General features: G+C 62.7%; 53 protein-coding genes, 3 tRNA genes, 3 rRNA genes and 1 pseudogene (2 of these 60 only partly in view). 29 read left to right on the forward strand and 31 right to left on the reverse strand.

The window, feature by feature from the left end; all coding sequences use genetic code 11:
• From GRI32_RS01605 to GRI32_RS01630, 6 genes are all read right to left on the reverse strand, one after another.
• Nucleotides 1–268: the 5' portion of a riboflavin synthase gene (locus GRI32_RS01605; protein ID WP_160589369.1), read on the reverse strand. 365 nt of this gene lie to the left of the window's left edge; only the first 268 of its 633 coding nucleotides appear in the window; the start codon lies at nucleotides 266–268; its stop codon lies beyond the left edge, outside the window.
• Nucleotides 268–1,254: a bifunctional diaminohydroxyphosphoribosylaminopyrimidine deaminase/5-amino-6-(5-phosphoribosylamino)uracil reductase RibD gene (ribD, locus tag GRI32_RS01610; protein WP_237437309.1), complete on the reverse strand. Its 987-nt coding sequence runs from the start codon at nucleotides 1,252–1,254 to the stop codon at nucleotides 268–270. Before ribD ends, GRI32_RS01605 begins: the two co-directional genes overlap by 1 nt.
• A 1-nt stretch (nucleotide 1,255) precedes the next feature.
• A complete protein-coding gene (locus tag GRI32_RS01615; RefSeq protein WP_160589371.1) occupies nucleotides 1,256–1,723 on the reverse strand; it encodes a hypothetical protein in 468 nt (155 codons plus the stop codon).
• 94 nt (nucleotides 1,724–1,817) lie between these two features.
• Nucleotides 1,818–2,555, reverse strand: coding sequence for a YgjP-like metallopeptidase domain-containing protein (locus GRI32_RS01620; protein ID WP_160589372.1), 738 nt, complete (start codon nucleotides 2,553–2,555; stop codon nucleotides 1,818–1,820).
• 27 nt (nucleotides 2,556–2,582) lie between these two features.
• The gene (locus GRI32_RS01625; protein WP_160589373.1) at nucleotides 2,583–3,026 is read right to left on the reverse strand and encodes a YcgN family cysteine cluster protein; all 444 of its coding nucleotides are present in this window, start codon (nucleotides 3,024–3,026) and stop codon (nucleotides 2,583–2,585) included.
• Nucleotides 3,014–3,598: an SCO family protein gene (locus tag GRI32_RS01630; protein ID WP_237437310.1), complete on the reverse strand. Its 585-nt coding sequence runs from the start codon at nucleotides 3,596–3,598 to the stop codon at nucleotides 3,014–3,016. Before GRI32_RS01630 ends, GRI32_RS01625 begins: the two co-directional genes overlap by 13 nt.
• A gap of 135 nt (nucleotides 3,599–3,733) precedes the next feature.
• On the opposite strand from GRI32_RS01630, the gene GRI32_RS01635 reads away from it, so the two are divergent.
• The 5 genes from GRI32_RS01635 to ssb all read left to right on the forward strand — a co-directional run bounded on the left by GRI32_RS01635 (nucleotide 3,734) and on the right by ssb (nucleotide 7,873).
• Nucleotides 3,734–4,351 (forward strand): ankyrin repeat domain-containing protein, encoded by a 618-nt coding sequence (locus tag GRI32_RS01635; RefSeq protein WP_160589374.1) that lies wholly within the window; start codon nucleotides 3,734–3,736, stop codon nucleotides 4,349–4,351.
• Nucleotides 4,351–5,007 (forward strand): COQ9 family protein, encoded by a 657-nt coding sequence (locus tag GRI32_RS01640; RefSeq protein ID WP_160589375.1) that lies wholly within the window; start codon nucleotides 4,351–4,353, stop codon nucleotides 5,005–5,007. The genes GRI32_RS01635 and GRI32_RS01640 overlap by 1 nt, the downstream gene beginning before the upstream one ends.
• A 100-nt stretch (nucleotides 5,008–5,107) precedes the next feature.
• Nucleotides 5,108–5,347 (forward strand): FeoA family protein, encoded by a 240-nt coding sequence (locus GRI32_RS01645; protein ID WP_160589376.1) that lies wholly within the window; start codon nucleotides 5,108–5,110, stop codon nucleotides 5,345–5,347.
• The gene (feoB, locus tag GRI32_RS01650) at nucleotides 5,344–7,191 is read left to right on the forward strand and encodes a ferrous iron transporter B (protein ID WP_160589377.1); all 1,848 of its coding nucleotides are present in this window, start codon (nucleotides 5,344–5,346) and stop codon (nucleotides 7,189–7,191) included. Before GRI32_RS01645 ends, feoB begins: the two co-directional genes overlap by 4 nt.
• 130 nt (nucleotides 7,192–7,321) lie before the next feature.
• Nucleotides 7,322–7,873: a single-stranded DNA-binding protein gene (ssb, locus tag GRI32_RS01655; RefSeq protein ID WP_160589378.1), complete on the forward strand. Its 552-nt coding sequence runs from the start codon at nucleotides 7,322–7,324 to the stop codon at nucleotides 7,871–7,873.
• 17 nt (nucleotides 7,874–7,890) lie between these two features.
• Here ssb and GRI32_RS01660 read toward each other — a convergent pair whose 3' ends face one another.
• Together GRI32_RS01660 and GRI32_RS01665 are read right to left on the reverse strand one after the other, a co-directional pair.
• A complete protein-coding gene (locus GRI32_RS01660; RefSeq protein WP_160589379.1) occupies nucleotides 7,891–8,463 on the reverse strand; it encodes a YceD family protein in 573 nt (190 codons plus the stop codon).
• Nucleotides 8,460–8,978 (reverse strand): ubiquinol-cytochrome C chaperone family protein, encoded by a 519-nt coding sequence (locus GRI32_RS01665; protein ID WP_160589380.1) that lies wholly within the window; start codon nucleotides 8,976–8,978, stop codon nucleotides 8,460–8,462. The genes GRI32_RS01660 and GRI32_RS01665 overlap by 4 nt, the downstream gene beginning before the upstream one ends.
• Nucleotides 8,979–9,211: 233 nt before the next feature.
• On the opposite strand from GRI32_RS01665, the gene GRI32_RS01670 reads away from it, so the two are divergent.
• Nucleotides 9,212–9,691 (forward strand): outer membrane protein assembly factor BamE, encoded by a 480-nt coding sequence (locus tag GRI32_RS01670; protein WP_160589381.1) that lies wholly within the window; start codon nucleotides 9,212–9,214, stop codon nucleotides 9,689–9,691.
• Between the two features lie 40 nt (nucleotides 9,692–9,731).
• Here GRI32_RS01670 and GRI32_RS01675 read toward each other — a convergent pair whose 3' ends face one another.
• On the reverse strand, nucleotides 9,732–10,469 hold the full coding sequence (locus GRI32_RS01675; RefSeq protein ID WP_160589382.1) for an O-methyltransferase: 738 nt from the start codon (nucleotides 10,467–10,469) through the stop codon (nucleotides 9,732–9,734).
• 197 nt (nucleotides 10,470–10,666) lie between these two features.
• Here GRI32_RS01675 and hslV point away from each other — a divergent pair, with 197 nt between their 5' ends.
• Nucleotides 10,667–11,239, forward strand: a complete 573-nt coding sequence (hslV, locus tag GRI32_RS01680) for an ATP-dependent protease subunit HslV (protein WP_160589383.1) — start codon at nucleotides 10,667–10,669, stop codon at nucleotides 11,237–11,239.
• Nucleotides 11,240–11,254: 15 nt separating this feature from the next.
• Nucleotides 11,255–12,565, forward strand: coding sequence for an ATP-dependent protease ATPase subunit HslU (gene hslU, locus GRI32_RS01685; RefSeq protein WP_160589384.1), 1,311 nt, complete (start codon nucleotides 11,255–11,257; stop codon nucleotides 12,563–12,565).
• Nucleotides 12,566–12,591: 26 nt separating this feature from the next.
• On the opposite strand, the gene GRI32_RS01690 is transcribed toward hslU, so the two are convergent.
• From GRI32_RS01690 to GRI32_RS01705, 4 genes are all read right to left on the reverse strand, one after another.
• Nucleotides 12,592–13,194: a cytochrome c gene (locus GRI32_RS01690; RefSeq protein ID WP_160589385.1), complete on the reverse strand. Its 603-nt coding sequence runs from the start codon at nucleotides 13,192–13,194 to the stop codon at nucleotides 12,592–12,594.
• A 61-nt stretch (nucleotides 13,195–13,255) separates the two neighbouring features.
• Nucleotides 13,256–13,804: a hypothetical protein gene (locus GRI32_RS01695; RefSeq protein ID WP_160589386.1), complete on the reverse strand. Its 549-nt coding sequence runs from the start codon at nucleotides 13,802–13,804 to the stop codon at nucleotides 13,256–13,258.
• Nucleotides 13,798–14,289: a hypothetical protein gene (locus GRI32_RS01700; RefSeq protein ID WP_160589387.1), complete on the reverse strand. Its 492-nt coding sequence runs from the start codon at nucleotides 14,287–14,289 to the stop codon at nucleotides 13,798–13,800. Before GRI32_RS01700 ends, GRI32_RS01695 begins: the two co-directional genes overlap by 7 nt.
• 46 nt (nucleotides 14,290–14,335) lie before the next feature.
• Entirely contained in the window at nucleotides 14,336–15,847 is a 1,512-nt protein-coding gene (locus tag GRI32_RS01705) for a SulP family inorganic anion transporter (RefSeq protein WP_160589388.1), read from the reverse strand.
• Between the two features lie 335 nt (nucleotides 15,848–16,182).
• On the opposite strand from GRI32_RS01705, the gene GRI32_RS01710 reads away from it, so the two are divergent.
• Complete coding sequence (locus GRI32_RS01710) at nucleotides 16,183–18,966, forward strand: M16 family metallopeptidase (protein WP_237437311.1); 2,784 nt, start codon at nucleotides 16,183–16,185, stop codon at nucleotides 18,964–18,966.
• A gap of 21 nt (nucleotides 18,967–18,987) precedes the next feature.
• Here the strand turns inward: GRI32_RS01710 and GRI32_RS01715 are convergent, their stop codons facing one another.
• The 6 genes from GRI32_RS01715 to GRI32_RS01740 form a co-directional block, all read right to left on the reverse strand.
• The gene (locus GRI32_RS01715; RefSeq protein ID WP_160589390.1) at nucleotides 18,988–19,569 is read right to left on the reverse strand and encodes a hypothetical protein; all 582 of its coding nucleotides are present in this window, start codon (nucleotides 19,567–19,569) and stop codon (nucleotides 18,988–18,990) included.
• A 13-nt stretch (nucleotides 19,570–19,582) separates the two neighbouring features.
• A complete protein-coding gene (locus GRI32_RS01720) occupies nucleotides 19,583–21,418 on the reverse strand; it encodes an ABC transporter transmembrane domain-containing protein (protein WP_160589573.1) in 1,836 nt (611 codons plus the stop codon).
• 45 nt (nucleotides 21,419–21,463) lie between these two features.
• A complete protein-coding gene (locus GRI32_RS01725; RefSeq protein ID WP_160589391.1) occupies nucleotides 21,464–22,429 on the reverse strand; it encodes a retroviral-like aspartic protease family protein in 966 nt (321 codons plus the stop codon).
• A gap of 143 nt (nucleotides 22,430–22,572) precedes the next feature.
• Nucleotides 22,573–23,451, reverse strand: coding sequence for a beta-1,6-N-acetylglucosaminyltransferase (locus tag GRI32_RS01730; RefSeq protein WP_160589392.1), 879 nt, complete (start codon nucleotides 23,449–23,451; stop codon nucleotides 22,573–22,575).
• Between the two features lie 8 nt (nucleotides 23,452–23,459).
• Nucleotides 23,460–24,977, reverse strand: a complete 1,518-nt coding sequence (locus GRI32_RS01735) for an oligosaccharide flippase family protein (protein WP_160589393.1) — start codon at nucleotides 24,975–24,977, stop codon at nucleotides 23,460–23,462.
• An 8-nt stretch (nucleotides 24,978–24,985) separates the two neighbouring features.
• A complete protein-coding gene (locus GRI32_RS01740; protein ID WP_202385892.1) occupies nucleotides 24,986–26,002 on the reverse strand; it encodes a glycosyltransferase in 1,017 nt (338 codons plus the stop codon).
• Nucleotides 26,003–27,029: 1,027 nt separating this feature from the next.
• On the opposite strand from GRI32_RS01740, the gene GRI32_RS01745 reads away from it, so the two are divergent.
• The 6 genes from GRI32_RS01745 to GRI32_RS01770 all read left to right on the forward strand — a co-directional run bounded on the left by GRI32_RS01745 (nucleotide 27,030) and on the right by GRI32_RS01770 (nucleotide 32,433).
• Nucleotides 27,030–28,520: ribosomal RNA gene (locus GRI32_RS01745) — 16S ribosomal RNA — on the forward strand.
• 201 nt (nucleotides 28,521–28,721) lie between these two features.
• A tRNA-Ile gene (locus GRI32_RS01750) sits at nucleotides 28,722–28,798 on the forward strand.
• A gap of 20 nt (nucleotides 28,799–28,818) precedes the next feature.
• Nucleotides 28,819–28,894 (forward strand) — tRNA-Ala (locus tag GRI32_RS01755).
• Nucleotides 28,895–29,173: 279 nt separating this feature from the next.
• A 23S ribosomal RNA gene (locus GRI32_RS01760) occupies nucleotides 29,174–31,965 on the forward strand.
• A 129-nt stretch (nucleotides 31,966–32,094) separates the two neighbouring features.
• Nucleotides 32,095–32,209 (forward strand): 5S ribosomal RNA (gene rrf / locus GRI32_RS01765).
• The 16S, 23S and 5S rRNA genes sit together here with 3 tRNA genes alongside, the layout of an rRNA operon.
• A gap of 147 nt (nucleotides 32,210–32,356) precedes the next feature.
• Nucleotides 32,357–32,433, forward strand: a tRNA-Met gene (locus GRI32_RS01770).
• Nucleotides 32,434–32,567: 134 nt separating this feature from the next.
• On the opposite strand, the gene GRI32_RS01775 is transcribed toward GRI32_RS01770, so the two are convergent.
• A complete protein-coding gene (locus tag GRI32_RS01775; RefSeq protein ID WP_160589394.1) occupies nucleotides 32,568–32,915 on the reverse strand; it encodes an ArsR/SmtB family transcription factor in 348 nt (115 codons plus the stop codon).
• Nucleotides 32,912–33,547: a peroxiredoxin gene (locus GRI32_RS01780; protein ID WP_160589395.1), complete on the reverse strand. Its 636-nt coding sequence runs from the start codon at nucleotides 33,545–33,547 to the stop codon at nucleotides 32,912–32,914. Before GRI32_RS01780 ends, GRI32_RS01775 begins: the two co-directional genes overlap by 4 nt.
• Before the next feature lie 81 nt (nucleotides 33,548–33,628).
• Here GRI32_RS01780 and GRI32_RS01785 point away from each other — a divergent pair, with 81 nt between their 5' ends.
• The 10 genes and pseudogenes from GRI32_RS01785 to ligD all read left to right on the forward strand — a co-directional run.
• Nucleotides 33,629–34,555, forward strand: a complete 927-nt coding sequence (locus GRI32_RS01785) for an MBL fold metallo-hydrolase (RefSeq protein ID WP_160589396.1) — start codon at nucleotides 33,629–33,631, stop codon at nucleotides 34,553–34,555.
• Nucleotides 34,552–34,998: a YeeE/YedE family protein gene (locus tag GRI32_RS01790; protein ID WP_160589397.1), complete on the forward strand. Its 447-nt coding sequence runs from the start codon at nucleotides 34,552–34,554 to the stop codon at nucleotides 34,996–34,998. Before GRI32_RS01785 ends, GRI32_RS01790 begins: the two co-directional genes overlap by 4 nt.
• Nucleotides 34,998–35,411, forward strand: coding sequence for a DUF6691 family protein (locus GRI32_RS01795; RefSeq protein ID WP_202385893.1), 414 nt, complete (start codon nucleotides 34,998–35,000; stop codon nucleotides 35,409–35,411). The genes GRI32_RS01790 and GRI32_RS01795 overlap by 1 nt, the downstream gene beginning before the upstream one ends.
• A gap of 50 nt (nucleotides 35,412–35,461) precedes the next feature.
• Nucleotides 35,462–36,676 carry an NAD(P)/FAD-dependent oxidoreductase gene (locus GRI32_RS01800; protein WP_160589399.1) on the forward strand — a complete coding sequence of 405 codons (1,215 nt, stop codon included), beginning with the start codon at nucleotides 35,462–35,464 and terminating at the stop codon, nucleotides 36,674–36,676.
• A 38-nt stretch (nucleotides 36,677–36,714) separates the two neighbouring features.
• Nucleotides 36,715–38,472, forward strand: a complete 1,758-nt coding sequence (locus tag GRI32_RS01805) for a SulP family inorganic anion transporter (RefSeq protein WP_160589400.1) — start codon at nucleotides 36,715–36,717, stop codon at nucleotides 38,470–38,472.
• A complete protein-coding gene (locus tag GRI32_RS01810; RefSeq protein ID WP_160589401.1) occupies nucleotides 38,472–38,615 on the forward strand; it encodes a transposase in 144 nt (47 codons plus the stop codon). The genes GRI32_RS01805 and GRI32_RS01810 overlap by 1 nt, the downstream gene beginning before the upstream one ends.
• Nucleotides 38,616–38,637: 22 nt before the next feature.
• Complete coding sequence (locus tag GRI32_RS01815; protein WP_160589402.1) at nucleotides 38,638–40,083, forward strand: cytochrome ubiquinol oxidase subunit I; 1,446 nt, start codon at nucleotides 38,638–38,640, stop codon at nucleotides 40,081–40,083.
• Nucleotides 40,080–41,081 (forward strand): cytochrome d ubiquinol oxidase subunit II, encoded by a 1,002-nt coding sequence (gene cydB / locus GRI32_RS01820; RefSeq protein WP_160589403.1) that lies wholly within the window; start codon nucleotides 40,080–40,082, stop codon nucleotides 41,079–41,081. Before GRI32_RS01815 ends, cydB begins: the two co-directional genes overlap by 4 nt.
• The gene (locus GRI32_RS01825; protein WP_160589404.1) at nucleotides 41,081–41,206 is read left to right on the forward strand and encodes a DUF2474 domain-containing protein; all 126 of its coding nucleotides are present in this window, start codon (nucleotides 41,081–41,083) and stop codon (nucleotides 41,204–41,206) included. Before cydB ends, GRI32_RS01825 begins: the two co-directional genes overlap by 1 nt.
• 79 nt (nucleotides 41,207–41,285) lie before the next feature.
• A pseudogene (gene ligD, locus GRI32_RS01830) lies at nucleotides 41,286–42,143 on the forward strand (non-homologous end-joining DNA ligase); the annotation flags it as partial.
• Nucleotides 42,144–42,150: 7 nt separating this feature from the next.
• On the opposite strand, the gene GRI32_RS01835 reads toward ligD, so the two are convergent.
• Nucleotides 42,151–44,379: a beta-glucosidase family protein gene (locus GRI32_RS01835; protein WP_160589406.1), complete on the reverse strand. Its 2,229-nt coding sequence runs from the start codon at nucleotides 44,377–44,379 to the stop codon at nucleotides 42,151–42,153.
• Between the two features lie 146 nt (nucleotides 44,380–44,525).
• Between GRI32_RS01835 and GRI32_RS01840 the strand changes: the two genes are divergently transcribed.
• Nucleotides 44,526–45,848, forward strand: coding sequence for an alkaline phosphatase PhoX (locus GRI32_RS01840; protein ID WP_160589407.1), 1,323 nt, complete (start codon nucleotides 44,526–44,528; stop codon nucleotides 45,846–45,848).
• 23 nt (nucleotides 45,849–45,871) lie between these two features.
• Nucleotides 45,872–46,528: an O-methyltransferase gene (locus GRI32_RS01845; RefSeq protein WP_160589408.1), complete on the forward strand. Its 657-nt coding sequence runs from the start codon at nucleotides 45,872–45,874 to the stop codon at nucleotides 46,526–46,528.
• An 18-nt stretch (nucleotides 46,529–46,546) separates the two neighbouring features.
• Here GRI32_RS01845 and GRI32_RS01850 read toward each other — a convergent pair whose 3' ends face one another.
• The 9 genes from GRI32_RS01850 to GRI32_RS01890 are packed head-to-tail and all read right to left on the reverse strand — an operon-like array spanning nucleotide 46,547 to nucleotide 53,913.
• Nucleotides 46,547–46,930 carry a VOC family protein gene (locus tag GRI32_RS01850; RefSeq protein WP_160589409.1) on the reverse strand — a complete coding sequence of 128 codons (384 nt, stop codon included), beginning with the start codon at nucleotides 46,928–46,930 and terminating at the stop codon, nucleotides 46,547–46,549.
• A 33-nt stretch (nucleotides 46,931–46,963) separates the two neighbouring features.
• Entirely contained in the window at nucleotides 46,964–47,698 is a 735-nt protein-coding gene (locus GRI32_RS01855) for a 3'(2'),5'-bisphosphate nucleotidase CysQ (RefSeq protein ID WP_160589410.1), read from the reverse strand.
• The gene (locus GRI32_RS01860; RefSeq protein ID WP_160589411.1) at nucleotides 47,695–47,985 is read right to left on the reverse strand and encodes a DUF2061 domain-containing protein; all 291 of its coding nucleotides are present in this window, start codon (nucleotides 47,983–47,985) and stop codon (nucleotides 47,695–47,697) included. Before GRI32_RS01860 ends, GRI32_RS01855 begins: the two co-directional genes overlap by 4 nt.
• Nucleotides 47,986–47,996: 11 nt before the next feature.
• Entirely contained in the window at nucleotides 47,997–49,943 is a 1,947-nt protein-coding gene (gene cysN, locus GRI32_RS01865) for a sulfate adenylyltransferase subunit CysN (protein WP_160589412.1), read from the reverse strand.
• Nucleotides 49,943–50,869, reverse strand: coding sequence for a sulfate adenylyltransferase subunit CysD (gene cysD / locus GRI32_RS01870; protein WP_337190138.1), 927 nt, complete (start codon nucleotides 50,867–50,869; stop codon nucleotides 49,943–49,945). The genes cysN and cysD overlap by 1 nt, the downstream gene beginning before the upstream one ends.
• Before the next feature lie 57 nt (nucleotides 50,870–50,926).
• On the reverse strand, nucleotides 50,927–51,982 hold the full coding sequence (locus tag GRI32_RS01875) for an enoyl-CoA hydratase/isomerase family protein (protein WP_160589414.1): 1,056 nt from the start codon (nucleotides 51,980–51,982) through the stop codon (nucleotides 50,927–50,929).
• Complete coding sequence (locus GRI32_RS01880) at nucleotides 51,979–53,148, reverse strand: acyl-CoA dehydrogenase family protein (RefSeq protein ID WP_160589415.1); 1,170 nt, start codon at nucleotides 53,146–53,148, stop codon at nucleotides 51,979–51,981. The genes GRI32_RS01875 and GRI32_RS01880 overlap by 4 nt, the downstream gene beginning before the upstream one ends.
• Before the next feature lie 8 nt (nucleotides 53,149–53,156).
• Entirely contained in the window at nucleotides 53,157–53,606 is a 450-nt protein-coding gene (locus GRI32_RS01885; protein WP_337190128.1) for a Rid family hydrolase, read from the reverse strand.
• The gene (locus GRI32_RS01890) at nucleotides 53,599–53,913 is read right to left on the reverse strand and encodes an I78 family peptidase inhibitor (protein WP_160589416.1); all 315 of its coding nucleotides are present in this window, start codon (nucleotides 53,911–53,913) and stop codon (nucleotides 53,599–53,601) included. Before GRI32_RS01890 ends, GRI32_RS01885 begins: the two co-directional genes overlap by 8 nt.
• A gap of 62 nt (nucleotides 53,914–53,975) precedes the next feature.
• On the opposite strand from GRI32_RS01890, the gene GRI32_RS01895 reads away from it, so the two are divergent.
• Nucleotides 53,976–54,431, forward strand: a complete 456-nt coding sequence (locus GRI32_RS01895; RefSeq protein ID WP_160589417.1) for a MaoC family dehydratase — start codon at nucleotides 53,976–53,978, stop codon at nucleotides 54,429–54,431.
• 17 nt (nucleotides 54,432–54,448) lie between these two features.
• A protein-coding gene (locus GRI32_RS01900) for a TauD/TfdA dioxygenase family protein (RefSeq protein WP_160589418.1) crosses the window boundary here: on the forward strand, nucleotides 54,449–54,902 show its 5' portion. The gene runs 503 nt beyond the window's last position; 454 of the gene's 957 nt are visible here — the first part of the coding sequence; its start codon is at nucleotides 54,449–54,451; the stop codon falls past the right edge of the window.

Raw genomic sequence — 54,902 nt, forward strand, 5'->3', positions numbered from 1 at the left:
TGATATTGCGACCTTCGGTCCACATGCCCCTGGCGGTGCGGGATACTGTTTCTGCCGACACATCCACCGCAAACCACGCCTTGTTCTCATGGGCTGCACCCTTCTCGCCGCCGCGTTTCACCACGGTCAGGCACACGCCCGAACAGGCGATGGAGGCACCAATGGCGATTTTTGCAGGGTCGAGCGGGCAGGTGATCTGCACGCGCATATCGCCGCGCTGCTCAATGCTCTGGATCGTGCCGATGGCGGTAACGATGCCGGTGAACATCAAGAATCCCCTGTGGTGGCTGGTTGGTAGGTGAACAGCATATCGCTGCCTAAACGCCGCTGGTCAACGCGCACAAATCCGGCGGGCGGCGCGCCATCCACTGCGGGACCAAGCGCGCCATAGGCGGGAATGCCCGCGCCCAGCGTCACCGGCGCGCGGTAGATAATCAGCTGGTCGACCAGACCGGCGGCAAGGAAGGCCTGCGCCGTGGCCGCGCCGCCTTCGACATAGAGAAATTGCATGGCGTGCAGGTCATGCACCGCCTGCGGGGAGGGCAACTGCTCCCATCCGGCGGGCGCAGGCCCTCGTGTGAGCACCATGCGGCGCGGGCTGCGCGCCTCAAGCCCCGGCAGGCGCACGTCGAGGCGCGGGGCATCGTTTCGCAGCGTCGCGCCGCCCACCAGTATTGCCTCTGCCAGAGCGCGCTGGCGGTGCACATGCGCGCGCGCCACCGCGCCTGTCAGCATCACCGGCTCCCCCGAAAGCGGGCCGATGAAGCCATCGCGCGATACCGCCAGCTTCAGCGTGATATGCGGTCGGCCCCTGGTCTGGCGGGTGAGGAACCCGGCGAGACTTGTCCGGCTGGGTGCGTGATCGGCCAGTTCCACCGCGATCCCGGCGCCGCGCAGGCGGGCAATGCCCTGGCCATTGGTGCGCGAATCGGGATCGCCGCAGCCGATGACCACCTTCGCCAGCCCCGATGCCGCCAGCAGATCGGCACAGGCCGGGCCACGCGCGGAGAGATGGGCGCACGGCTCCAGCGTCACATGCATGGTGCCGCCGTGTGCGGCGCTACCCGCCTGCTGCAAGGCGATGGCCTCTGCATGGGGGCGGCCACCTGCGCCGGTCCAGCCGCGAGCGATAACGCGGCCCCGATTGACGATGATTGCCGCCACGCAGGGGTTGGGAGTGCTGAGCGGACGCGCCCTTATCGCCAGGCTGGCGGCGGCATCCAGCCAGCGCGGATCATCGTCAGTCGGCGGCAAGTCAGCCTGCCGCCCGCGCGCAATATTCTTCCACCGACAGGCCAACATCGGAATCGCTGGGGCGCGGCCCGGCGGCGGCTTCCTCGGCGGCGCGCTCGGCTGCTATTTCAGCTTCCATCGCGTCCACATCGATAAAGGTGGCGCGGCCCAGGGCGCGATACATGTCGCGGCCAATCTCGGCGCGCTGGTCCAGCTTGGCCTGCAGCTCATCCTTCAGCTGCTGGTTGGCACAGTTGGAAGCGATGATCTCCGCTTCGGAGCGGCCATCTTCCCAGGTGCTGATGAAGATCACATCGGGGCGACGCGGTTCGATCCGCTGGCTGTCAGGAATGAACAGCATGAACATGGCGAACGTCCCGGCAATCGCCACGCCCAGGATCGGCCAGCGATGCGGGGTCGGCTGGCGCCACTGTTCGGCAAGGTCGACCACCGCCCGTTTGGGAGAGATTCGGCGCAGGAATTGTTTCATGCGCGGCAAGATAGGATGCAGATGGCGATTGCGCCAGTGTTGCTGATGCTCCGGCTATTGCTCCGGCCAATGCCGCCGCTGATGTTTCGGGCGCTCAGCCGAAGGCGGCGTAAAGGCTGCGGCCTTCGTGCTTCAGCCAGCGGTCGGCATGGGCAAGGTCGCCATCGTACAGATCGCCCAGCAAGGCGTGGAACGATGGCGAATGGTCGAAATGGGTCAGGTGAGCCACCTCATGCGCCACCACCGACCGGCGCACATGGTCGGGCGCCATGATCAGCCGCCAGTTGATGCGGATGCAGCGGCCGTCATCCTTCTGGCCCGAACAGCTGCCCCAGCGCCGCTGCGCGCGCGACAGGCGCAGTTGCGGCAGGTCCCGGTGGCCGCCGCGCCCGCAATAGAACGCCAGGTCATCGGCCAGATGGCGCAGCGCTTCGGCCTCCATCCAGCGGCGGATGCGCGGCTGCAACGTGTCCTGCGGCCCGCCCAGCACCAGGCTGGCTTCGGCCAGCTGCGGCCTGCGCGGCTCCTTCTCGCGCCAGTCGATCAGCAGGTGCGTACCGCGGAAGGGCAGGGTCACGCCCGGAGCAATCTCTATTCTCTGTGGCAGGCGGGCCAGCTGCGCCTCGATCCAGTCGGTGCGGGCGCGGGCGAACACCAGGGCGTCTCGCGTTCGGCCCCAGCGCGGCAGAGTGATGCGCAATTCGCTGCCATCAGGCGCAATCCGCATGGTCAGCCTTGTGGCGCGCGCATGACGGCGAATGGCGATGGGCAATGTGCGGTCGGCCAGCGCGACGCTGGGATTGCGGTGATCCTCGCGCAGCCAGTCGATCACGCCCGCGTCCCCATCAATTCCGGCCTCTCATTTGCGGCCCCAGTCGGTCAGGTGATGTTCCAGCGGACCGGCATCGACCTCGCTGATCACGCGGCCAGCCACGCTGGCGCCAGCTTCCACCATCGCCTCATGGCTGCCGGTCAGCAGGTAATGCCAGTGCGGCAGCGGCTTGCCCCGTGCGCGCAATATATAGGCGCAGGTCTTGGGCAGCCACGGCACTTTCTTGACCAGCGCCGGGGTCAGCCGCAGGCAATCGGGCACAAAGGCCTTGCGGTGACGATAATCGCTGCAGCGCGCGGTATTGGTGTCCAGCAGCTTGCAGGCGACATTGGTCTCGGCAATTTCGCCGGTGTCCTCGTCCTCCAGCTTGTGCAGGCAGCAGCGCCCGCAGCCATCGCACAAGGCCTCCCACTCGGCGCGGTTGAGCGTGTCCAGGTCCAGCTCCCAGAAGCGGTCCCTCAGCTCACCCATTTGCCCAGTTCCGCGGCGACTTCCTCTGCCGAGCTTTCAACCGGCAGCAGGGCAATCGGCTGCCCCTCGCGCCCCATCAGATAGCCTGCGCGGCTGTGATCCATCAGATAGCCGACGTTCTCGTCATCCGGCCCGCGCTGGTAATAGACGGAGAAATTGCGCGCCGCCTCTTCAATGGCTTCGGGCGTGCCGGTCAGACCGATCAGATTGTCCCCGAAATTGGCGACATATTCACCCACTTTTTCCGGCGTATCGCGTTCGGGATCGATGGTGATGAAGATCGGCTGCACCTGCGCGGCCAGATCCGGATGGGCCTGCGACCACTGGCGATAGCCCAGCATCATGCGGTTGAGATCGAACGGGCACACGTCCGGGCACCATGCATAGCCGAAATAGACCATCCGGTACTTGCCGTCGAAATCGCTCCACCGCACGGTTTTGCCCGCAGTGTCCACCAGTTCGAACGGACCGCCGATGGCGGCGCCTTCCAGCGGCGGGGGCGGGGCGGGCTGCTGACTGCACGCGGCCAGCGGCGCGAGCAGGGCAAAAGCCACCGCAAGCTTGATCGGCAAAGTGACAGGGCGCGCTAATATGGGCATGGGCATGACAATTGGGTTCATGCTCTGCTAACGCAACCCCAGCAAGGACGAATCCGGCACATTATGCGGGATGTCCGCAGGAATCTTGATTGAGGAGAACGGGTGACCATGGTCGCTCTTCGAAAAATTGTCGTCATGCTGTCTGTAATGGGCAGCCTGGGCCTTTCCGTTCCTGCCGCGGCGCAGCTCTATTCCGATGGATATGAGTTCCTCCAGGCGGTTGAGGAGAAGGACAGCACCAAGGTGACCGAACTGCTCGACGTGCCCGGTTCCACCGTGGTCAATGCGCGCGATGTCTCGACCGGTCGCTCCGCCCTGCATATCGTAGTGGCGCGCCGCGACGTGACCTGGATCAACTTCCTCTACCAGCAGGGCGCGAACGTGAATATTCGCGACAACAACGGCGTCACCCCGCTGATGCTGGCGGTGCAGCTGGGCCATCTGGAAGGCGTGCAGGCGCTGGTGGCCAATGGTGCACGGGTGGACGTGACCAACAACTCGGGCGAGACGCCGCTGATGACTGCCGTGCATTCGCGCAATACCGAACTGATGCGCATTCTGCTGCAGGCCGGTGCCGATCCTGACCGGTATGACAATTCGGGCCGCTCGGCGCGCGATTATGCGCGGCTGCGGGGCGAGAATGACATCACCAACGATACGCTCAACCGTTATGCCCGCCCGCCTGCAGAGCGTGAGACGACCGGCACATCATACGGGCCGCGCTGATGACGATCGCCGCTGACGCCACGCTCGATGAAATCCGTCTGGGGCTGGCCCCGCAGGTGGCAAAGGGCGCCGTGTTCGATGGCTGGGGCGATGAAGCCCTGCTTGCCGCCGCGTCAATGGCCGGGGTCGATCCGGCGGTTGCCCGGCTGGCCTTTCCCGGTGGACCGATGGACATGATCGCCGCCTGGGTGGAAAGCGTGGACGCCGCGATGATGGCCACATTTGGCGGCGGCGCGCTCGACACGATGAAGATCCGTGAGCGTATTCGCACGCTGGTATGGTTCCGGCTGGAGCAGGTGAAGGGCCTTGAAGAGGCGCTGAGCCGCGCTCTGGCGATCCAGGCCATGCCGCAAAATGCCCTGCGCACCATGCGCATGGGCTGGTCCAGCGCAGACAAGATGTGGCGGCTGGCGGGCGATACCTCCACCGATTATAATCACTATACCAAACGCGTGATCCTGGCCTCGATCTATGCCGCGACGCTGGCGATCTACGTCAATGACGAGAGCGAGGACAAGGCCGACAGCCGCGCGTTCCTGGACCGCCGGATCGACGGGGTGATGAAGTTCGAAAAAGCCAAGGCAAAAGCCTTTGGCGACCGCGAGCACTTCGATGTGGCGCGCTTCCTTGGACGGCTGCGGTATCCATCCAGCTGATTTGCGCATGCCCATCCGCGCGTGCTTGTCTGTTTCGCTTCAGACTATATTGAGAACCAGTTGCAATTAGCGCGACTCTCTGGCACCGCGCCGGACCATTATGACACTCGATTCACTGCCGCCGCTTGTCCGCGCGGAAATCGTCCATGTGGACTGGGATGCGCTCGCCCCGGAAGAGGGCAAGCGCCTGCGCGCGCTTGGCATTGATCAGGGTGCCCGCGTGGCCATTTCGCATCGCGGGATTTTTGCAGGGCGTGATCCGATCGCGCTGATGATCGGGCGCATGACGGTGGCCCTGCGCCGCGTTCATGCCAAGGCGATGACGGTGCGCGAGATATGAGTACGCTGCGCACGGCCGCGCTGGTCGGCAACCCCAATTCTGGCAAGAGCGCGCTGTTCAACGCGCTGACCGGTGCACGCCAGAAGATCGCCAATTATCCCGGCGTGACGGTGGAGCGAAAGGCGGGCCGACTGGTCCTGCCTTCTGGCGAGGTGGTCGAACTGATCGACCTGCCCGGCTCCTATTCGCTCGATCCGTCCAGCCCGGACGAGGAAGTTACCCGCAGCGTGGTCGAAGGCAATTTTGCCGGCGAGGCCGTGCCCGATGTGCTGGTGGTGGTGATCGATGCGGCCAATCTGGAACAGCATCTGGTGTTCGCGCAGGAGCTGATCGGGCTGGGGCGTCCCACCGTGATCGCCCTCAACATGATCGACCTGGCCGAACGCGACGGGCTGGTGATCGATCCGGCGGCGCTGTCCGATGCGCTGGGCGTGCCGGTGGTGCCCACAGTGGCGGTCCGCAAGCGCGGGCTGGGGGTGCTGCTGGATCAGCTGGAGACGGCCGGTTCGCAGGACATGTCCGCGCGCCATCAGGTGGCCCGGCTGACCATGCCGGAACGGCGCCTCGCCGCGCGCAACATCGCCAAGGGTGCCATCGTTTCGGAAAGTTCGGTGCACCAGCTCCACGCCAAGCTGGACAAGGTGCTGCTGCATCCGTGGCTGGGCCCGGTGATCCTGTTTGGCCTGCTGTTCGTGATCTTCCAGGCGGTGTTCGCCTGGGCCACGCCCTTTGCCGATGCGCTGGACGCAGGCATTTCCGCGCTGATCGATCTGGCGCGGGCCATTCTGCCAGAGGGCATCATCCGCGATCTGGTGACAGAGGGTATCCTCACCGGCGTGGGATCGGTGGTGGTGTTCCTGCCGCAGATCGTGATCCTGTTCGCCTTCATCCTGGCGATGGAGCAATCGGGATATATGGCGCGCGCCGCCTTCATCATGGACCGGCTGATGGCCTATGTCGGCCTGTCCGGGCGCAGTTTCATTCCGCTTCTGTCCAGCTTTGCCTGCGCCATTCCGGGCATCATGGCCACACGCTCCATCTCCGATCCAAAGGACCGGCTGACCACCATCCTGATCGCCCCGATGATGACCTGTTCGGCGCGCCTGCCGGTCTATGCGGTGATCATCGCCGCGTTCATTCCCGCCACCAGCGTTGGCCCTGGCATTGGCTTGCAGGGGCTGGTGATGTTCGCGCTCTATATCGCCGGAATCGTGGGCGCGATGGTGGTGGCGCTGGTGCTGCGGCGCACCGCCACAAAGGGCGCTGCATCGGGTTTCATCATGGAAATGCCGCGTTACCAGTGGCCGCCCTTGCGCGATCTGGCGATTGGCCTGTGGCAGCGCGCCTGGGTGTTCCTGCGCCGCGCCGGCACGATCATCTTCATGGCCACCATCGTGCTGTGGCTGCTGCTGAGTTTCCCCAAGGCCGAGATTGGCGAGAGCCAGGTCGATGCCTCTTTCGCGGGCAAGATCGCCGATGGCCTGCACGTTGTGATGGAGCCGATCGGCTTCAATCGCGAGATCAGCCTGGCGCTGATCCCGGCGATGGCCGCGCGCGAGGTGGCCGTGTCTGCCCTGGCAACGACCTATGCCGTGAATGCCGAGGATGACGATGCCGCCGCCGAAGGCCTGATCCCGCAATTGCGCGCCGAATGGACCTTGCCCACCGCGCTGGCCTTCCTGGCGTGGTTCGTGTTCGCGCCGCAGTGCCTCTCCACCATCGCGGTTGCCCGGCGGGAAACGAACGGGTGGAAATGGCCCGCCTTCATGTTGGCCTACCTGTTCGGACTGGCCTACATCTTTGCCGGACTCACCTATTGGAGCGCGGTCGCGCTGGGCCTCTAGGGCGGTATTTCAAAGGCTGGCGCGCGCGTAATATTCTGCTGCTTGTGGAAAAAGCGCAGCCGCCAGTGGTAGCGAACTGCCGGTCCATTCGATAAGTCCTCTGCAAACGCGCAAAGAGGAAAGAGATTCGATGGCCGGTTCACTCAACAAGGTAATGCTGATCGGCAATCTGGGTGCAGACCCCGAAATCCGCAGCTTTCAGAACGGCGGCAAGGTGTGCAACCTGCGCATCGCCACGTCCGAGACGTGGAAGGACAAGGAAGGCCAGCGCCAGGAACGCACCGAATGGCACACCGTGGCGATCTTCTCCGAAGGGCTGGTGCGCGTGTGTGAGAATTACCTGCGCAAGGGTTCCAAGGTTTACGTCGAAGGCCAGTTGCAGACCCGCAAGTGGCAGGACCAGAACGGCCAGGATCGCTACAGCACGGAGATCGTTCTGCGCGGCTTCAACGGCACGCTGACCATGCTCGATGGTGCTGGCGGTAGTCAGGGCGGCGGCGGCGGTGGTGGCGGCAGCCAGGGTGGCGGCGGCTACGGCGGCGGATCGTCAGGCGGTGCTGGCGGCGGCGGATCGAACTGGAACCAGGGTGGCGGCAGTTCTGGCGGTGCGGGCGGTAGCTCGGGCGGTTCGGGTGGCGGCTCCAGCTTCGGTGACGATCTGGACGACGATATCCCGTTCTGACGAACTGCGCCTGTGCGCTAATCCTTCTTCAGTTTCGCCAGCGCCTGCTGCAACGGGCCGTCTGGCTGCGGGGCTGACAGGCCCACTTGCGTGCGCACCTGATCGGCATTGGGGCCGGTCAGGTAGGGGTCGATGGCCAGCGCCAGGCTTTGCGCCACGGCCTCTCCCAGATCAAAGCTGTTCCCGGCAAAGGGAATCTCGTCCAGCTCCTCCTCTTCCAGCTCGATCTCTTCGGCCTCTATCGCGCGTTCGGGCACGAATCGCAGGGTAATATCCTCGCGAATGGCGACGGCCAGATCATCGCCGGAAATGGCGCAGCTTTGCACGACATCGGCCTCCAGCCTGCCCGCAGCCACCACCGCCTCGCCATCGGGCGTAAGCTGCAATTCGGCCGTCAGGGAGTGGATCGCGGGGATGGCAAAGCGCCGGGCCAGATCCTCTCGCTGCTGCGCATCGGCCACCAGCCGGACGGGTTTTTCCTTCAGCTGGCGGCGGTCGATCATGTGCGAAAATTCGGGCGCGGGCGTGCGATCGGGGGCGCGGTCAGGGGCGCGATCGGGGGCGCGGTCAGGGGTAGGGCCAGCGCTCATCGGGCGATCCTTCCGGCCAGTACGTCGTCATCGCTGCGATCCGCCAGATCGTCATGCAGGGCGCGCAGCCGCGTTGCTAGGCCTTGCGGATCGGGCGTCTCGCTCCAGGTGACATTGCGCTCCAGCACGGTGGCAAGCTGTTCCATGTCGCCCTCCTTCATCACCTTGCGCAAAGCCCCCAGTCTGCCGCCCAGTGCGCTCATCAAGCGGCCCATGTGCTTGCCGACCACCACATCGCCAATGCCGCTTTCGCGCAGCTGGCCGTCCATGTCCTCCACGAACAATTCGGTCAGCAATGCCGCCTTGGGGCCCAGCGAGCGGCTCTTTTCCATCCGCAGCATGACCAGGGTGAGCACGTTCACCACCATGTCGAACCGGCCCTCCACACTGTCCGCCACGCCGCTGCGGGCATAATATTCGGGCAGGCGGCTGATTTCGACCACGCGGAACCACAGGGGGCGCAAGCCGTCGCGCGGGTCGGACTGAGTGCCGAAAAGGCGGGAGAGAAAGGACATGGTGTGTTCGGGACCTGATCGTTAAGCGCCGGTTCAATGGGCGGGGGTTCAATGGCAAAGGTTCAGGAGGCTGTGGTCAAGCGCATTGCACGCTGGCGCGCCAGACCGTAAGGCATGGCAAATCATGCTGGGCAAGTGACTTTGGCCGACTGATATTGGCTGACTGATATAGGTATGCCGCGCGGCCCCGCAATGATCGTGCGTGCCACAGGCGAGTGAAGGGTTTGGTAAAGATGCATTTCAAGACTGGGCATTCCAGTTTGCGGGTCGCTGCGGCAATCGGCGCTTTTGCGCTGGTCGCTGGCTGCTCCTCGATCCAGAATACGCGCGGCTATCTGGTCGATGAAGTGCTTGTTGCCGCAGTGCAGCCCGGCCTGGACAATCAGGAATCGGTGCGCGGCACGCTGGGACGGCCCACGCTGACCAGCCAGTTTGGCGACCCGGTTTGGTATTATATCTCCAGCCGCACGAATCAGAGGCCTTTCACCACCCCCCGGATCGCCACCCATTCGGTGCTCGCGGTCCGCTTTGACGAGGCTGGCAATGTCATCTCGGCAGATCGCACCGGGATGGACAAGGTCGTCCTGCTCGATCCCGATAGCGGCAAGACACCCACGCTGGGCCGCCATCGCAGCCTGCTGGAAGATCTGTTCGGCAATATCGGCACGGTTGGCGCGCCCGGTGTTGGCGGCGGCGGCGGCGGCCCTGGCTGATCGGGGCCACGCGGCGATGACGATCAGCCCGGTCGGCTGATCACCCCACTCTGGAACGCAGTTTACGCAAGGCCCGCAGCAATTTGGACTGCAGGCCCAGCCGTTCATGCACGTGCAGCGTCCGCTCTGTGCCGCCGGTCTTGGTGGCCCAGGCCCATTGCTCGTTCACCACTTCGAACTTCCCGTAATCGGGATGCTGCATCACCAGCAGGTGGAAGATGCTCTTCACATGCGGCTCCAGCCGCTCGTCATCTGCCAGGTCGCGGTGGTTGATGCCATCGGTCGCCATATCGGCGGCGCCATAGGCGTAGTTGTAATCGTCGAACAGCACGGTGCCGCCAGGGTTCAGCAACTTGTCCGCCATGAAGAAGGCCGCGCCATCGATGGTCCAGTTCTTGGGTCCATCGATGAAGCACAGGTCATAGCCGGGACGGCACACGCCATTGGCGGTGCTGGCCTCGATCTTCTTTTTCAGGAACCAGGTGTAGCTGCTCTTTTCGCGGTGGATGGTGGCGTATTTCTCCAGCCCGCATTTCTTCAGCAGATCTTCGGGCGAAGGATCGCGGGGCACATCGATCAGGTCCACCCCGTCAATATGGCCTGCGCCGATCTCGTCCAGAGCGGCGGCCATGTAGCACAGGCTCACTCCGTGGGCGACGCCCAGCTCAAGGCAGTTCTTCGGCTGGTGGCGAAGCACGAAATCATAAAGCTCACGGCCGCGTTCCGGGCTGGTGAAGGGAATGCCCTTGATCAATTCCGCGACGGTTTCGAACTTCATTGCGATTCATGCTCCTGATTTTGCAGGCACCTTTACATGCCAAATGGTTCAACAAAAGGGGGAAAGCCGCGCAATTGACGGTACTTGCGCGCCGCCATTGGTCGCCACTGATCGCCATTGACCACCAGTGGCCGTCAAAGCGGGCCATTCCCCGCCATTCCTTGAAGCCCACGCCATCTGGCCCCATATGCGCAGGCATGGACGATAGCAGGAATAGCCACGGCATGATCCAGTGGCATGGCACCACCATCATCGGCGTGAAACGCGGCGACACCACCGTGATCGCCGGCGACGGGCAGGTTTCGATGGGCAATACGGTGATGAAGCCCAACGCGCGCAAGGTGCGCCGGATTGGCGAAGGGCAGAAAGTCATCGCCGGTTTTGCCGGTGCCACCGCCGACGCCTTCACCCTGTTCGAACGGCTGGAACGCAAGCTGGAACAGCACAGCGGGCAATTGCTGCGCGCCGCAGTGGAACTGGCCAAGGACTGGCGGACCGACAAGTATCTGCGCAATCTGGAAGCGCTGATGATCGTTGCCGATAAAGAGGTGATGCTGGTGCTGACGGGCAATGGTGATGTGCTGGAGCCCGAAGCCAGCAGCGATACGATGATCGCCGCGATCGGCTCTGGCGGCAATTACGCGCTCGCCGCCGCCCGCGCACTGGCAGATTACGAGGACGATCCCGAAAAGATCGCCCGCCGCGCCATGGCTGTTGCCGCTGACGTATGCGTCTTCACCAATGACCGCGTGACGCTTGAAACCATCTGATTTCACGGAAAACCCATGACTGACCACCTTACTCCCAAGGCCATCGTGGCCGCGCTGGATGAGCACATCATCGGCCAGAAGGACGCCAAGCGCGCCGTGGCCGTGGCGCTGCGCAACCGCTGGCGGCGCCAGCGCCTGTCGCCCGAATTGCGCGACGAGGTAACCCCCAAGAACATCCTGATGATCGGCCCCACCGGCTGCGGCAAGACAGAGATCAGCCGCCGTCTGGCCCGGCTGGCCGAGGCGCCCTTCGTGAAGGTCGAAGCCACCAAGTTCACCGAGGTCGGCTATGTCGGCCGCGATGTGGAGCAGATCGCCCGCGATCTGGTGGAAGAGGCCATCCGGCTGGAAAAGGACCGCCGCCGCGAGGCCGTGCGCGAAGCCGCCAGCAAGGCGGCGATGGACCGGCTGCTGGCTGCCCTTGTCGGTGACAGCGCCAGCGAGGCGACGCGCGAGAGCTTCCGCCAGCGCATCGTCGAAAATGCCATGAACGATACCGAGGTCGAGATCGAGGTTGCCGAACAGTCGGGCATGCAGATGGACTTCCCCGGTATGGGCCCAGGCATGGGCGGGGCGACGATGATCAACCTGTCGGAAATGATGGGCAAGGCCTTTGGCGGCCCGCCCAAGAAGAAGCAGAAATTGAAGGTGCCCGATGCGTGGGACCGGCTGGTGGATGAAGAAGCCGAAAAGCGCATGGATCAGGACGACGTTGCCCGCGTGGCTCTGGCCAATGCGGAGACCAATGGCATCGTGTTTCTGGACGAGATCGACAAGATCGCCGTCAGCGATGTGCGCGGCGGATCGGTTTCGCGTGAGGGCGTTCAGCGCGATCTGCTGCCGCTGATCGAAGGCACCACCGTAGCCACCAAGTACGGCCCGATGAAAACCGACCACGTGCTGTTCATCGCCAGCGGCGCGTTCCACGTGGCCAAGCCGTCCGACATGCTGCCCGAATTGCAGGGCCGCCTGCCCATCCGGGTGGAATTGCGCAGCCTGACCGAAGAGGATTTCGTCCGCATATTGAGCGAGACCAAGGCCAATCTGGTGAGCCAGTACAAGGCGCTGCTGGGCACCGAGGAACTGACCGTCGAGATGACGCAGGACGCGGTGACCGAAGTCGCCCGGCTGGCCGCGCAGGTCAACGAAGGAGTTGAGAATATCGGCGCCCGCCGCCTGCAGACGATGATGGAAAAACTGTTCGAGGAACTCAGCTTCGAAGCCGAGGACCGCAAGGGCGAAAGCGTCACCATCGACGGCGCCTATGTGCGCGACAAGCTGTCAGAACTGGCCGGCAATACCGACCTCAGCAAGTATATCCTGTAGGCTGGGGCGGGCGGTTGGGGCCGGGCCTATTCACCCGCTGTGTCGCTGCCCTCATTGCGGAATTTTTCGACCAGTTCGCGCTGTTCGGGATACCAGTATTGCAGGTGGCAATCCTCGCACACTGAATCGAGCTGATCGATCAGCGGGCCGGCAGTTGCGGCATCGCGGCTGCGCGCGGCCTGGGCAATCTGGCCGACATGCAGTTCCAGCGCGCTGGCAAGGGCGCGGAACTGGTCCGGATTGGCATCCACGAAGCCCTGCACCTGCTGCGCGCTGTGACCGTAGGGAATGTCCTGATCGCTGATGGCCACGCCCGGTGCGGCCACCACGATGGGGTCCATCTGCGCCAGCGTGCGCGCGCCAGCCTCCACTCCTGATGCCAGATCGGCCAGCTGGGTCCACTGCGCATCATCCATCAGCGAACCGTCCAGTCCGCCTTCAGTGCCGATCGCCATGTTGGAGACATCCCACAGGGCATCGGCATTGGCGTCGATCTGGTTCAGCATCACCTCATGCATGGTCACCGGTGCAGCCGCCTCCTGGCTTTCCTCCGGCGCGGGGGAGGAGCAGGCTGACAGTGCGGTGAGGCTGATCAGGGCGGTGGCGGCGGCGATAGCGATATGTTTCATGAACGAAAATTACGCCTCGCCACGGTGAGTCGCCACCAGAAAATTGTCGCAGGATTGCGGCTTACGAACACCATCCGCACCAGAACCACGCCGGAGGGCGGAAGGCGGTTATCACGCGGCCTGCGGCGATCACGCCCATCCAGCAGCCGAAGCTGACAATGGCGAAGATGCGCGCCCGGCGCGGGGCGTCCTGATACGGGGTGAGCGAGCGCACCGCGCCCGCAGTGGTGAGGTAGAAGCCTGCCATGTTGATCCCGGCAATGGCGATCAGCGCCATCTTGATCTGCCATGCCGGATTATACAGATACTGGTCGGGCGAACTGGAAACGAAGATCGCGCCCGAGGCCGCGCACAGCACAAAACCCAGCACGCCAAAGGGAACCAAGCGGTGCAGGCCCGCCAGCGATATGCCCTTGAACGCGCCCATCATCCGCAGGTCATAAATGCCCACCGATCCCATCAGCAGGCACAGGCCGGTGAAGTGGACGATCTCTGCAATCGGCCAGCCCCAGGCGGAATAGGCGATATCGAACAGCCCGCTGTCGATGGACCAGTTGACGATGGCCACCGGGTCAAGGACGGTGTCTTGCGGGATGGGCGCCTCTACCATGTCAGGTCGCTCGTCAGCAGCATGGTGTTGGTATAGAGCAGCAGCTTGCCGCTCGCCACGGCGGCCAGCCACAGCGCCATCGCCAGCGCAGCCTGCAGCTTGACCAGCAGAACCGGCTCCATCGTCTTGCGAAAGCTGATCCGGGCGATGTGCCGCACCAGCAAGGCGGCGGCGATCAGGCAGGCGAATTTCAGCGCGAATACCGGATTGGTCAGCGCCTTGGCCGGATATCCCGCCAGCAGCCCCAGGCCGGAAATGATCGCCAGCACCGCGCCCAGCTTCATCAGCGGGAACAGCCTGCGGATCTTGCTCAGCTGGATCTGCTTGCCCACGCCGATCACCCGCAGCGATACGGCAAAGCCGCCGCCGACGAGGAACGCCATGCCCCAGGCATGCACGATCAGCAGGACGAAATAGGCGTAGAAGTCCTCGCGCACAAAAGTGCTGATGCGCGTCTGCTCAATCCAGGCGAGAATATCCATCATCCCGACGCATGGTTAACATGCCGGGAGTGGATTGCGAAATGGCCGTTTATGGGTGCGGAGCCAGCCCGATTTCCACGCCGGTCTTGTCGGTCAGGGCGAACTTGTCGACCAGATCGGCGCTGGCGGTGTTGAGCCCGCGCACCTGCACGCTGCGGCCGTGGCGGCGCATGCGCTCCACCACCTTGTCCAGCGCGGCGGTGGCCGAGATATCCCAGAAATGCGCGCCCGACACATCGATCATCACATGGTCTGACGGATCGGGCTGCTCGCCTTCGGGGCCAAGCCGGCGTTCGAACAGGTCGACACTGGCGAAGAAGATCTGTCCGGTGACGGTATAGACCGCCTGGTCAGCCTCACGCGTGCGCACGACGGAGAACATCTGCCGCACCTTGCCGGTGAAGAATATGCCCGACAGCAGCACGCCCACCAGCACGCCGATGGCCAGGTTATGCGTGGCGACAACCACCGCCACCGTGGTCAGCATGACGACCGAGGACGGCCACGGATGGTGGCGCAGATTGGGGATGGAGTTCCAGCTGAACGTGCCGATCGACACCATGATCATCACCGCCACCAGCGATGCCATGGGGATGCGGCCCACAATCGGACCCAGCGCCGCCAGCAGCACCAGCAAGGTCAGGCCCGCAGTAAAGGTGGAAAGCCGCCCGCGGCCTCCCGATGTCACGTTGATCACCGACTGGCCGATCATCGCGCAGCCGCCCATGCCGCCAAAGAAGGCGGCAACCACATTGGCCACGCCTTGCCCCGCGCACTCACGCTTCTTGTTGCTGTCCGTATGCGTCATGTCGTCCACGATCTGCGCGGTCAGCAGCGATTCCAGCAGGCCCACCGCCGCCATCGTCAGCGCATAGGGTGCGATGATGCGCAGTGTTTCCCAGTTCAGCGGCACATCGGGGAGGATGAAATAGGGCAGGCCTTCGGGCAGTTTGCCCATGTCGCCCACCGTGTGCACATCCAGGTCCAGGCCGATGGACAGCGCGCCCAGCACGATGATCGCCACCAGCGGCGAAGGCACGGCAGTGGTCAGGCGCGGCAGCAGGTAGATGATCGCCAGCCCGCCTATGACCATGGCGTAGGTGATCCACGGCATGCTGGTGTTCCAGTCAAAGCCGGTCAGCTGCGGCAGCTGCGCCACGAAGATCAGTATCGCCAGCGCGTTGACGAAGCCGGTGATGACCGAGCGCGAGACGAACTGCATCAGCAGGTCCAGCCGCAGCACGGCGGCAATGGCCTGGAAAATGCCCATCAGGATCGTGGCGGCGAACAGATATTCCACGCCGTGATCGCGCACCAGCGGCACCACCACCACGGCCACGGCGGCGGTTGCCGCGCTGATCATGCCGGGGCGGCCACCGGTAAAGGCGATCACCATGGCGATGGTGATGGAGGCATACAGCCCCACGCGCGGGTCTACCCCGGCGATGATGGAGAAGCCGATGGCTTCGGGGATGAGCGCGAGGGCGACCACGATTCCGGCAAGAATGTCATTGCGCGGATTTGCCAGCCAGTCGCGCTTGAGCGCGGCCATGTCGATCATGTTCAAGTCCGTGGATTGGCGCGCGGCCCGGTAACTCGGCGGCGCGCGGGAATACTATTGCAGGCCCTATCCTTCGCCATTGCAGCATAATCAAGGGCAGGGGCATGAATTTATCGCAACAGCAATGGGCCTTCCGGCCAAGGCGTCAATCGATATGTGTGACCCTGTCGTCGATGGAATTCGACTTCCGGTGGCCCACCGTGGCAGTAGAACGGGCCATCAATTCAACTCCGGGGACTTGCCGCATGACATCGAGGCTGCTGCCCTCCAGTACCGCAATCAGGACCGCAATCTGTGCCGTAATATGTGCTGCAATTGGCGTCACCACTCTGGCATTGCCGACACAGGCCCAGACCCTCGCAACAGCTGGTGAGAACGCCCCGCTGACCGCGCCGGAGATCGAATTCACCCAATGGACGCTGGACAATGGCCTGCGGGTGATTGCCATCCAGGATGACAGCACCGCCACCGTCACCACCTCGCTGTGGTATGAAGTGGGGTCCAAGCTCGATCCGGACAGGCGCTCGGGCTTTGCCCATCTGTTCGAACATATCCTCAGCCGCAAGACGCTGAACATGCCATACAACATGATCTATGGCCTCACCGCCGATGTGGGCGGCACGCGCAATGCCTCTACCGGCGATGACCGGACCAATTATTACGAGCAGGTGCCGGCGCAATATCTGGAAACCATGCTGTGGACCCACCGGGAGCGGATGGCCTTTCCGGTGATCGACGAACAAGTGTTCGAAAGCGAACGCGACGTGGTGAAGGAGGAGCTGCGCACCCGCATGCTGGCGCCGCCCTATGGCCGGCTGTCGCGCCAGGTGCTGCCCGAAATCGCCTATGACGTGCTGCCCCAGCGCCGTTCGACGATTGGTTCACTGGCAGACCTTGATCTGGCCACGCTGGACGATGCGCGCGCCTTTCATCAGGCCTATTACGGGCCGGATACCGCCACGCTGATCGTGGCCGGCAATTTCGACATGGCCAGTCTGCGCAGCCTTGTGGACCGGTATTTCGCCGATATCCCGCCGCGCGCCAATCCGCTGGACGTGACCATCACCGCGCGCGCGGAGCGCCGCACCCAGCCGCGCACCGCTGCCGCCTATGCTCCGGGCGTGCCGCTGCCTTTGATCGGCACCGTCTGGCAGGGGCCGGAACGGGCGCATCCCGATTCCGCCGCGCTCGAAGTGCTCAGCGCCATCATGGGGCGCGGTCAGAACAGCCGCTTCAATGCTTCGCTGATCCGCACCGGCAAGGCGGTGCAGGCCGAACGGCTGCTCGATTTCAACGAGGAAGGCGGCATGCTGGGATATTACGCCGTGCTCAATCCCGCCGCCGATATGGACGAAGTGGCGGGCATAATGGCTGCCGAGGCCGAGAGCTTCCGCACCGGGCTGGTGAGCGATGCCGAACTGGCCGAGGCGAAGAATGAGCTGATTTCGGATTCCCTGCGCGCACGCGAAACCGCCAGCGGGCGCGCTTTTGAACTGGGCGAGGCGCTGGTTTCCACCGGCGATCCGCGCGCGGCGGACCTGCGGCTGCGGGCGATTGCCGCGGTGACACCGCAGGATGTTCAGCGCGCGGCGCGGGTGTGGCTTGCGCCCGAAGCCCGGGTGGACCTGACGTATCAGAGCGGGGAGGACAATCCCGCCACCTATGCCAATCCCGTGCCCATGCCAGCGTTCCGCATTCTTCCGCCTGCGGTGGGCCAGCCGCTGGCGGTGCTGCCCGAAGGCGAGCGACAGGCCCCTCCCGCTCCCGGCCCGGTGCCGGTGGTCAGCGTGCCGCAATTCGTCCGCCATGATCTGGCCAATGGCATGGAAGTGATCGCCGCGCAGACGGGCGATGTGCCTCTGGCCACCATGACCGTGCTGGTCCCCGGTGGCAGCAAGAGTGATCCGCGCGCCAAGGCTGGCCTTGCCGACTTCGCCGCCGGACTGGCCAGCCGAGGCACCGCCACGCGCAGCGCGGAGGAAATCGCTGCGGCGCTGGAGAGCCTGGGGGCGGACTTTGGCGCCTCTGCCCGCAGCGATGGCACGGTCTTCACCCTGACCGCGCCGACCGCCAACCTGCCCGCAGCAGGAGAGATCTTCGCCGACATCATCCGCAACGCATCCTTCCCGCAGGACGAGCTGGAGCGTGAGCTTGCGCGCACGATGGATGGCCTGCGCATTGCGCTCAGCGATCCGGGATCGCTGGCGGGCATGGCGGTGCGTCCGCTGATCTATGGCGATGCGCCCTATGGCAATGTGACCAGCGGCATTCCGGCCAGTCTGGCCGCGCTCACCCGCGAAGACCTGGCCGCGCACCGCACGCAATACTGGCACCCGGCGGCATCGCAAGTGGTGGTCAGCGGCGGTATTGCGCCGACGGAGGCCTTTGCCCTGACACAGCACCTGTTCGGGGACTGGCAGGCAGAGGCACCCCCGCCTGCGGCTGTCGATGATCCTGCCGGTCCCTCCGTGCCCGTGCGCACCGTGGTGATCGACATGCCAGAGGCAGGCCAGGCGGCAGTGGTGCTGGCCGGGCGCGGTCCGGCGCAAGGCGAGCCATCATATTATCCGCTGGCGCTGGCCAATGCGGTGCTGGGCGGCGGGTCGAGCGGGCGCCTGTTCGAGGAAATCCGCACCAGGCGCTCACTGTCCTATGGCGCGTCGTCCTCGCTTGGGTCGCTGGCGGACGAGCCTTTGCTGACCGCCTCCTCACAGACTGCCAATGAGACGGTGGATGAGGTGGTGCAGGTGATGCTGGACGAATTCGCCCGCATCGGGACACAGCCGCTGGAGCAGGACCTGATCGACCGCCGCCGCCTTTACCTGACCGGCAGCCACGCCCGCCGCATGGAAACCTCCGCCGGCTTTTCCGGCATCGTCAGCAATTTGCTGGCGCTGGGCATCGATCCTGATGAGGCGGCGCAATATGCCGCGCGGCTTGGCGCGGTGACGCCGCAGGCGGCATCGGCGGCGGCGCAGGAATATTTCGATCCGGACAATATCTCTGTCGTGATCGTCGGCAATGCCGCCGCCTTCATCGATGATCTGCGCGCGATCCGGCCCGGCGTGGAAGTGATCCCGGCGGCCGAGCTTGACCTGTCGAGCGCCGATTTGCGGTAGGCGGCTCAAATCACCGGGGCGTTACTGCGCCTCGGCATACCAGAATTGCGCGTGGCAGACCGAGCAGGAAACATCCATGCCCGCCACCAGATCGCTGGCTGTATCGATATCCCGCGTGACGGCGGCACTTTCCAGCATCCGCGCCAACTGGGCGAATTCGCCGCCCATGGTGCGGAAACCCTGCGGATCATCATCCAGGAAACCCTGCACGTCCTCCATCGAAATCTCGAATTCCTCGGTCGTCATATTGCCGGGAGAGGCGGCGCGGATCGGGCCTTTCGCCGCGGCCATGCGCTCACCCTCTGCGGCCAGGGTGCCTGCCGCCGTCGCCAGCGCGGACCATTGTTCGTCGCCCATCAGTTCCGGGTCCAGCCCGCCATCTTCATTCATGGCATTATTGCCGACATCCCAGATCGCCACGATCGCCGGGTTGACCACTGTCTGCATGGCATGGCGGACATAATAGGGTTCGGCCTCCGCCTCGGCTTGCGCATATTCGGGGGCCTGCGAATATTCAGGGGCCTGCGAATATTCAGGGGCCTGGGCATAGGCCGTGGCACAGGCAGCCAGGGCAAGGGGAACAACCGCGACAAGCAAGCGCATGATCTTGATCCTTCTACTCGGCGGCTTCGGGCAGTTCCGCCTCTTCATTCAATTGCCTCGTCCACATCTCGGCGTAAAGCCCATCGTGGCGCAGCAACCGACCATGCGTACCCTGCTCGCAAATGCGCCCGTCCTGAATGACGTAGATCAAATCGCTGTCGGCAATGGTGGAAAGCCTGTGCGCGATGGAAATGGTGGTGCGCCCTTCGGACACGCGCTTCAGCGTGCCGAGGATATCCTGCTCCGTGCGGGTGTCGAGCGCGCTGGTCGCCTCGTCCAGCAACAGGATCGGCGGGTTCTTGAGCAAGGTTCGGGCAATCGCCACGCGCTGCTTCTCGCCGCCTGAAAGCTTCAGCCCGCGCTCCCCCACTTCGGTTTCCAGCTGCTGCGGCAGGCTCTTTATGAAGGGCCAGATCGCCGCATCGCGCGCCGCCTGGATGATTTCCGCATCGCCCGCACCTTCGCGGCCATAGCCGATGTTATAGCCGATGGTGTCGTTGAACAGCACGCTGTCCTGCGGGACGATGCCGATATGCGCGCGCAGGCTTTCCTGCTGCACCTGGGCGATATCCTGCCCGTCGATCAATATCCGGCCCTGCCACGGATCGTAGAAGCGGAACAGCAGCCGCCCGATGGTGGATTTGCCCGCGCCCGATGGACCTACCAGTGCCACGTGGCCGCCGGCGGGAACCTCGAAGCTGAGCCCGTGGAGGATCTGCCGGTCACGCTCATAGCCGAATTCGACATTGTCGAAGGTCAGCATGGGCCGGTGGATCAGCAGCGCGGGCGCACCGGGCACATCGGTCACTTCCATCGCCGTATCCATCAGGCGGAACATCTCCGCCATGTCGATCAGGCCCTGGCGGATCGTGCGATAGACCCAGCCGAGCATGTCCAGCGGACGGAACAGCTGCATCATATAGGTGTTCACCAGCACCAGATCGCCCACTGACAGCCGCCCCTGGCTCCAGCCCCACACGGTCCACGCCATCGCGCCGCCCATCATCAGCTGCAGGATTGCCGCCTGCACGATGTTGAGCAGGGCCAGCGAATTGTCGGTCTTGATGGCGGCTTCGGCATAATCGGCGGCGGTGGTGGCATAGCGTTCCTTCTCGCGCCGCTCCGCCCCGAAATATTTGACCGTCTCGTAATTCAGCAGCGAATCCACCGCGCGCGCCATCGCCTGCCCGTCGAGCGAGTTCATCCTGGCGCGCAGCTTGGTGCGCCATTCGGTAATCGCCTGGGTAATCCAGATGAAGGCGACGATGGCAAAGGCCGTGGCGGCCACGATTTCCCAGCCGAACAGCGTGTAGAAAATCACCGCCACCACCACCAGTTCGATGGCGGTGGGCATGATGTTGAACAGCAGGAAATAGATCATGTTGCTGATCGATTTCGTGCCGCGTTCTATCACCCGGGTGATTTCCCCCGTGCGGCGGGAGAGGTGGAAGCGCAGCGACAGGCGGTGCAATCGCTCGAACACATCTTCGGACAGGCTGCGCACGGCATCCTGCCCCACGCGGTTGAACACCATGTTGCGCGTCTGGTCGAAGGCGGTGGTGGCAAAGCGTCCGGCGGCATAGGCAATCACCAGCGCCATCGCCACCCACACGGCCTGGTCCACGGCGGAATCCTGCCCGGCGGACATGGTATCCACCGCGCGGGCATAGGCCAGCGGCAGTGTGAGCACGACCACCTTGGCGGCCAGCACCAGCAGCGCGGCCACGGCAATGCGCCAGCGCAAGTCCGGGCGGTCACGCGGCCACAGATAGGGCAGGAACCGGCGCACGGTTGGCCATCCGGCCTGCTCGCTCAGTTCACCGGTCTTGTCTGTCTGCTTGTCCGCCATGGTCATGAAGTGGGGTCTGGCGGGCCTTGCGGCAATATGTTTTCTCTACAGCTCGCCCAGACGCCCGAAGGTGGGCAGGGTGGGCAGGCGCGATCCATCGGGCAGGTCGAACATCACCCGGCGGCTGGGGAAATCGATCGCCACCCGTTCGAAAACCCGCAATTCGTTCATCCCCAGGATCAGCGCCGGCTCATCCGCCAGGCCGAGCATGGCGAAAGTGGGCGATTCGACAAAGGTCACCAGGAAATTGGAAAGCTGGGCGCGGCCAAGGTCGAGCGAGCGCACGACGCGCAGCAGGCTGGTCTGCTGCACGCCGTTGATGTCGGTCATTTCAGCCTCGCCGCTGTGGCGCGATCGGCGCAGGCGGCGGGAGAGCGCGTCATTGGCGATCGAGCCCTGCGCGCCGGTATCGACGATCACCGCGGTGCGCACACCGTCCAGCCGCGCGCGGGCGATAATCATCTGGTCACCCACGCGGCGGGCCTTCACCACGATGTCATAGTCATTGCGGTCGATGGCGGTCTCTAGGTCGGCAATCTCGATCAGGCGGTTCTCGAAATCGAGCAGGATGCGCTGGTCCTGCAGAGAATCCAGCCCGAGTATGCCATCCGCGCCGCCAATATTGTCCGCTTCCACCAGCGCGGCCAGCGCATCGAAGCGGCTGCTGGTGCCAAACCCCAGTTCGGGAATTTGCGTGGTCTGGATCTCGCGCGTGCTGGCCATGCCCACCAGTGTCGTCGCCTGTCGCCCGGTCAGTTGCAAGTGATCGGCCAGCGCGTGCGACAGGACGGTGGCCTGCGCGCCGGTGTCGATCATGAACTGGAACGGGCCTTGCCCATTGATGGTGACGGGCACGGTCATGCGGCGATAACGCTCATCCAGCAGCGGCAGGACCTGTGTCTGTTCCTGCGTTACGGGGGCCAGGTCCGCCTCTGCTTCCTGTGCCTTTGCGGGGACGGCAACCAGCCATCCCATCAGCGATATGGCGGCAGCATTCTTGAGCCATTGCATGGCAATTCTCCTGCGCAGCGGGAAATACCGCCGCGTCTCGGCAGGTTATATAGCATGCGCAGTTGTGACACAGAAACCGGACCCTTGGTCCGTGGTGGCTGATGCGGTGGGCGCGCAGATTCTCCGCGCGCCAGCCGCGGCGATCAGAAGCGACCGAGCTGGTAGAAAAAGGGATCGGTGCCCGCATCCACCTTGCGCGCGAACCACGCATTGGAAGCGGTGATGGCGCTGGTGTCTTCCGTCTTGAGCAGCTTGGGGTGATATCCGCCGCCGCTCCAGTCGATAAAGCGCCGCGCCGGTTCGATCCGGTCGGCGAACAGGCGGCCAAGGACTGTCTGGCATACATGCTCATCGGGGCACTGGGTAAACACCAGCCGTCCGGACTTTTGCAGGCGGGTCACCTCGCGCTCCATCCGGATGGCGGCGTCGCGCGGGACAGAGAACCAGCCGCTGCCCTTCAGCCAGCGGGAACCGGCATAGCGTCGGCGATGAATGCCTGCACCACGCATGATCTTGCTGAAGGACCAGCTCAGCCTGGTCTGCGCGCGCTGGATGTTTTCAGTCAGCCGGTTACATCCAGGCACGGATAGGCCGCGCTCATCAAACCACCAGTCATCCATCCGCTTTTCCTGCAGCTCGCCCCACAAGTCAGCGAAAACGGGCTTCCGGTTGGCAAAGCTGGCGATGTCCTCCACCATCCGGCTGCGCGAACAGACCGGCCAGTCCGCCCCGCTCAGCAAATGGAAATAGTCGAAGTCCGCGCGCAATGCCTCGCGCACAAGCAGCTGCTGCGCCTCGACCAGACTGCGATGCGCCCACAGGACTTTCGTCGGGTGCATCACCAGCCGCAGCCGCCCCGATGGATGGGCGGCAAAGCGATCACGCTGATGGCGCCACAGGTCCGATCTCCTGTCCAGATGCAGCACCACCAGATCGTCGCTGTCGGGCGCCAGCAAGGTGTCGATCAGCCGGGCCAGCTGGTCGGCGTTGGCATGGGCGAGGATGGCAAAGACGAAACGCATCGCGCTGCTCAGGCCTGCCGCGCGCGCAGCCGCAGGGCGAAGCCGGACCCGATGCTGACAATCTCATCCCACAGCGGATGGCGCAGCAGCCACAGGGCGGCGAGCCAGAGCGGCGCGCCCATCAGCGCAAAGCTGCCCAGCGTGGCAATCCCGCAATAGCGAAAATCGGGCATGACAAGGGCAGCGATGCTGAGCGGGACGATGGCGGCAACGGTGGCGACCAGCCCCTTGGCATAGATCCGCACCAGCCGCAGCGGCGAAAGGTCGATCAACCCGCAGATGAAGAACACATAGATGAAGATCCAGATCGCCGCATAGGCAATGCGCGAGACGGCGGCCATCTCCACCGAGACCATCGCGCCCGCGATCAGCAGCGTCACCGATACGATGGTATCGAGGATGTTGCGCCGCGTCAGCTTCTTCATCTCGCCATGCAGGATGGGGATTTCCATCTGCATCGGCAGCGCTTCGAACAGCATCTCGCTGATGGCGATCAGTTGCAGGATGGGGGCAACGGCGATCCAGCGCGGGCCGAACAGCGATTCCACCAGTGGCTCCGCGCCAATCGCAAGGCCTGCCATCACCGGCCATGTGCTGGCGGTGAAACAGGCGACGACCTTGAGATAGGGTTCGGCCAGCGATCCTCCGCGCCGCTGGATGCGGGCAAAGGATGGATAGACCACGCTGCCTATACCGCCAGAAACCAGAGTGCGCAGCTGCGAGGCAAGCCCGGTCGATCTGGTATAGATGCCGGTGGCCGCAAGGCTGAGGAACTTGCCGACGATCAGGTCGGCAGAGCGGGAGCCGACCGCGCCGATGATGAACAGATAGCTCGATTGCGAACCGAAGCGCAGGACCTCGGCCAGCCCGTCAAAGCGCGGTGGAAAGGGCAGGGCCGGGCGCAGGGCCTGCCCGGCAATGGCGCGGATGGCAGCCGATGCCACCATCGCCCAGGCCAGCGACAGGGCGGAAAAGCCCGCCATCGCCATGCCAATCGCCACGCCGCCCTGCACAAAGGCGCTCGACACATTGACCACGAACAGACGGCCAAAGGCCATTTCGCGCGACAGCAGAGCGACCGGCATGATCGAGAATGCGGAAAAGCCATAGCTGAGCGCGATGATCAGCAGGATCGGCAGCAGGTCCGCATGGCCATAGAAGGATGCCACTGCCGGCGATGCCGCGGCAATGGCCAGGCCCACGGTCCATGAAAAGACCACCGCCACGCTGGAGCAGCGGGCCGTTTCTTCATGATCCAGCCGGGCCAGACCGGTAATATATCGGGTGAGGCCAAAGTCCTGCAGCACCGCCACCATCATCGCGGCGGCCAGGGCGATGGAGAACAGGCCTACCTCATCGGGCGCGAGGAAAAAGCGCGAGATGATGACGGAGGTGATGAACTGGATGACGAAGCCGGTGTACTGGCTGCCCATCGCCCACACCGCTGCGCTGCGCACGCTTCTGGTGGCAGGCTCCCTTGCGGCGGGATCATCGCCGTCGGGGGGGTGGGAGGTCGCTTCGGCCACGCCGTGCCTCAGTTCGTTGCCAGCACGGTGGTCAGGCGCAGCGCGCGCAGCGGCTCGCCCAGCCGCACCAGACGCAGCACAGTGCGCCACATGCCTTCATGCGATCCACCCTCGCGGATATGGCTGAGCATGATGTCGAAACCCTGATCGCGCAGGCCCACGGGCGAATGCAATATGCCGCGCGCCACTTTCTCCCGCACGCGCTGACCGATGCCCTGCTCGCCGAACAGCGCATCCAGCTGATCGATGGGGGGCAGCTGGTCCAGACTGGCGGTGGGATCATCCTTGCCCGCCGCGCGCTGGTGATAGGCTTCATAGGCAACCGCAGCGCCGATCTGCTGCTCGGTCGCGTGGCGCTTCGATACCTGTCCGGCATAATGGCGGTACTGGATCAGCCGCTCGGGAATATTGGCCAGCCTGGTGACGGAGGCCAGCCGCAGCCACAGGTCCAGATCCTCGCAATGGCGGAAGGCGGCATGATAACCGCCCTGCGCCAGCACCAGATCGCGCCGGTACATCACCGCCGGGTGGCAGAACAACGGCCCGCCATGCGCCATGTTGTGCTCGAACTGCTCATGCGTGACAGGATGCTCGCGGCCCTTGGACAGGAACAGCGATCCGTTCTCGTCCATATCCTGGCTCCAGCTACCGACCACCCCGTGATCGGGGTTCTCCGCCAGGAAGCGCAGCTGCGTCTCGAATCGACTGGGCCGGCTGTTGTCGTCCGCATCCATGCGAGCCACGATTGGTGCGCGTGCCAGGGCCAGCAACTGGTTGAGGCTGACGATCAGGCCGCGGTTCTCCCGGATGATCGGGCGGATGCGCTGGTCCTGACCGGCATAGCGGCGGATGATATCGGCGGTGCCGTCGCTCGATCCGTCGTCCAGGATCAGGAATTCGAAGTCGGTAAAGCTCTGCGCCAGTATGCTCTCGATCGCCTCGGCCAGGAATCGCTCGCCATTATATACGCTCATCGCCACGCTCAGCGCGGGAGGTGTGTCAGGCAGGTCTTCGGTCACAGTCATCGTTGGGCCCAGGCATGTTGCGCGGCGCGCCCAAATCCCGGGCACGTGCGCAAACTCGTTTCGCTCGGTGCCTTCTTTGCCCGTTTTTGGTTAACGAAGCTTTCAAAGGGACGGGGGAAGGGCGGCGGGCAGAGCCGCAATATCCGCCGCATGACAGCGCGCGGATCAGGGCATTTTGAACGCCCCCAGATCAGGCCCCAGATCAGGCCCCTATATAGAGGCGTATATAGAGGCCGTCAGATGAGGCCCGGATCAGCGGTCATTATCCACCCTGCATATAGAGCAAGTGACGGCCTCTTTTCGGGCATTGCCGCCAACTGGTGCGACACGCCTTGGCTGTCACAGCTGCGGGCACGCCGAATCAAAAGAACGCCGATCAGCACGATTCGAACACCCGCAGGCACGAATCCACCCAGGCTTTGCCGCCAATGGCCGTGATCCAGGGTGTGGAATCGCATTTGGACCGGCAGATGAGGGGAGCAGACGGTAACAGACTACCGCCAGACTGCCACCAGACGGGGCGATCAAGGGGGTAAACCGGGTGCCATGCCCAGCTGGACCCACGGAAAACCGCGGATTTCCGCCAATTACGACGTTTTTGAAATAAAATTGCAGAAAGGCGTTGACCCGACTCAAAGGCCCCCATATATGCCCTCTCACCGGAGCGGAGACGACGGTTTCAACCTTCTCCTCGCACTGGTCGCCAACATAGATCGGACAGCAAGTCCCCCGGTAGATTAAATCGGGGAACGCTAACTGTCCGCTTCTTTCTGTTGAGTGGCTCTTTGACATTGTCGTATTTTAGATGAAGGGACATGTGGGCGACGGCGCCCGGTCCGGGGGTCTCAAGGCTCCGGGTACCGGTTAACTTAAGCCGATTGCCACATCCTTCGCGGACACCACGTCTGCGTTGTGATGATGCATGTCCTTCGTATCCATTACGTTAGATAGTGCAGGTATCGGCTCCTTGAAGCTCATGCTTGACTGGTTAGCGATCGTCAGATCGTGCCGGTTTTGTATGTGACACAAACTTGAGAGTTTGATCCTGGCTCAGAACGAACGCTGGCGGCATGCCTAACACATGCAAGTCGAACGAACCCTTCGGGGTGAGTGGCGCACGGGTGCGTAACGCGTGGGAACCTGCCTTTAGGTTCGGAATAACAGTTAGAAATGACTGCTAATACCGAATAATGTCTTCGGACCAAAGATTTATCGCCTTTAGATGGGCCCGCGTTGGATTAGCTAGTTGGTGGGGTAAAGGCTCACCAAGGCGACGATCCATAGCTGGTCTTAGAGGATGATCAGCCACACTGGGACTGAGACACGGCCCAGACTCCTACGGGAGGCAGCAGTGGGGAATATTGGACAATGGGCGAAAGCCTGATCCAGCAATGCCGCGTGAGTGATGAAGGCCTTAGGGTTGTAAAGCTCTTTTACCAGGGATGATAATGACAGTACCTGGAGAATAAGCTCCGGCTAACTCCGTGCCAGCAGCCGCGGTAATACGGAGGGAGCTAGCGTTGTTCGGAAATACTGGGCGTAAAGCGAACGTAGGCGGCCAAGTAAGTCAGGGGTGAAATCCCGGGGCTCAACCCCGGAACTGCCTTTGAAACTGCTAGGCTAGAATCCTGGAGAGGCGAGTGGAATTCCGAGTGTAGAGGTGAAATTCGTAGATATTCGGAAGAACACCAGTGGCGAAGGCGACTCGCTGGACAGGTATTGACGCTGAGGTTCGAAAGCGTGGGGAGCAAACAGGATTAGATACCCTGGTAGTCCACGCCGTAAACGATGATAACTAGCTGTCCGGGCTCATAGAGCTTGGGTGGCGCAGCTAACGCATTAAGTTATCCGCCTGGGGAGTACGGTCGCAAGATTAAAACTCAAAGGAATTGACGGGGGCCTGCACAAGCGGTGGAGCATGTGGTTTAATTCGAAGCAACGCGCAGAACCTTACCAGCGTTTGACATCCTTGTCGCGGATTTCAGAGATGATTTCCTTCAGTTCGGCTGGACAAGTGACAGGTGCTGCATGGCTGTCGTCAGCTCGTGTCGTGAGATGTTGGGTTAAGTCCCGCAACGAGCGCAACCCTCGTCCTTAGTTGCCATCATTTAGTTGGGAACTCTAAGGAAACCGCCGGTGATAAGCCGGAGGAAGGTGGGGATGACGTCAAGTCCTCATGGCCCTTACACGCTGGGCTACACACGTGCTACAATGGCGGTGACAGTGAGCAGCGATCCCGCAAGGGTTAGCTAATCTCCAAAAACCGTCTCAGTTCGGATTGTTCTCTGCAACTCGAGAGCATGAAGGCGGAATCGCTAGTAATCGCGGATCAGCATGCCGCGGTGAATACGTTCCCAGGCCTTGTACACACCGCCCGTCACGCCATGGGAGTTGGTTTCACCCGAAGGTGGTGCGCTAACCTGTTTACAGGAGGCAGCCAACCACGGTGGGATCAGCGACTGGGGTGAAGTCGTAACAAGGTAGCCGTAGGGGAACCTGCGGCTGGATCACCTCCTTTCTAAGGATATTGGCGGAAAGCGCCGGCACTTGTTGCCGGAAGTGCTTCCTCCTCTTCCAAAGAACATGCCGTCGTCCTCATGTCCCTTCATCTCTGGAAAAAACACCAGGCGCCTTGGCGTGTGGTGTTTATGCCTGAGCTGGCTAACGCCGCCCGCGGCACGCCCAAACCTTTATGGATTTGGCGGCTAGCGAAGGCAGCGGGCCTGTAGCTCAGTTGGTTAGAGCGCACCCCTGATAAGGGTGAGGTCGGTGGTTCGAATCCACCCAGGCCCACCACTATCCGTTTGGTTGCAATTGGGGCCTTAGCTCAGCTGGGAGAGCACCTGCTTTGCAAGCAGGGGGTCATCGGTTCGATCCCGATAGGCTCCACCAGCCAAACAGATCCAGAGATGAAGAAACGAAATCCGGTCCGGATGCAAATCCAGGGCCCGGTAGTACGGCATTGGCCGTACGTCTTTGACATTGTGAATGGGTTTTTAAATCGATGCCGTGGCGGTATCGTCGTACAGGGTCAGACCTTCGGGGCTGAGCTTTGTCAGGCGATATCATCACAAATTCAATTTTAAATTGATTATCTGGCTGAGATAATCCTCCGCATCATTGCAAGGCGATCAAGCGTTATGCAGGCTTGTCGTTGATGGTGTGGATTCTCAAGCGCGAGGTAAGAGCATTTGGTGGATGCCTTGGCATGTACAGGCGATGAAGGACGTGGCACGCTGCGATAAGCGTCGGGGAGATGTGAGCAATCTTTGATCCGGCGATTTCCGAATGGGGAAACCCACCTTCACCATTTCTTCCTGGTCTCTTTCGAGGGATCCGGGCGAGGTGGATAAGGTATTACCTTAGTGAATAAAATAACTTTGGTGAAGCAAACCCGGGGAACTGAAACATCTCAGTACCCGGAGGAAAAGACATCAACCGAGATTCCGTTAGTAGTGGCGAGCGAACGCGGACCAGGCCAGTGCCTTCATTTCAACTAGCAGAACACTTTGGGAAGAGTGGCCATAGCGGGTGACAGCCCCGTATGCAAAAGTGATGATGAAGGACTCGAGTAGGGCGGAACACGTGAAATTCTGTCTGAACATGGGGGGACCACCCTCCAAGCCTAAATACTCGTACATGACCGATAGTGAACAAGTACCGTGAGGGAAAGGTGAAAAGCACCCCGATTAGGGGAGTGAAAAAGTACCTGAAACCGAATGCTTACAATCAGTTGGAGCCCCTTTGGGGGGTGACAGCGTACCTCTTGCATAATGGGTCAGTGACTTAATCTAACATGCAAGCTTAAGCCGTTAGGTGTAGGCGCAGCGAAAGCGAGTCTGAATAGGGCGAACATAGTATGTTGGATTAGACCCGAAACCCGGCGATCTAGGCATGACCAGGTTGAAGGTGCAGTAACATGCACTGGAGGACCGAACCGTTGTATGTTGAAAAATGCTCGGATGAGTTGTGTTTAGGGGTGAAAGGCCAATCAAGCCGGGAAATAGCTGGTTCTCCGCGAAATCTATTGAGGTAGAGCGTCGAATGTATGCCATCGGGGGTAGAGCACTGGATGGGCTAGGGGGTCGCGAGATCTACCAAACCTAACCAAACTCCGAATACCGATGAGTCTTGTTCGGCAGACAGACGGCGGGTGCTAAGGTCCGTCGTCAAAAGGGAAACAGCCCTAACCTACAGCTAAGGTCCCCAAGTCATCACTAAGTGGGAAAGCATGTGGGATTTCCAAAACAACCAGGAGGTTGGCTTAGAAGCAGCCATCCTTTAAAGAAAGCGTAACAGCTCACTGGTCTAAATAAGAGATCCTGCGGCGAAGATGTAACGGGGCTAAAGTGATGCACCGAAGCTTAGGGTTCATAGTTTACTATGAGCGGTAGCGGAGCGTTCCGTAAGTTGATGAAGCCGAAGGGTAACCGACGGTGGAGATATCGGAAGTGCGAATGCTGACATGAGTAGCGATAAAGAGGGTGAGATGCCCTCTCGCCGAAAGACCAAGGGTTCCTGCGCAACGCTAATCGGCGCAGGGTGAGCCGGCCCCTAAGACGAGCCCGAAGGGGGTAGTCGATGGGAACCACGTTAATATTCGTGGGCCTGAAGATGTGTGACGGATGGTGGAAGTAGTTCGATCTTATTGGATTGATCGGGCTGCCAAGCTGTTCCAGGAAATAGCCTCTTCATATAGACCGTACCCGAAACCGACACAGGTGGTCAGGTAGAGTATACCAAGGCGCTTGAGTGAAGTATCCTGAAGGAACTCGGCAAATTGCCTCCGTACCTTCGGAAGAAGGAGGCCCAACCTTTGCGCAAGCAATTGTTGGGGGCACAGGCCAGGGGGTAGCGACTGTTTATCAAAAACACAGGACTCTGCTAAGTCGGCTTCAAGACGACGTATAGGGTCTGACGCCTGCCCGGTGCTGGAAGGTTAAGAGGAGGAGTGCAAGCTCCGAATTGAAGCCCCAGTAAACGGCGGCCGTAACTATAACGGTCCTAAGGTAGCGAAATTCCTTGTCGGGTAAGTTCCGACCTGCACGAATGGCGTAACGACTTCCCCACTGTCTCCAGGATATGCTCAGCGAAATTGAAGTTCCCGTGAAGATGCGGGATACCCGCGGTTAGACGGAAAGACCCCGTGCACCTTTACTGCAGCTTCAGAGTGGCATTAGGAAAGAGTTGTGTAGCATAGGTGGGAGGCTTTGAAACTTGGGCGCCAGTCCGAGTGGAGCCATAGGTGAAATACCACCCTGCTGTTTTCTGATGTCTAACTAACTACCGTTATCCGGTAGTAGGACCCTCTGTGGCGGGTAGTTTGACTGGGGCGGTCGCCTCCTAAAGAGTAACGGAGGCGCGCGATGGTAGGCTCAGGCCGGTTGGAAACCGGCTGCGAGAGTGCAATGGCATAAGCCTGCCTGACTGCGAGACTGACGAGTCGAGCAGAGACGAAAGTCGGTCATAGTGATCCGGTGGTCCCTCGTGGAAGGGCCATCGCTCAACGGATAAAAGGTACGCCGGGGATAACAGGCTGATACTGCCCAAGAGCTCATATCGACGGCAGTGTTTGGCACCTCGATGTCGGCTCATCACATCCTGGGGCTGGAGCAGGTCCCAAGGGTTTGGCTGTTCGCCAATTAAAGTGGTACGTGAGCTGGGTTCAGAACGTCGCGAGACAGTTTGGTCCCTATCTGCCGTGGGCGTCGATTGTTGAGAGGAGTTGCCCCTAGTACGAGAGGACCGGGGTGAACGTACCTCTGGTGTACCTGTCATTGCGCCAGCAGTGCCGCAGGGTAGCTATGTACGGAAGGGATAACCGCTGAAAGCATCTAAGCGGGAAGCCTCCCTCAAGATAAGCAATCATCGAACCGTGATAGACCATCACGTTGATAGGCTGGGTGTGGAAGTGCAGTAATGCATGTAGCTAACCAGTCCTAATAGTTCTGTTCGCGCTTGTGAGTCCCACCATCAATGACAGGCCTGCAAAGGTTTGCCTCATTGAACGGAGGATTTGTCCAAGCCGGATGATCGCCCATAATGAAACAACAGCATCGATTTAAAACCTTGCCCGCACACCGGCTTCATTGCTTGGTGGTCATAGCGTCTGTGACCCACCCGATCCCATCTCGAACTCGGCCGTGAAACCAGACAGCGCCGATGGTACTAGTGCTCAAGCACTGGAAGAGTAGGACGCCGCCAGGCATTGTAGCCGGTGGGCAGCAAGGTAACCCATTCACAAGTCAAAGGGCTGTCCTTCAAGGACGGCCCTTTTGGCGTCTCTATCCTTTGCGATTTTGAGGCGTTTTCAGGCCTCCGGACCCATTCGGTTCCGACAGGCCAGTTTGGTGCCGCGGGGTGGAGCAGTCCGGTAGCTCGTCAGGCTCATAACCTGAAGGTCGTTGGTTCAAATCCAACCCCCGCAACCACCAATAGATACAAATACAACAGCAAGCCGTCCCGATGGGGCGGCTTTTTTGCGTTTGGGTTCGGGTTCTTGAAATTGCCCCGACGGTTCGGGAACTGCGCAGCTGGCTGCGGGCCGGAATCCGAGGCTTGCTGGTTATCGGCCCAAGCGGGCGAACACGGCGGCGCCGGAGCGGCGCTTGTGCGGCGATGCGGGATTTGCAGGCGCTCCGCCGTCTTGCGGCGCAAGTATTGCGATTGCCTGCTGGACCTGTGCCAGCTGCTCCAGTTCCAGCGCATAATAGACCTGCTTGGCCTCGCGCCTTGTGGTGACCAGGTCTGCCTTGCGCAGAACCGCCAGCTGTTGTGACAAGGCGGGCTGGCCAATTCCGCTCGCCTCCTCGATCTCACCGACATTGCGCTCACCGCCGGCAAGTGCGGCCAGGATGCGGTAGCGTACCGGATGGCCCAATGCCTTGAAGGCCTCGATCGGGGCCTCACTCATGAGTCATTGCCTCGGGCGAGGAACCAGTCCGTTGGATTGTCCTTGCTGAACAGCGTGTCCAGATTGGCGTCCGGCTGATCGAGCAGGGCGTCACCCGGCTTCCAGCCTTGCGGTGCCAATTTGCCGGTTTCGTCTGCGGCCCTGAGGGCGGCGAGTGTGCGCAGCATCTCCTCAACCGATCGCCCGACATTGAGCGGATAGCAGGCAAGTGCGCGGATTGTCCCCTCGGGATCGATGAAGAAATTGGTCCGCACGGTGGAGCTGTCATGCGCATCGGGTGAGACCATTCCATAGGCCTTGCCGACAACCAGCGTGGGATCTTCAATGATCGGAAAGCGCACTTCCACTCCGAACCGGTCATAGATCGCGCGGACCCAGGCGAAGTGCGAATAAAGACTGTCCACCGACAGTGCCAGCAGCGCGCAATCCATCGCCGCGAACCGGTCGGACGCCTGCGAGAGGGCGACGAATTCGCTGGTGCACACGGGCGTGAAATCGGCCGGGTGGGAGAACAGCAGCACCCATTTTCCGCGAAAGTCAGACAGGCTGACCGGACCAGCGGTGCTGCGTGCGGTAAAATCCGGAGCGGCGTCACCAATGCGCAGGCAATGGCGGTGTTCGTTATCTTCCATGACACTGTGGCTAGCATCTTGACATTCGCATGGCAATACACATACATAATATATGTAAATATGTTCCAAGGGGTTCCGATTATGACCGACCATGTGCTGAAGCAGGCTGTCGAGCAGATAGAATCGACATTGAGTGATTCCGCCAAGAAGCCCACGATTGCGGGGTTTTTTGACGAGGCAACCTATACGATAACCTATGTAGTGAGTGATCCCGCCACAAGCGAGGCGGCCATCATCGACTCGGTTCTCGATTACCGGGCGAACTCTGGCCGGACCTCCTTCGCCTCCGCCGACAAGATTATCGAATATGTTAATTCGAATAAACTGAAGGTGACGTGGCTGCTGGAAACACATGCCCATGCCGATCATCTTTCCGCCGCACCCTATCTGCAGGAGAAGCTGGGCGGCAAGCTGGCGATCGGTCAGCAGATCACCCATGTGCAGAACGTCTTCGGCAAGCTTTTCAATGCCGGTAGCGATTTTCAGCGTGATGGTTCGCAGTTCGATCATCTGTTCGAGGATGGCCACACCTTCAAGGTCGGCTCCATCCCGGCAATCTCGTTGCATGTGCCCGGCCATACGCCGGCAGACATGGCCTATGTCATCGGCGATGCGGTGTTCCTGGGCGATACGATGTTCATGCCTGACTATGGCACCGCCCGGGCGGATTTCCCCGGCGGCGATGCGCGGCAACTGTATCAGTCGATCCGCCGCCTGCTGAAGCTTCCACGCGAAACGCGCCTGTTCATGTGCCATGATTACAAGGCACCGGGACGCGATACCTATGCGTGGGAATCCACGGTGGGCGCGCAGATTGACGGCAATGTCCACGTCCATGAGGGCGTGAGCGAGGATGAGTTCGTGGCCATGCGCACTGCGCGTGATGCCACGCTGGACCTGCCCGATCTGATCATGCCATCGGTGCAGGTGAACATCCGCGGCGGCCATCTGCCGGAGCCGGAAGATAATGGTGTGAGCTACATCAAGATCCCTGTGAACGCGGTATGATCATCCCCGGCTTTCCAGATGCGCAGCCCATACAGGGCCTTGTCGGTGGCCTGATGATCGGGCTTTCGGCGGCCATCATGCTGCTGGGTGCCGGCCGGATTGCCGGCGTCAGCGGCGTGCTGGCGCGTGCCACAGGCATCGCCAAGAGCTCCATGCCCCGGAGCATGTCCATCTATTTCGTGGTTGGTTTGGTGCTGGGCGGTCTCGCCTTTGCATTGGCCTTCGGTCCGGTTGCGGCGAGTTATCCCCCCTCCCTATCCCTGCTCGCCGCAGCCGGACTGATCGTTGGCATCGGCACGCGCCTGGGCAGTGGCTGCACCAGCGGGCACGGCGTGTGCGGACTGTCGCGCCTGTCGCGCCGCTCGGTGGTCGCCACCGCAACTTTCATGGTCAGCGGCATTGTGACCGTGGCCGTGGTCAATGCGCTTGGAGGTGGCTGGTGATGAAGAACCTGATCGGCCTTGTCTCCGGACTGATATTCGGCATCGGCCTGACGCTTTCGGGCATGACGGACCCTTCGCGCGTGCGCGGCTTCCTCGATCTGTTTGGTGATTGGGACCCGACGCTGGCCTTCGTGATGGGCGGCGCCATTCTAGTGATGGGCCCGGCCTGGCTGATCCAGCGCCGCATGGCCCAACCGCTGGGTGACAGCGCCTTCCACCTGCCGGGCACGCAAAATCTCGACGGCAAGCTGATTGGCGGCGCGGCCCTGTTCGGCATTGGCTGGGGCCTGGGCGGATTGTGTCCGGGACCGGCTGTTGCCGCGCTCGGCACGGCGCCGCTGGCCGCAGGGGTGTTCGTGATCGCCATGCTTGCTGGCATGATGGTGCACAGTTGGGCGATCGACAGAATGTGAGCTGACGCAGCGCAAATATCTGCGCAGCGCCCGGATGAGAGGACAGGAAAATGGCCGAGATCAAGCACCAGATAGTCGTTGTAGGCGGCGGTTCGGCAGGCATTGCCGTGGCCGCGAGCATGTTGCGGCGCCGGCCCAGTCTCGACATCGCCATTGTCGATGCCGCGACCGAGCATTTCTACCAGCCGGGCTGGACGATGGTGGGTGGCGGCATTTTCGAAGCGCCCGTTACCCGCAGGACGATGGCCAGCGTAATCCCCAAGGGCACGACCTGGATCCAGCAGGCGGTGGCCAGTTTCGATCCTGCCAACAACCAGCTCACCACCGAAAACGGCGATGTGCTGAGCTATGATCTGCTGATCGCGGCACCGGGCATCAAGCTCGACTGGGGCCAGATCGCCGGTGTTGAGGAGACGCTGGGCAAGAACGGCGTCACCTCCAATTACCGTTTCGACCTTGCCCCCTATACGTGGGAACTGGTGCGCAAGCTGAAAGGCGGAACGGCGCTGTTCACCCAGCCGCCGATGCCGATCAAATGCGCTGGCGCTCCGCAAAAGAGCATGTACCTGTCATGCGATGCGTGGCGCAGGGCGGGCGTTCTGGATAATATGACGGTGCAGTTCCGCAACGCTGGCGGCGCGCTGTTCGGCATCAAGGAATATGTCCCCGCGCTGATGGAATATGTCGACAAATACGGCATTGAACTGAAGCTGGAGAGCAATCTGATCGCGGTCGATGGACCGAACCAGATCGCCACTTTCGCCACCAGGGACGGTGAGGAGAAGGTGAAGTTCGACATGATCCATGTCGTCCCCCCGCAGGTCGCGCCCGATTTCATCCGCAACAGCCCGCTGGCGGCCGAGAACGGCTTTGTCGAGGTCGACCAGTACAGCCTGCAACACACCCGCTTCCCCAATGTCTTCGGCCTTGGCGACGGGTGCAGCGCGCCCAATGCCAAGACCGCCGCAGCCGCGCGCAAGCAGGCTCCGGTGGTGGCGATGAACGCGCTGGCGGTGATCGACGGCAAGAAGCCTTTCGCTGCCTATGACGGATATGGCTCGTGCCCGCTGACGGTGGAACGCGGCAAGATCGTGCTGGCTGAATTCGGCTATGGCGGTGTGCTGCAACCCAGCTTCCCCACCTGGCTGATTGACGGCACCAAGGCCTCTCGCCTGTCGTGGATACTGAAGGCCGATGCGCTGCCGTGGATTTACTGGAACGGCATGCTCAAGGGCCGCGAGTGGCTGGCCGGTCCCGGCAAGTGATCGCCTGAGAGGGCAAGCAGCTTCAAGTCAGGGGCATCATGCTGAAGAGATATTTTCCAATCCTGGAATGGGGTGCGCAATATAGCCGCGCCACCCTGAGCGCAGACATGCTGGCGGCGGTGATCGTCACCATCATGCTGATCCCGCAAAGCCTGGCCTATGCACTGCTGGCGGGTCTGCCGCCAGTCGTGGGCCTGTATGCCTCCATCCTGCCGCTGGTGGCCTATGCCATTTTCGGCACCAGCCGCACGCTGGCGGTGGGACCGGTGGCGGTGGTCAGCCTGATGACCGCATCTGCCGCGGGCGCGGTGGCGGCGCAGGGTTCGGCCGAATATCTGCAAGCGGCGATCACGCTGGCGGCATTGTCGGGCGTGATGCTGGCGGTGCTGGGCCTGCTGCGCCTGGGCTTCCTGGCCAACCTGCTGTCGCATCCGGTGATCGCCGGTTTCATCACCGCCAGCGGTATCCTGATCGCCACCAGCCAGCTGCGCCATGTGCTGGGCATTGCCGGCGGCGGTGAGAACTGGCCGGACATGCTCACCTCGCTGGCGCAGAATATCACCACGGTGAACTGGCCCACGCTGGTTATCGGCGGGCTGGCCGTGGCTTTCCTGTTCTGGGTGCGAAAGGGCTTTGCGCCCTTGCTGCAAAAGACCGGGATGAGTGAAAAGACCGCAGTCATGGCCGCCAAGGCAGGTCCGGTGATCGCAGTCGCGCTGACGATCGTTGCGGTGATCGTGCTGGGGCTGGCGGACAAGGGCGTGAAACTGGTGGGCGCTGTCCCGCAAGGCATGCCGCCGTTCTCCGTGCCGAGCATGAACCTGGGCCTGATTTCCCAGCTGTGGGTGCCCGCGCTGCTGATTTCCATCATCGGCTTTGTTGAAAGCGTCTCCGTTGCCCAGACACTGGCCGCCAAGCGCCGCCAGCGCATCGCGCCCGATCAGGAACTGGTGGGCCTTGGCGCGGCCAATATCGCTGCGGCCTTTTCCGGCGGCTATCCGGTGACCGGCGGCTTCGCCCGCTCCGTGGTCAATTTCGATGCCGGTGCGCAGACGCCTGCCGCAGGGGCCTATACCGCCGTGGGCATTGCGCTGGCATCGCTGTTCCTCACGCCGCTGCTGTTCAACCTGCCCATTGCCACGCTGGCCGCGACCATCATTGTCGCCGTGCTCAGCCTGGTCGACGTGAAGACGCCGGTGCGGCTGTGGCGCTATTCCAAGGGCGATTTTGCCGCCCATGTCGCCACCATCGGCATGACCTTGCTGGCCGGCGTGGAAATGGGTGTGATCTCGGGCGTTTGCGTGGGCCTGCTGCTGTATCTGTGGAAGGCCTCGCGCCCGCATGCCGCCATCGTTGGCCGTGTGCCGGAGACCGAGCATTTCCGCAACGTGGAGCGGCACAAGGTGCTGACCCTGCCGCATCTGCTGTCCATCCGCATCGATGAAAGCCTCACCTATCTCAATGCCCGCTGGCTGGAGGAATATGTGCTGGAGCGCGTGGCCGAAAAGCCGGAGCTGCGCCACGTCATCCTGATGTGCAGCGCGGTCAACGCTATCGATGCCACCGGGCTGGAAAGCCTGGAGGCGATCAACCACCGGCTGGGCGATGGCGGCATTGGCCTGCACCTGTCGGAGGTCAAGGGACCGGTGATGGACCGGCTGAAGGACACGCATTTCCTGGAGGAGCTGAACGGCAAGGTGTTCCTGTCACAGGACAGCGCCTGGTCCCAGCTGGCCAGTGACGATGGCTCTCCGGCCGAACCCAAAGACCAGTATCTTGCAAGAGGAATGATTTGATGGCGCGGATCGAAAACAAGGATCAGAAGTGCCAGCAGATCGAGCGGATGATTGCTGCGGGCAAGGGCGTGACCGAAGCCTGCCGCGAATTCGGCATATCGGAGAAGACCCTGTACCGCTGGCGCAAGGCCGCCACCAACTGATTACACTCGAAGAGGATCACTCATGATCGAGTCCGTTGATGCGCTGATACTGGCGCGTATCCAGTTCGCCTTTACGATCAGCTTCCACTTCATCTTCCCGGCCTTTTCGATCGGTGTGGCAAGCTATCTTGCCGTGCTGGAAGGCCTGTGGCTGAAGACCGGCAAACCGGTCTATCTCGACCTGTTCAAATACTGGCTGAAGATCTTCGCCATCGCCTTTGCCATGGGCGTCGTCTCGGGCATCGTGATGTCGTACCAGTTCGGCACCAACTGGTCGGTCTTCTCGGACGTGGCGGGGCCGGTGATAGGGCCGCTGATGGCTTACGAGGTGCTGACCGCCTTTTTCCTGGAGGCCGGCTTTCTGGGCGTGATGCTGTTCGGCATGGATAAGGTGGGCAGGAAGCTGCACTTCTTTGCCACGCTGATGGTGGCGGCGGGCACATTCGTCTCCGCCTTCTGGATCCTCTCGGTCAACAGCTGGATGCAGACGCCGACCGGTTTTGAGCTGGCCGCCAATGGCCAGTACCTGCCGGGGCCGAGCTGGTGGGCGATCATCTTCAACCCCAGCTTTCTCTATCGGCTGGTGCACACGGTCACCGCCGCATATCTCACCACCGCTTTCGTTGTCGGCGCGGTGGGCGCGTTCCACCTGCTGAAAGATCGCACCAGCCAGCACGCGCGCACCATGTTCTCCATGGCGATGTGGATGGCCGCGCTGGTGGCCCCGGTGCAGATTTTCGTGGGCGACATGCACGGCCTCAACACGATGGAGCACCAGCCGCAAAAGGTGATGGCGATGGAAGGCCATTATGACAGCCACCCGGACGGTGCGCCCTTCTACGTCTTCGGTATTCCCAATGACGAGGAGCAGCGGCTGGACTGGGCGCTGGGCATTCCCAAGCTTTCCAGCCTGATCCTCAAGCATGATCTGAATGCGCCGCTGGCCGGGCTGGACACTATTCCCGATGACGAGCAGCCGCCCGTGTTCATCGTCTTCTGGGCTTTCCGCATCATGGTCGCGATCGGTGTGGCCATGCTGGGCATCGGGGTGTGGAGCCTGCTCGCCCGCATGCGCGGCAAGCTGTATGACTGGAGCTGGCTGCACCGCGCCGCGCTGGTGATGGGCCCGTCCGGCTTCGTTGCCGTGATTGCCGGCTGGGCGACCACCGAAGTGGGCCGCCAGCCTTATGTGATCTATGGCCTGCTGCGTACGGCGGATGCCGCCAGTCCGCTGGCAGCGCCCGCCATTGCCGCATCGCTGCTGGCCTTTGTCGTCGTCTATTTCGCGGTCTTCTCCGTCGGCACATGGTATTTGCTGCGGCTGATGAGCGCTGCGCCCAAGGCGCATGAGACGGGTGTCAAACGCGGCGACAAGGGGCCGATCCGCACCGCCGGTATCACCCCGGGACCAACGCAGAACCCGGGCCAGTCGCAAGTGCTGCCAGCCGACGAGGGAGATGCCCGATGAGCATCGATCTGACCACCATCTGGGCCTTCATCATCGCTTTTGGCATTTTTGCCTATGTGGTGATGGACGGGTTCGACCTTGGCATCGGCATATTGTTCCCCGCCTTCCAGCCGGGCGAAGGCCGTAACCGGGCGATGAACAGCATCGCGCCCTTCTGGGACGGGAACGAGACCTGGCTGGTGCTGGGCGGCGGCGGACTTTTCGCAGCCTTTCCGCTGGCCTATGCGATCATCTTGCCCGCCACCTATCCACTGATCATCGCCATGCTGCTGGGCCTGGTGTTTCGCGGCGTGGCGTTTGAATATCGCTGGCGTGACGAGGCGCACCGGCCGTTCTGGGACATGGCCTTCATGGGCGGATCGCTGCTCGCCGCCCTGTCTCAGGGCATGGTGCTGGGCGCGCTGCTGCAAGGTATTACCGTGGAAGGCCGCGCCTATGCCGGCAGCTGGTTTGACTGGCTCACCCCCTACACATTGCTGACCGGGCTGGGCACGGTGGCTGGCTATGCGCTGCTCGGCGCGTGCTGGCTGGTGTGGCGGCTGGAAGACGATTTGCAGGAAAAGGCCCGGCGGCTGGCCCTGCGCGCCGGCCTTGCCACCGCAGGGCTGATGGGCGCGGTCAGCCTGTATAATCTGGCGCTGCGGCCCGAATATGCGGAGCGCTGGCTGACGGCACCCGAAGTCTACTGGGCAGCGCCGGTGCCGATCCTGACCGCCATCGTGGCGATCTTCCTGTGGCGTTCGCTGAAGGGCAAGGCGGAAAGCGCGCCTTTCTGGCTGTCGCTCGGCCTGTTCTTCCTCGGCATGCTGGGGCTGGGGGTCACGATCTGGCCCAATGTCGTCCCGCCCGATGTCACCATCTGGGATGCCGCCGCCCCCTATCGCAGCCAGGTCTTCATGCTGGTGGGTGTGGCCATCACCATGCCGCTGATCATTGGCTATACCGCATGGGCATACTGGGTGTTTCGCGGCAAGGTGGGCAAGGACGGATACCACTGATGGAGCCTTCGCCCGCCGATCAGTCACCCTTGTGGAAGCGCCTCGCGTGGATGGCGGCGATCTGGGGTGTGAGCGTGGCCGCGCTGGGCGTGGTGGCCTTCATCCTGCGCAGCTGGATCGCCTGAGCACACGCCTGACGGCAGGTCGCGCCTATCGCAAGGCCGCGCGGCGTGGCATCATCCGCGCATGACCGATGCGGAGCCGCGAATTACTAGCCGCGACCGGGTGATTTTTCCCGATAGCGGGCAGACCAAAGGTGATCTGGCCGATTATTATGCGGCCATCGCCCCGTTGATGCTGCCGTTTGTTGCCCTGCGCCCGATCAGCCTGGTGCGCTGTCCGCAGGGACGGGCAAAGAAGTGCTTCTACCAGAAGCATGACAGCGGCGGTTTCGGTCCGCATGTGCACACCATCGCGATCACGGAAAAGAGCGGCAAGACGCAGGATTACCTCTATGTCCCGGATGCGGCGGGCCTGCTCGCCTGCGTGCAGATGGGCACGATCGAGTTCCATCCCTGGCCCAGCACCTGCGCCGATCTGGAGGCCCCCGACAGGCTGGTTTTCGACCTCGATCCGGGTGAGGGAATCGGCTTTGCGCAGGTCCGGCAGGCCGCATTCGCCATTCGCGAAAGGCTGTTGTCCTGCAGCCTTGCCAGCTTTGCCATGCTGACAGGCGGCAAGGGCCTGCATGTGGTGGTGCCGCTGCGTGCGGGCCATTCGTGGGACCGGCACCGGCAATTCGCCAGGGATCTGGCCACAGGCATGAGTGCGCAGGAACCGGACCGCTTTACCGCCAGCATCAGCAAGGCGGGCCGACAGGGGCGCATCTTCATCGATTACCTGCGCAACCAGCGCGGCAATACCGCAGTCGCGCCCTATTCAGCCCGCGCGCGCGCCGGCGCTCCGGTAGCGGCTCCGGTGACGTGGGAGGAACTGGCCGACATTGCCGGACCGCAGGTTTTTGCGATTGGCGATGCCGCGCAATTGCTCCTCCGCGCGCAGGGCGGGGCGCTGTCCGGCTGGGGCGTGGCCGACCAGCAAATGCCTGCCATCACCCTCTAGTTGGGGCCTAATTCGGGCGCCATTGCGGGGACAGGTGGCTGGCGGGCAGGGCGATCTGTGTGCTTGCTGCGATATCGCGCGAACTCTCACCCACCGAAACCCGGTACGTGCCCGCCGCGCGGCTCCAGCCCGGATTGGCATTGTCCCACATCGCCAGCAGGCGCGGATCGACCGCCACGCTGACCAGCTGCGTCTCTCCCGGATCGAGCCTGATCTTGGCATATCCGCCCAGCCTTTGCGGCGCTTCCCAGCCATCCCCGGAGACATAGACCTGCGCCGCATCGGCCCCGGCCACGTCGCCTGAATTGGTGATGGAGAATGTCGCCACCAGTCCCTCGCCTGCGCGGGTGACGGTGAGGTTGCCGTATTCGAAATCAGTATAGGAAAGGCCGTGACCGAAGGGGAACAGCGGCTCCAGCCCTTCACGGTCGAACCATTTATAGCCCACTGCCGCACCTTCGGAATAGACCACGTCGCCTGCGTGGGGCGCGTCTGGATGGGGCAACTGGTCAAGCGAGCGCGGGAAGGTGGCGGGCAGGTGGCCGGACGGATTGACCGCGCCGGTCAGGATATTGGCAATCGCTGCGCCGCCCATGCGGCCGGGATACCAGGCCTCCACGATTGCGGCGACATTGTCGGCCCACGGCATCAGCACCGGTCCGCCGGTTTGCAGCACCACGATGGTGTTGCGATTGTTCAGCGCCACCGATTCGATCAGCGTGTCGTCCTCGATATACAGCGGCACGTCGATGCTTTCGCTGGCCCATTGGGTACCGAAAACAATCACCACATCGGCCTGATTGGCGACCGCCGCCGCCGCCTCGTGATCGCGCCCGTCGTGATAGGTGATGCGCGCCTGGGGCAGCAGGGTGCGCAGTTCCTCCAACGGGCTGGACGGGTAATAGACCACCGGACCCGGCCAGCCGGTCGGCTCCAGCCCCGGTACGGCATTTTCGCCATCGGGATAGACCTGGCTCGACCCGCCGCCAGACAGCACGCCCGCATCGGCATGGCCGCCGATCACCGCAATGCGTTGCGCGCTGGCGGCCAGCGGCAGGATGTTGCCGTCATTCTTCAGCAGCACGATCCCGCTTTCGGCATCGGACTGGCTGACTGCGCGATTGGTGCCGAAATCGATGAAATTGCCCTCGCTCACCGGATCGTCGATCAGGCCGTGGGCGAACATGGTGCGCAGGATACGGCTGACCATCAGGTCTATCCGCGTCATGTCGATCTCGCCTGCATCCAGCGCGGCCTTCAACTTGTCGGCGGCGAACCAGCCGGCGCGTTGCAGGCCCAGTCCAGATTCCTGATCCAGCCCGGCATTGGCGGAAGCCGCGGTGGAATGCACCGCGCCCCAGTCCGACAGGACATATCCGGGCCAGTTCCATTCACCGCGCAGAACCTGCGTGAGCAGGAAGGGATGTTCGCAGGCGTGCGGTCCGTTGATGCGGTTATAGGCGCACATCACCGATCCCGGCTGGCCGATCTCATGGGCGATCTGGAAGGCGAGCAGGTCGCTCATCCGCATGGCGCCCTCTTCAAGCACCGAATTGCCATTGCCGCGATCGGTTTCCTGATCGTTGACGGCAAAATGCTTGGAGGTGGAGATGATCCGGTTCGATTGCACACCGGCAATCTGTGCGCCCACAATTGTTCCGGCCAGCAGCGGGTCCTCACCCGCATATTCGAAATTGCGGCCATTGCGCGGCTCTCGCATCAGGTTGACGCTGCCGCCCAGCAGCACGTTGAAACCATCGGCGCGCGCCTCCCGCCCGATCATCGCGCCGCCGGCAAAGGCGATGTCGCGGTCCCATGTGGCGGCGGTTGCCAGCCCCGATGGCAGGGCGGTTCGCGCTCGCTTGACCGGCGCGCCGCCCTGCGTGGCGACACCCAGCCCGGCATCGGCCTGCCACTGTGCGGGAATGCCCAGCCTCTCGATCCCCGGAACATATCCGGCAGAGCCATCGCGCGCATTGGGGTCCGCAGTAAAGCGCGCGGGTCCAAAATCCTCTCCGAAATAGCCCATCAGCATGGCCAGCTTTTCCGCATGGGTCATCTGCGCCAGCATGGTGGCGGCGCGCTCGTCCGGCGTGCCGCTGGTGTCGGCTGCCATGATGATCGGCAGGCTGGCTGCGTCCTGCGCCATCAACGGTGGGGCCAGCGGTGCGGCCAGCGCCAGAGCCGACGTGCCCAGCGCCAGCCCGAGCGAACGAAGTATGCGCGTCTCGATCATCAAATCCTCACTTCCCGGCTGGCATATCAGCACAGCTTGCCTGCGGTGTCATCAACAGCGCGGATGACATTTTGCCGTAAAGTGTGTGGTCCAAGACGTGCAGGGAGGGTAACGTCCGCCCCAACATGTCCAGCCGGGAAACTGCTATGTCCGCCGATCGCCGCCAATTCCTCCGTGTTACCGGCAGCGCCTTTGCTGCACTGGCCGCCGCAGGCTGCGCCGGCAGGTCTGGTGGCGCGCTCACCGCGCTGGCCCCGGCAGACAGTTATGGCGGGCTGATCGCCGATCCCGCTGGCCTGCTGGACCTGCCGCGCGGCTTTTCCTACCGCGTGGTTTCCGCGCTGGGCGATGCGATGGACGATGGCGGCACCGTGCCCGACCGCGCCGATGGCATGGGCTGTTTCGACCTTGGCAACGGCCAGATCGCGCTGGTCCGCAACCATGAATTGCAGCCGCAGAACGATGCGGGCGGCGCCACCGGCCCCGCCTTCGATACCGTGGCGCGCAGCCTGATCCCGCTGCCGGGCGGCACCACCACCATCGTGATGGATGCGGCCACGCTGGAAGTGCAGCAGCAATATCGCTCGCTCGCCGGAACGATCCGCAATTGCGCGGGCGGCGTCACTCCGTGGGGCAGCTGGCTCAGCTGTGAGGAGAACACCTCGAAGGCCGACGGCAGCATCAACCGCGATCATGGCTGGGTGTTCGAAGTGCCGGCCGATGCCGGGCGGCAGGTGCAGCCGGTTCCGCTCACCGCGATGGGCCGCTTCAACCATGAGGCTGCCTGCGTCGATCCGGCCAGCGGCATCATCTATATGACAGAGGACCGCGACGACAGCGTGCTCTATCGCTTCATCCCGCGCTTTCCGGGACGGCTGGCTGAAGGCGGTACGTTGCAGGCGCTGGTGGTGGAAGGCATCGCCGACACCCGCAACTGGGACGGTGCGCACATGCAGCCGGGCCAGACAGCCGGTGGCCGGTGGATCACGCTGGACGATGTGGAATCGCCCGAAGACGATCTGCGCACGCGCGCACACGCCATGGGCGCGGCCCTTTTCGCGCGCGGCGAAGGCATGTGGATGGGCGAGGGGGAGTTCTTCTTCACCTGCACCAGCGGCGGCACGGCCCGCCAGGGGCAGATATTCCGCATGCGCCCGACCATGCACGGCATCGATACGCTGGAGCTGTTTTACGAGAGTACGGACAGCGACGTGTTCAGCTTTGGCGACAACATCACTATTGCTCCCGATGGCCACCTGATCGTGTGCGAGGATCAATATACCGCCATTGTCGACAACCATCTGCGCGGCGTGACGCCGGACGGCGAGGCCTATGCCTTTGCCCGCCTGCGGGTGCAGACAGAACCGGCGGGCGCCTGCTTCTCGCCCGATGGCCGCACACTTTTCGTCAACGCCTATTCCCCCACGCGCACGCTGGCGATCACCGGCCCGTGGAAATGGCTCAGCTGAACTGACAGACAGGCAATATACACATGACCGATCCCCAATTCACCAATCCCGCCGCTCAGGCGGTGTTCGAGCAATATCAGGCGCGGCTCCAGCAGGAACGCGATCTGACCAGCGACCTGCCGCGCGCGAGCTTTGGTGATCGGCGGGACGAATTCCTGCTGCCCGTGGGTGCGGAGGTGGGGAATTTCCTGCGTGCGCTGGCAATCGGGCGTGAGGCCAGGACGATCCTGGAGCTGGGCACATCCTATGGCTTTTCCACCCTGTTCCTGGCCGATGCCGCGCGCCAGTGCGGGGGCCGGGTGATCTCCATCGATAGCGAGGCGCACAAGCAGGACCACGCCCGCGCCATGCTGGAACAGGCAGGCCTTGCCGAATATGTGGAATTTCGCTGCGGCGATGCGGTGGCTCTGGTCGAGCAGTCTGACGAGCAGTTCGATGTCGTCCTGCTCGACATCTGGAAGAACCTGTACGTCGCCTGTTTCGAAGCGGTCTATCCGCGCCTGCCCGAAGGCGGCGTGCTGGTGTCCGACAACATGATCTATCCCGAAGGCGCGCGCGAGGCGACGCGGGCGCTGCGCCAGGCGATTGCCGCCAAGCCCGACCTGCAGACCAGCCTGCTGATGATGGGAAGCGGCGTGGAACTGACGGTGAAATGGAGCCCGGACAGCGACATGCTGTAAGCGCCACCCTTGCATGACCTAGCCGATCGGCGGTTCCTGCGTCAGCGACAGCAAATTGCCGTCAGGATCGCGGAACCAGGCGACCTTGGCGCCATCGGGAACGGTCCACACCATTGCTGCGTCCTGTTCGACCATGTCGAATTCCTCGAATTCCACGTCGTAATCGCGCAGCCGTTCGATCTCGGCATAGATATCGGTCACGAACCAGCCGAACGATGTGTAGGGCACCGGCACCATTCGCGGCACCTTCTGGATGCGCAACTGGTGGCCGCAATCGTTGAAGATGATGGCAAAGGGCGTTTCGGCCACCAGCGACAGGCCGATGACATCGCGGTAGAAGGCCAGCGCCTGTTCTGCCTTTGCCGTGGCGATGAAGGAAACCGGGCGGCGGTCTATCGTCATGTCCGGAAAATCCCCCCTTCGCCTGCGATGCGGTCAGATTTTCGCCACCAGATCGAGCACTTTTTCGGCCCATTCGGGGCGGCAGATCAGCAGGTCGGGCATCCACGTATCCGGCTGGTTATAGACCATCGGGCTGCCATCGATCCGGCTGCAATGCAGGCCATGCGCGCGCGCCACGGCCACCGGTGCGCAGCTGTCCCATTCATACTGCCCGCCGGAATGGAGGTAGATTTCCGCCTCTCCGCGCACCACCGCCATCGCCTTGGCACCGGCGCTGCCCATGGCAACCAGCTCTCCACCCAGTGCCTCGGCCACGGCCACGGCTTCTGCGGCGGGCCTTGTGCGGCTGACCACCAGCCGCGGTGTGGCGGCGGCAGGGGGCAGGGGGCTTGTCTGGTCCGTGCGCAGGACGATCCCGTCATCAAGGCCGGGGAGGGCGACTGCGCCGATAGTGGCCAGGCCGTCTATCGCCAGGCCCACATGCACCGCCCAGTCAGACCGCGCCTCGCCATATTCGCGCGTGCCGTCCACCGGATCGACAATCCACACGCGCGACTTGCCCAGCCGCTCTGCGGTATCCTTGCTTTCCTCTGACAGCAGGCCGTCATCGGGGCGCTGCTGGCGCAGGGCGTGGACCAGGAACTGGTTGGCGGTCTGGTCGCCCGCCTTGCCCAGCGCCTTGCCTTCGAACATGCCGCTGTCGCGCACCTGCAAGAGAATGCGTCCGGCCACCTGGGCCAGATGGGCAGCGAGTTGTGCGTCTGTCATTGTCCGCCTTCTTCGATCACTTCGGCTATGGTCGGCTTTACCTGCCCGGCGTCCAGCGCCTCTTCCTCACTCGCAAATCCCCAGCCGACCGAGCTCCAGGCGCGTTCATGCACGTAATAGAGGATCATCTTGGTCAGCACTTCGGTGGTGGCGATGGCACCTGCCGCCTTGGGGCTGCCGGTGAAGAACCAGCTGAGCAGGAACGTGTCTATCGATCCCAGAACGCGCCAGCTGATGGCTTTCACCAGTGACCGGCTGTGCTTTTCGCGGCCCGAGAACAAGAACATGGCTGCCGCGCCTAACCCGAGCCGAGCAGCTGGTCGATCACCAGGTCTGCGGCCTCTTCGGGGGTCATGGCAGTCGTATCGATACGGATTTCGGGGCTCTCCGGTTCCTCATAGGGACTGTCGATCCCGGTGAAGTTCTTAAGCTGCCCTGCGCGCGCCTTCTTGTACAGGCCCTTCACGTCGCGCGCCTCGGCCACGGCCAGCGGCGTATCGACGAAGACCTCGATGAATTCGCCGCCCGGAAGCATGTCGCGCACCATCTGCCGCTCGGCGCGGAACGGGCTGATGAAGGCGGTGATCACGATCAGCCCAGCATCGGCCATCAGCCGCGCCACTTCGCCCACGCGGCGGATATTCTCGATCCGGTCGCTCTCGGTAAAGCCCAGATCCTTGTTCAGCCCGTGGCGGACATTGTCCCCGTCCAGCAGGAAAGTGTGCCGGTTCATCCGGAACAGCTTCTTCTCCACCAGATTGGCGATGGTCGATTTGCCCGATCCCGACAGGCCGGTGAACCACAGCACGGCGGGCCGCTGGTTCTTCATCGCCGCATGCTGGTCACGCGTGATGTCGACCGATTGCCAGTGCACGTTCTGCGCCCGGCGCAGGCTGAAATTGATCGTGCCTGCACCCACGGTGGCATTGGTGATCTTGTCGATCAGGATGAAGCCGCCCAGCGCGCGGCTGGTTTCATAGGCTTCGAAGGTGATCGGCTTGTCGGTGGTGACTTCCACCACGCCGATGGAGTTCAGCTTCAGCGTCTTGGCTGCCAGATGCTCCATCGAGTTGATATCGATTTCGAACTTGGGCTGCTGGATTGTGGCGCTGACCTGCTGCGATGCCAGCTTGAGCCAGTACCCGCGACCGGGGATCAGGTCCTCCTCGCTCATCCACACCAGATTGGCTTCGAACTGGTCGGCGCTTTCGGGAGGATCGCCCGCCGCCGCGATCACGCTGCCGCGTGAGCAATCGACTTCGTCCGTCAGGCAGATGGTGACCGATTCGCCGGCCACGGCCTCGGCCATTTCGCCGCTGTCCTTGCTGCCCGGCTTCGGCATGGTGATGATGGACTTGACCGTGCTGGTCTTGCCCGAAGGGACGATCCGCACTTCGTCACCCGGCTTTACGGCGCCCGATGCGATCAGGCCGGAAAAGCCGCGGAAGTCCAGGTTGGGGCGGTTGACCCATTGCACCGGCATGCGGAACGGGCGTGCCTGCGCCGCGGTGTTGGCGATCTCCACGCTTTCCAGATGGTCGATCAGGCTGGGGCCTGAATACCACGGCGTGTTGGCCGATGGTGCGGCGGTGATGTTGTCCCCCTTGAAGCCCGAAATCGGGATGGGGGTGAACTCGGCAATGCCGATTTCCCTGGCGAAATCGCGGTAATCGGCCACGATCCGATCGAAGGTGGACTGATCGTAATCGACCAAGTCCATCTTGTTCACCGCCAGCACGATATGCTTGATGCCCACCAGATTGGCGAGGAAGCTGTGGCGCTTGGTCTGCACCAGCACGCCCTTGCGCGCATCGATCAGGATCACCGCCAGATCGGCGGTGGAGGCCCCGGTCACCATGTTGCGGGTATATTGTTCATGCCCCGGCGTATCGGCGACGATGAACTTGCGCTTTTCGGTGCTGAAGAAGCGATAGGCGACATCGATGGTGATGCCCTGTTCGCGCTCGGCCGCCAGGCCATCCACCAGCAGGGCGAAATCGATCTCCTGCCCCTGCGTGCCCACGCGCTTGCTGTCCGCTTCCAGTGCGGCCAGCTGGTCTTCGAAGATCATCTTGGAATCGTACAGCAGCCGCCCGATCAGCGTGCTCTTGCCATCGTCCACGCTGCCGCAGGTGATGAACCGCAGCAGGCCCTTGTTCTGGTGCGTTTCCAGATAGGCCTCGATATCCTCTGCGATCAGCGCATCGGTCTGATAGACGGGATCGGAACCGGGAAGGTCAGCCATCAGAAATAGCCCTCCTGCTTCTTCTTCTCCATCGAAGCGTCACCGCCATCCTTGTCGATCACCCGTCCTTCGCGTTCGCTGGTAGTGGTCAGCAGCATTTCCTGCACCACTTCGGCCAGCGTGGCGGCGGTGCTTTCAACCGCGCCGGTCAGCGGGAAGCAGCCAAGCGTGCGGAAGCGCACCGAGCGATTGGTGATTTCGGGCAATTTGCCCATGACCTTTTCCAGCCGCTCCGGATCGTCGGCCATGAACAGGCCGCCGTCGTGCACATAAGTGGGGCGCTGCGCGGCAAAATACAGCGGCACGATCTCGATATTCTCGGCCATGATGTATTGCCAGATGTCCAGCTCGGTCCAGTTGGACAGCGGGAAGACGCGGATGCTCTCCCCCTTGGCCTTGCGCGTGTTGTACAGGTTCCACAGCTCGGGCCGCTGGTTCTTCGGGTCCCAGCCGTGGCTGGCGGTGCGGAAGGAGAAGATGCGCTCCTTCGCGCGGCTCTTTTCCTCATCGCGGCGCGCGCCGCCAAAGGCAGCATCGAAGCCGTGCAGGTTGAGCGCCTGCTTCAGCCCCTCTGTCTTCCACATATCGGTGTGCAGCGGACCGTGATCGAACGGGTTGATCCCGCGCTCGGTCGCTTCGGGGTTCTGATGGACGATCAGTTCCATTCCCGCATCCGCCGCGCTCTTTTCGCGCAGGGCATACATGTCCTTGAACTTCCACGTGGTGTCGACATGCATCAGCGGAAAGGGCGGGGGCGAGGGATAGAACGCCTTCTTGGCCAGATGCAGCATCACTGCACTGTCCTTGCCGATGGAATAGAGCATGACCGGCTTGGTCGCCTCTGCCGCCACTTCACGCATGATGTGGATGCTTTCGGCTTCGAGCCGCTGGAGATGGGTAAGGCTTTTCATTGCACCAAGCGCAATGGCGGTGGTGCGGGCGCATCGCAAGTGCTGGCGATGGCGAGAATTTCTTTCAAGCCTTCAATCTGCGAGTGCAAGCGGGGTCCATTCCTCCCCCGGCGGCAGCGGGGCAAAGATCGCATCCAGCATCTCCTCGCTCACGGCTTCGGCCTGGCCGGGCTTCCATTTCGGGCGGTTATCCTTGTCCACCAGCACCGCGCGCACGCCATCGATGAAGTCATGCCGCATGATCATGCGCGCGGCCAGCGCGTATTCGCGCGCCATCTCGCCAGCGAAATCAGCGGGCGCGCTGGCAAATTGCCGCAGCGCCACCTTGGCGCTGGTGGGGCATTTGCTGGTGACCGCGGCCAGTTCCTTGCCCGCCCATCTGGAGGTGTCCGCCTTCAGCGCGGCGATGATGGCTTCCAGCGTATCGGGGCCGAACAGGCGTTCGATAGGCTCGGCATTGCCCGCCAGCCGCGGCTGGGGCGATGGGGAGGACAGGTCAGTCAGTATTTCCGCAGCGGCGGCCGGCTCTGCCGCGATCAGCGCCTTGGCCTCCTCCACGTCCTCGCTGGCGAGGTAATGGGTGGCGATCCCCGCCCACAGGCATTCCGCCCCGTCCAGCCTTGCGCCGGTCAGCGCCATGAACTTGCCGATCTGGCCGGGCAGGCGCGGCAGATACCAGCCCGCGCCCACGTCCGGGAACAGGCCGATGGCCCCTTCGGGCATGGCGAACAGGGTATTTTCCGTTGCCACGCGCAGGCTGGCGGGCAGGGCAATGCCCACACCGCCGCCCATCGTCACCCCGTCCATGAAGCTGATCACCGGCCTGGGATAGGTGAACAGCAGGTGGTTGAGGCGATATTCGGCCATGAAGAAGGCGCGGCCCGCCTTGCCGCCATCCTCCAGCGCGGAACTGCGCACCATCGCCACATCGCCGCCTGCACAAAAGCCGCGCGTGTGCGGGGCATGGTCGATCACCACCGCCGCCACGCTGGCATCACCGCGCCATTGCAGCAGCGCCGCGATCATCGCCTCGCACATCTCCAGAGTCAGCGAATTGAGCGCCTTGGCGCGGCTCAGCGATATATGGCCGATGGCCCCTTCGCGCCGGGCCATGATATCCGATGTCATTCTTTCAGCAGGTCCCGTCCAATAATCATCCGCATGATCTGGTTGGTGCCTTCAAGGATCGAATGCACGCGCAGATCGCGCCAGAAGCGTTCAACAGGATAATCCATCAGATAGCCATAGCCGCCGTGCAATTGCAGCGCGCGGTCCGCCACCGCGCTGCCGGTATCGGTGGCCAGCCGCTTGGCCATGGCGGCAAAACGGGTCTTGTCGGGTGAGCCATCCGTCACCTTGGCGGCGGCCAGATACAGCAGCGCGCGCGCCGCCTCCAGTTCGGTCGCCATGTCGGCCAGCGTGAACTGGGTGTTCTGGAAGGCGGCAATGGGCTTGCCGAATTGCTGGCGGGTCCTGGTGTAGGCGATGGCTTCGTCCAGGCAGCGCTGCGCCCCGCCCAGCGAACAGGCGCCGATGTTCAGCCGCCCGCCATCCAGCCCGGCCATGGCGATGGAGAAGCCTGTGCCTTCTGCGCCAACCAGATTGGCGGCGGGCACTTTTACATTGTCGAAAATCACGCTGGCGGTGGGCTGGGCGTGCCAGCCGGTCTTGCGCTCGGGCGCGCCGAAGGAAACGCCCGCCATGTCCTTCTCGATCAGCAGGCAGGAGATGCCTTTCGGTCCGTCCTCGCCTGTTTTCATCCCCGTGCGCACCCCCGTCCTCACCATGGTGAAATACAGGTCGTTCACGCCCGCGCCGGATATGAACTGCTTGGTGCCGTTGACGATGTAGTGATCGCCTTCGCGCACCGCCGTGGTCCTCAGCGCCGCCGCATCGGACCCGCTGGACGGTTCCGTCAGGCAGTATGAGGCGAACAGGTCCATCCCCACCATCTGCGGCAGGAAGCGCGCTTTCAGATCGTCAGAACCGTAGGTGTCGAGCATCCATGCGGCCATGTTGTGGATGGAGATGAAGGCGCTGGTGGCCGGGCAGCCATAGGCCATCGCCTCCATGATCAGCGCCGATTCCAGCCGCCCCAGGCCGATCCCGCCATTGTCCTGGCTGACATAGATCGCGCCAAAGCCCAGCTGCGCCGCCTGCCGGATCACGTCGAGCGGGAAGATATGCTCCTCATCCCACCTAGCGGCGTGGGGCGTGATGTTGTCGGCGGTAAAGCGCCGCGCCATGTCCTGAATGGCGAGCTGGTCTTCGGTAAGCTGGAACTGGCCGGTCATGCCGCGCGCTACTGCCCCGCGCCGATGATCGCTTCGGCCTCGATCTCCACCTTGAAGGCGGGACCGGCGAGCGCGGATATGGCCACCAGCGTGCCCGTTGGCCGCGCATGGCCGCAGGCGGCGGTGAAGGCATTGGTGACAATTTGCGCATCGGCGATATCGGTCACGAACATGCGCACGCGCACCAGGTCTGCCGATGATCCGCCCAGCTGCTGGATATAGTCGATGATCTGTTCAAAGCAGCGTTCCGCCTGCCGTCCGGCATCATCCGAAATACTGCCATCTGCCTCGACGCCGATATTGCCCGAAACGATGATGCGGTTGTCCACGCGGATGGCGCGGGTGAACTTGGCCGTTTCCTCAAACGGCGAGAGCGGCGGGATGCGCTGGCGGCCATCATTCGGACCATTGGCGTTAGGACTATTGGCGTTAGGCCCATTATTGCTTGCTTCAGCCACAGGAGATCCTCTCAATCATCATGGTCGCGTCATAGGAAACGGTCAGCCGGTCGGGGCGGTAATCCATCGTCACCGCGGTGCCGGGCGGAACCCAGCGCAGCACGCGCGCGCCGGTCTGGGTGAGCAAGGTCGCGCCCAGTTCCTGCGTCGCCCTCTGGCCAATCAGGTCCTGCACGCCGGCTGCATCGCATTGCCCTTGCGGTTCGCGGGCGGGGTATTCCTCCTCCTGCGCGGAGACGGTGGAGCAGGCCGGCAACAGCGCCAGTGCGGCAACAGGGGCGATGAGCGGCAGGATCAATCGTGTCATGGCGAGCATCCTAGCGCGGGCAGTGGCTACACGCTAGGAGGTGAGCAGAGAGGAGACAATCCATGGCTGGCCTGTGGTTCGAGGAATTCAGCGTCGGGCAGACATTCGATCATCCGCTGCGGCGCACGGTGACCGAAACCGACAATCTGCTGGTGAGCGCGCTGACGCATAATCCCGCGCCGCTGCACCTTGATGCGGAATATATGAAGGACACCGAATATGGCCGCATACTGGTCAATTCCTGCTTCACGCTGGGCTTGATGGTGGGCATTTCGGTGAACGACACCACGCAGGGCACCGCCGTGGCCAATCTGGGCTGGGACGAGGTGCGCTTTCCGGTGCCGATCTTCGTGGGCGATACGCTGCGGATCGAGACAGAAGTGCTGGAATTGCGCGAAAGCAAATCCAGACCCACTCAGGGTATCGTAACATTTGCCCATCGCGCCTATAATCAGGCCGGTGAACTGGTCGCCCACTGCAAGCGCGCAAGCCTGCAGAAGAAGCGCCCGCAAGAATAGAAGTTTCGGAGAGAGAAATGCCGCTGAAAGTCGAACCCATATTGCCCAAATTCGGCGCCGAATGTTCGGGGCTGGACCTGACGAAGCCGCTGAGCGCCGATGAGCTGAAGCAGGTCACCGATGCGATGGACACCTATGGCGTGACCGTGTGGCGCAACACCGGCCTGACTGACGAGCAGCACGTCGAATTCAGCCGCAATTTCGGCTATCTGGAGCGTGTGCCTTTGCGCGAGGGCGCGAAATACCGCCTGTCGTGCCGCGAGTTGTTCGATGCTTCCAACCTCAATCTGGACGGCCAGATCACGCAGGACAAGGCCGCCATCGAATATCGCAAGGGTGACCGGCTGTGGCACACCGACAGCGCCTATATGGAAAAGCGCACGTCCTATTCGATGCTGCTGGCCCATGCCGTGCCGCCGCCCGGCGTGGGAGGTGAAACATGGTTTGCCGATACGCGCAGCGCCTATCACG

This window comes from Alteraurantiacibacter aestuarii (genome assembly GCF_009827405.1).
Taxonomy (GTDB): domain Bacteria; phylum Pseudomonadota; class Alphaproteobacteria; order Sphingomonadales; family Sphingomonadaceae; genus Alteraurantiacibacter; species Alteraurantiacibacter aestuarii.

What these genes read in the sequence shown, in the direction of transcription:
- GRI32_RS01615 (WP_160589371.1), bottom strand. Translation starts at nt 1,723, where the DNA reads ATGAAACAATTCCTGCGCCGAATCTCTCCCAAACGGGCGGTGGTCGAC.
- GRI32_RS01625 (WP_160589373.1), bottom strand. Translation starts at nt 3,026, where the DNA reads ATGGGTGAGCTGAGGGACCGCTTCTGGGAGCTGGACCTGGACACGCTC.
- GRI32_RS01635 (WP_160589374.1), top strand. Translation starts at nt 3,734, where the DNA reads ATGGTCGCTCTTCGAAAAATTGTCGTCATGCTGTCTGTAATGGGCAGC.
- GRI32_RS01640 (WP_160589375.1), top strand. Translation starts at nt 4,351, where the DNA reads ATGACGATCGCCGCTGACGCCACGCTCGATGAAATCCGTCTGGGGCTG.
- GRI32_RS01645 (WP_160589376.1), top strand. Translation starts at nt 5,108, where the DNA reads ATGACACTCGATTCACTGCCGCCGCTTGTCCGCGCGGAAATCGTCCAT.
- feoB (WP_160589377.1), top strand. Translation starts at nt 5,344, where the DNA reads ATGAGTACGCTGCGCACGGCCGCGCTGGTCGGCAACCCCAATTCTGGC.
- ssb (WP_160589378.1), top strand. Translation starts at nt 7,322, where the DNA reads ATGGCCGGTTCACTCAACAAGGTAATGCTGATCGGCAATCTGGGTGCA.
- GRI32_RS01660 (WP_160589379.1), bottom strand. Translation starts at nt 8,463, where the DNA reads ATGAGCGCTGGCCCTACCCCTGACCGCGCCCCCGATCGCGCCCCTGAC.
- GRI32_RS01665 (WP_160589380.1), bottom strand. Translation starts at nt 8,978, where the DNA reads ATGTCCTTTCTCTCCCGCCTTTTCGGCACTCAGTCCGACCCGCGCGAC.
- GRI32_RS01670 (WP_160589381.1), top strand. Translation starts at nt 9,212, where the DNA reads ATGCATTTCAAGACTGGGCATTCCAGTTTGCGGGTCGCTGCGGCAATC.
- GRI32_RS01675 (WP_160589382.1), bottom strand. Translation starts at nt 10,469, where the DNA reads ATGAAGTTCGAAACCGTCGCGGAATTGATCAAGGGCATTCCCTTCACC.
- hslV (WP_160589383.1), top strand. Translation starts at nt 10,667, where the DNA reads ATGGACGATAGCAGGAATAGCCACGGCATGATCCAGTGGCATGGCACC.
- hslU (WP_160589384.1), top strand. Translation starts at nt 11,255, where the DNA reads ATGACTGACCACCTTACTCCCAAGGCCATCGTGGCCGCGCTGGATGAG.
- GRI32_RS01690 (WP_160589385.1), bottom strand. Translation starts at nt 13,194, where the DNA reads ATGAAACATATCGCTATCGCCGCCGCCACCGCCCTGATCAGCCTCACC.
- GRI32_RS01695 (WP_160589386.1), bottom strand. Translation starts at nt 13,804, where the DNA reads ATGGTAGAGGCGCCCATCCCGCAAGACACCGTCCTTGACCCGGTGGCC.
- GRI32_RS01700 (WP_160589387.1), bottom strand. Translation starts at nt 14,289, where the DNA reads ATGATGGATATTCTCGCCTGGATTGAGCAGACGCGCATCAGCACTTTT.
- GRI32_RS01705 (WP_160589388.1), bottom strand. Translation starts at nt 15,847, where the DNA reads ATGATCGACATGGCCGCGCTCAAGCGCGACTGGCTGGCAAATCCGCGC.
- GRI32_RS01715 (WP_160589390.1), bottom strand. Translation starts at nt 19,569, where the DNA reads ATGCGCTTGCTTGTCGCGGTTGTTCCCCTTGCCCTGGCTGCCTGTGCC.
- GRI32_RS01720 (WP_160589573.1), bottom strand. Translation starts at nt 21,418, where the DNA reads ATGGCGGACAAGCAGACAGACAAGACCGGTGAACTGAGCGAGCAGGCC.
- GRI32_RS01725 (WP_160589391.1), bottom strand. Translation starts at nt 22,429, where the DNA reads ATGCAATGGCTCAAGAATGCTGCCGCCATATCGCTGATGGGATGGCTG.
- GRI32_RS01730 (WP_160589392.1), bottom strand. Translation starts at nt 23,451, where the DNA reads ATGCGTTTCGTCTTTGCCATCCTCGCCCATGCCAACGCCGACCAGCTG.
- GRI32_RS01740 (WP_202385892.1), bottom strand. Translation starts at nt 26,002, where the DNA reads ATGACTGTGACCGAAGACCTGCCTGACACACCTCCCGCGCTGAGCGTG.
- GRI32_RS01775 (WP_160589394.1), bottom strand. Translation starts at nt 32,915, where the DNA reads ATGAGTGAGGCCCCGATCGAGGCCTTCAAGGCATTGGGCCATCCGGTA.
- GRI32_RS01780 (WP_160589395.1), bottom strand. Translation starts at nt 33,547, where the DNA reads ATGGAAGATAACGAACACCGCCATTGCCTGCGCATTGGTGACGCCGCT.
- GRI32_RS01785 (WP_160589396.1), top strand. Translation starts at nt 33,629, where the DNA reads ATGACCGACCATGTGCTGAAGCAGGCTGTCGAGCAGATAGAATCGACA.
- GRI32_RS01790 (WP_160589397.1), top strand. Translation starts at nt 34,552, where the DNA reads ATGATCATCCCCGGCTTTCCAGATGCGCAGCCCATACAGGGCCTTGTC.
- GRI32_RS01795 (WP_202385893.1), top strand. Translation starts at nt 34,998, where the DNA reads ATGAAGAACCTGATCGGCCTTGTCTCCGGACTGATATTCGGCATCGGC.
- GRI32_RS01800 (WP_160589399.1), top strand. Translation starts at nt 35,462, where the DNA reads ATGGCCGAGATCAAGCACCAGATAGTCGTTGTAGGCGGCGGTTCGGCA.
- GRI32_RS01805 (WP_160589400.1), top strand. Translation starts at nt 36,715, where the DNA reads ATGCTGAAGAGATATTTTCCAATCCTGGAATGGGGTGCGCAATATAGC.
- GRI32_RS01810 (WP_160589401.1), top strand. Translation starts at nt 38,472, where the DNA reads ATGGCGCGGATCGAAAACAAGGATCAGAAGTGCCAGCAGATCGAGCGG.
- GRI32_RS01815 (WP_160589402.1), top strand. Translation starts at nt 38,638, where the DNA reads ATGATCGAGTCCGTTGATGCGCTGATACTGGCGCGTATCCAGTTCGCC.
- cydB (WP_160589403.1), top strand. Translation starts at nt 40,080, where the DNA reads ATGAGCATCGATCTGACCACCATCTGGGCCTTCATCATCGCTTTTGGC.
- GRI32_RS01825 (WP_160589404.1), top strand. Translation starts at nt 41,081, where the DNA reads ATGGAGCCTTCGCCCGCCGATCAGTCACCCTTGTGGAAGCGCCTCGCG.
- GRI32_RS01835 (WP_160589406.1), bottom strand. Translation starts at nt 44,379, where the DNA reads ATGATCGAGACGCGCATACTTCGTTCGCTCGGGCTGGCGCTGGGCACG.
- GRI32_RS01840 (WP_160589407.1), top strand. Translation starts at nt 44,526, where the DNA reads ATGTCCGCCGATCGCCGCCAATTCCTCCGTGTTACCGGCAGCGCCTTT.
- GRI32_RS01845 (WP_160589408.1), top strand. Translation starts at nt 45,872, where the DNA reads ATGACCGATCCCCAATTCACCAATCCCGCCGCTCAGGCGGTGTTCGAG.
- GRI32_RS01850 (WP_160589409.1), bottom strand. Translation starts at nt 46,930, where the DNA reads ATGACGATAGACCGCCGCCCGGTTTCCTTCATCGCCACGGCAAAGGCA.
- GRI32_RS01855 (WP_160589410.1), bottom strand. Translation starts at nt 47,698, where the DNA reads ATGACAGACGCACAACTCGCTGCCCATCTGGCCCAGGTGGCCGGACGC.
- GRI32_RS01860 (WP_160589411.1), bottom strand. Translation starts at nt 47,985, where the DNA reads ATGTTCTTGTTCTCGGGCCGCGAAAAGCACAGCCGGTCACTGGTGAAA.
- cysN (WP_160589412.1), bottom strand. Translation starts at nt 49,943, where the DNA reads ATGGCTGACCTTCCCGGTTCCGATCCCGTCTATCAGACCGATGCGCTG.
- GRI32_RS01875 (WP_160589414.1), bottom strand. Translation starts at nt 51,982, where the DNA reads ATGACATCGGATATCATGGCCCGGCGCGAAGGGGCCATCGGCCATATA.
- GRI32_RS01880 (WP_160589415.1), bottom strand. Translation starts at nt 53,148, where the DNA reads ATGACCGGCCAGTTCCAGCTTACCGAAGACCAGCTCGCCATTCAGGAC.
- GRI32_RS01890 (WP_160589416.1), bottom strand. Translation starts at nt 53,913, where the DNA reads ATGACACGATTGATCCTGCCGCTCATCGCCCCTGTTGCCGCACTGGCG.
- GRI32_RS01895 (WP_160589417.1), top strand. Translation starts at nt 53,976, where the DNA reads ATGGCTGGCCTGTGGTTCGAGGAATTCAGCGTCGGGCAGACATTCGAT.